The organism is Nostoc sp., assembly GCF_036916655.1.
In the GTDB taxonomy this organism is placed as follows: Bacteria; Cyanobacteriota; Cyanobacteriia; order Cyanobacteriales; family Nostocaceae; genus Nostoc.
This window is the reverse complement of record NZ_JBALFY010000021.1, coordinates 1-57,671: the sequence shown is the minus strand read 5'-3', so window position 1 is coordinate 57,671 and position 57,671 is coordinate 1. Positions and strand designations below refer to the sequence as shown.

The window sequence follows — 57,671 nt, the reverse complement described above, 5'->3', positions numbered from 1 at the left end:
ATGCACAACCGCCATTGGCCAAGACTACTGCACCAGCGCGAACGAGATAGGTACGATGATGTTGTCGCTGCACACCTCTTGCTCCGGCTACTGAGCCATCGTCAGCCAATAAAAGCTCTAAAGCTGGACTTTGGTCGAGAATCTGAACGCCAACACGCAAGAGATTTTTACGAAGTACGCGCATATATTCAGGGCCATAATAACTCTGGCGCACAGATTCCCCATTTTCTTTAGGGAAACGATAGCCCCAATCTTCCACTAGGGGCAAACTGAGCCAAGTTTTTTCAACAACACGCTCAATCCAACGTAAGTTAGCTAGGTTTTTTCCTGAGCGATAACGTTCCGATACAACTTTATCCCAATTCTCTGGAGAAGGAGCCATGATCCCATTGCCACTAGCAGCAGCAGCACCACTCGTACCGAGAAAACCTTTATCAACAATAATTACTTTGACACCTTGGGATGCGGCTGCCCATGCTGCCCATGCTGCGGCAGGGCCACCACCAATTACCAGCACGTCAGCAGTCAACTGTAGTTCATTTTCGCTATGTGTTGTTAGCAATTAATTATCCTCCTTTTTGGCGCAGTCAACTTTATACTTTGCTACTGTGAGCGGTTTTTACAGACATCCCATCAAGCTTTTAGATACTCGTGTCAAACTTCTCTGGTTGTGGAAGCAATTTTCAGTTCTGTCTCCTGCTTCCAAACCTATAGCTTTGTATTTCACACAAAAGAAAACTACTGTATGTCATTGCATAGACAAAGCCAGCACCTTAAGGGTTTGCATAATATATACAAAGAACGTATACGGCAAATTACAGTTAACATGATACACTAATTATTAGCTTTTCAAACATTAAGTCTTACAAAATAATTTCCGATCCGGTTGGAACTGCCATGAAGAGTACTGAGTTCCGAGTTGTTTTATATATAACTTGCACAATTTGGGCGCTCATGTTGCCCACCCCACAAGAGTTATAGATAGATGTGATTTCAATACTGCGTAGGTTTTGCCTCAAAAAACACTTTGGGGTAGTGGTGTATCAAGCTAACTCTGATGGGTGAGAAACTTCTTAAACCTCTCTTTTTTCTCTCACTCTGCGTCCTCTGCGCCTCTGTAGTTCGTTTCTTTACCCTTCAAACTTCCCTTGATAGACCAGTAGTAGCCTGTCAATAAATAATTGATGGATAAATTACCTGTAGAGATGGCGATTTATCGCATCTCATGACCTTCAAGCCAACCTACAAATTTTCAAAACCTACGCAGTATTGGATGTGGATTAGCTTATTAAGTCTCGTAGCTAGCGATCGCAACAATAGTAGATAAAGGCACTTCCGCAAAATATTGTTGCTGAAATTGTTCTTCTCGGACGGCAGCTAAAAATCGGGCAACCGCTTCATCAGCACGGTTTTCGGCACTATCGCTTGGATGCCAAGTGATTTGCAAATAATGGTCTTGTCGTTTGACTATGAACCCGAAATATTTTAAAGCTTTGATGCCGACAAGTAAGGTTTGGTCGCTGATGCCGATTTTCTTTAAAAGTTGTACGCGGGTAACTAGTTGATTTGTGCGACTGAGATATTTGGCGATTCCTACGAGAGTCAGCCAAATTTGATTGGGTGGTTGGTGGTTGGGTTTAGACCAAGCGATCGCTAATTGTTGCTGATTGTCAAACCCAGGCGTAGAGCGACTTATCGCCAAACATCGCCGCAACCAGATGCGTAAATCATCCCAATTTGTGGGACAATCTTCAATAAGCGGATAGCTAGGGTTGAGTGAGTGCTGAGTGCTAAGTGCTGAGTGTTCCTGATTCCGTAAGTCTAAGATCAAGGGTGTTAGCCGCGAAGCGTTAAGTGCTGAGTTAGCAGAAGGACGCACGGCAATTAATCTGATTTCATAACGTTTTTTGAAGGTGTTGTAGTCTAGTTCTGCTATGCAATCACATCTTCCGATGGGTAATTCATCTTTGTAGTGTCCCCACCATAAACCAGGAAAACCACTTCTGCTAGAATCATCCCGAATATCAAACTCAGCTTTAATGTACTGTACTTTTTTCCCTTGCCAATCTTGCTGATTGCGATGCCAAGCATTTTCAAACCAGCAGTTTTGAATTAGCAATTTCGGAACAGGATTACCCATTCCACAAGGTTCTAGCAGTTTCAGTTCTAAAAATAACTCTTTCCCCAAGTCTGCAACTGTTACCGTCAAGTCTGCTTGTACAGTTGGCATTAGGGTTGTACTTCCTAATGATTGCCGCAACTGCTGATTAATCGCCGCCGTAAATAAAGGAATATTCTCCACCAACAAACTTAAACCTGCTGCAAAGGGATGTCCCCCAAAACGGTGTAACAAATGCGCTTGGTCTTTCACCAGTTGGTATAAATCGACAGAATTCACCGAACGGGCGGAACCCCTTGCAAGCAGAGGGGCAGAGGGGCGGAGGGGCAGAGGAGAAGAATTGCTCCCCTGCTCCTCTGCTCCCCTGCTCCCCTGCTCCCCTGCTCCCCTGCTCCCCTGCTCCTCTGCTCCTTCCGTACTTAACAAAATCGTCGGGCGACCTGTTTCTTGTGCTACCTGTCCGGCAACTAAACCCAATACACCCGCAGGCCATTGGGCATCTTCTAGAACAATGACGCTGGTGGTTGATAAGTCTAATTGGGTGAGTTTTTGCGCTACTTGTGCTTGCACGTCTTTTTGCAAAGATTTGCGGCGGGCGTTGGCGAGTTCTGTAACTTCGGCTAGTTCGTTACAACGTTTGACATCCCGACTAGTTAATAATTCCACGCAGAAACTAGCATCACCTTGGATACGACTAACGGCGTTAATTCTTGGGCCCAAACCAAAAGAAATATCTGTGGGGCGATCGCCACTTTTCTGGCACAATTCCAATAATCGCCCTACCCCTGGCCGCCGCCGCGCTGCTGCTGGCTGTTTAAAATCTTCTTGCAGTCGTTGAATTCCCATCTGTGCCAAATAGCGGCAATCTCCACTTAACTGCACTAAATCGGCAATTAATCCAACTGCCACTAAATCCAATAAATCTTCTAACGGATATTTGGCAACATTGGGCAAGCTTTGATATATTGCTTCCACCAACTTATAAGCTACTGCCACCCCAGAAAGATTAAATAACTGATGTTCCTTGGGTAAATAGCGGGGATTGATAATCGCTGCAACGGGTGGGCGTTCGGTGGGTAAGGTGTGATGGTCTGTAACTATTACATCTATACCTAACTGTTTGGCATAGATAATTTCCTCAAGGTTTGTGCTACCCGTATCGCAAGTAACAATTAATTTACAGCCTTGTTTTGCTAAATTATCAATGCCTTGATTATTAAGTCCGTGGGATTCTTTCAGACGATTGGGAATGTAGTAAATTAACTGGGTATTTTGAGCGAAAAACTGCCCCAATCCGTCCCAAAGTACCGATGTGGCGGTAATGCCATCGGCATCGAAGTCTCCCCAGATAGCGATTTTTTCTTTCGTATTGTATGCTTGTTGCAAGCGTGCGATCGCTAAATGCATTTCTTGGCCAAACTCAAAGGGACTTGCTGGCTGATAAGCTTTATAGTTGATAAAAGCTGTTAATTGTTGACGATCTTTAATACCCCGTTGCCATAACAACTGTGCTGCATATAGTCCACTTGATGCAGGTGTATACTCTTTCACTGCTTCGATAAACCACTCTGATGGTTGTTCGTTTGCTGTTATAGTCCACTGCTGTTGTTCTGACATACAAATAAAGTTAGGAGTTAAAACTTTTAAAATACAAGAGCGTCTTAAAGCATTGAAGATTGCTGACACAAAATTTGAAATATCTCTAGAAAGTCAAGTAACTAAAATCTTATGACTTAACCTCATCGTACTACAAAACTCCTTTTTTTCTACTCCTCACTCCCTCCATAAGTAGATTCAAGAATCAAATTGAATTACTAAGCTAAAAAACATCTAAATTGCATAATCAAATCAAACATAACTCTTGTGGAGTGGGCAACATGAGCACCCAGCTTATGCAATTTAAATATGCAATAGCTTATACCTGCCAATATTCAGCCAGCAGATGGCAGAATAATTTCCAGACCATATTTTGCAGCAGCAGCCAAAGCGTTTTCGATGTCTGCGGGATTAATGCTAGGCAATTGTGTCTTCTCTGAAACTGGCACACCTATTTCCATAAAAAACTTCTCTAAACCTGCTGGTGTAAACCAGCAAAGTAATTTTGCTGGCTTTGTACCGATATTTGTAAACCTGTGGAGTTGACCTTTAGGAGAGTGAAGAAAGGTTCCAGGAATTGCTAAGATCATCTTTTCATCAAGCTGAAATTCTAATTCTCCCTCTTGAATATAAAAAGCTTCATCTTCGTGACTATGAATGTGGGCAGGTGTACCCTTTTGTGGCTGAACAGTAATCTCAATTAGCGCATAAGCTTGGCCAGTTTCTTCGCCTACCGCTTTAAAAGTATATAAATCCCCAAGTACCCAGTATGAAGAACCTTGTCCTGGTTGCTGTAATATTCCTTGTAAATTGACCGTCATAGTGATTTCCTTGTGAGATGTTTTTTAGGAATTAGGTAATTTGTCGCTTATTAGCTAACCGAAGAGTTACTAATTCATAATCAATACAGCACTTTTCAAGCAATTTTACTATATTCCTCCCCATGATTCATTTTTGAGTTAAGTGAAATTTCTTAGTTTTGCTGTAGGCAAATTGTATATGTCTCTAGTAGAATCTTTCTATCAAACTAGTGAAATGTGACTAAATAACTATCCAGTTTATTTTTGAAATTATTTTTAGAACCCATGCAATAGGCATCCATGAGCAAAACCAGTAATGAAGAAATGTTGTTGCACAAGCAAACTTGGCAGCGTGAGCGGCAAATAATAGCACGTTTGTCTTCTTTGAACTATCGAACTGGCGAACTGGTTAGCTATTTGCACAACATTGCCTGCGGAGTCAGCGAACTCATTGGAGTTGATTGGACAGTTGTTACCTTTTGCCAAGAGGGATTTGAAACTGTTCTAGCTAGTAGTCTTGATATGGGCGAAGGCGAACATATTTATTCACTACATGGTTTATTAACTGGTACTGTTATCCAAATGGGTCAATCATTAGCAGTAAAAGATGCTCAGAAACACCCAGAGTATGGACAGGCTCCAGAAGGTTATTGTGCATATTTAGGAACACCATTGCGGACTGCTGAAAATAAGGTGATTGGTACTATCTGTTCTTTTAATCATCTACCACGTGATTTTACAAAAGAAGATATCCAAATTGTGGAATTGTTTGCTGAACGAGCAGCAACAGCAATTGATAATTATCATCTCTATCAACAACAGTGCCAATTTAATCATATTCTGGAGGCTGAGGTAGAAAAACGTACCGCAGAATTACAAGCAGCCCAAGCCAAGATTTTAGAACAAGAAAGACTTGTAGCCATTGGTGAATTTGCTGCTATCATTGTGCATGAAATTCGTAATCCCTTGACTACAATGCTCATGGGATTGAAATATTTCCGAAAAACTATTTTGACTGAATCTGCTCAAGAACGATTAGCGTTGGCACTAAGTGAAGCTAGTCGTTTAGAACGTCTATTGAGTGAAATCTTGCTTTATGCCAAGCCTCAAGTTTTGCAATTTTGTGAATTAGATGTGAATGAATTCATTGATGAGTTACTTGGGTATATTCGTGAAATGCCAGAAGCTCTAGAACGTCAAATTGAATTTATTCCGTCATCGCCTAATGTAAAAATTTTAGGAGATAAGGATAAACTTAAACAAGTATTTATCAACATTGTCCGCAATGCTTGTGAAGCAGTTGCAGCAGGAGATATTGTTAGATGGAAAGTAGATTTTTCGGATACAGATAAAGTTTGCATTAATGTCCACAATAGCGGCGAACCAATTCCACCAGAAATTATCACCAAGCTTTTTCAGCCATTTTTCTCTACAAAATCTTGTGGCACTGGGTTAGGACTTGCTATTTCCAAACGCATCGTCAATGCTCATAATGGGAAACTGTTAATCTCTTCTGACATCTTGATAGGAACTACTGCGAGTGTGGAATTACCTGTAGTGATTAAATGAAGTTTTGATTGATATAAACACTAGGTATTTACAAGAATATAGGACTTACTTTTATTTTTATTTGCCACTTGTGAGTTAAATCACACTATCCACCTAAATACTCAAATAAAATTATATTTGTGCATAAAATATTACATACAAAATGATGGAATTACTTCAACTAATGTTGGTGCTAGGTACAGTAGTTGGTGTTACAGACGGGAACACAATTCTGGTTAAAGATAATGCAGGACAAACAACTATAGTGAAGTTAGCGTGTATTAATGCACCAGAGGCAACTGACAAACGCTATGGTTTAGCAGCAACACAAAAGCTAAAACAGCTATTACCACTTCAAACTCCTATTGTGATTAGAAGCACAGAACAAATTAAAAATGGTCGCCCAGCTGGTGAAGTGTTTGTAGATAATCGGTCAGTAAATCTCCTTTTGGTAGAGTCAGGTAATGCCGTCGTTGACCAAGAATCTTTACAAAATTGCTACGAGAGTAAAACCCAATTTTTAATTGCAGAAGCTAATGCTAAAAATAAGCATTTTGGTTTGTGGCAGCAATCAAAATTACAGTTGAAATTCCATGCAAAGTAAGCAGGCAAGTGCATTGTCAGTTATGACTAATTGCATCTCCTTAACTTGGAATAGTTTTAGAATTGCTGTACTTGTTTCATTATTTTAGATTTTATATATTTGATTTTTCTCAATAAATAAGTGGACAAGAGTAAATCAAAGTAAAAATCTTAAGATTATTGAGTAGTGTTTCAAGAAAATTACTCAATATGCTTGGCTTTGTGACAAATTGTAGGTTGGGTGAAGCAAAGCGCAACCCAACAAAGTTATAAAAATGTTGGGTTTCGTTCCTTATATTAGTTCTCATTTAGATGTGGTACAACATTATATTGTGAGGTGTAGGGGCACGGCACTGGCCATTAGCGTCAACTTAAGCTGGAAATAGCTTAAGTGTTGGCTTCCACGCCCGGAAATAAATTTCTTTGGCTTTTAGGCTTAAGTCTACTGAAGTAGACTGGAGATTTTTGGCGATATCTAGTCATCTTCAGATGACTTTAGCTACGAGATGGGAATTTCAATTCCTGGCGGACAAGCGGTTTTACGTTAAGTTGACACCAATGAGCACTGCCGTACCCCTACAGGTATACCTCAATAGTTCGGAAAACAATATATATATTTATTCACTCACTTACTTGATTGCATTTTTAATATCACCAATCAATTCATCAATCCTTGATTGAGTAGTGTTCCAAGAACACATAAAACGTACTCCTCCCACACCAATAAATGTGTAAAACTGCCAATTATTGGCTTTTAAGCTGTGAATAACTTCTTCAGGTAATTTCACAAACACGGCATTGGCTTCTCTAGGAAACATCAAATCAACGCCTTCTATGTTTAATAGTTGATTTTCTAAATATTCAGCAGATTGATTAGCATGTCTAGCATTTTTTAGCCAAGCACCAGTTTCTAATAAACCCAACCAAGGAGCAGAAATAAATCGCATTTTTGAGGCTAACTGACCTGCTTGCTTACATCGATAATCAAAATCCTCTGCTAGCGCTTTGTTGAAAAAAAGAATGGCTTCACCTAATGCCATTCCATTCTTTGTACCACAAAAACACAATACATCTACTCCAGCTTTCCAGGTAATTTCAGCAGGGCTTTTATTCATAGCGGCAACTGCATTTGCGAAACGAGCGCCATCCATGTGAATCTTTAAGTTATACTTATTCGCAACTTCTTTAATACTTAAAAGTTCTTCAATCGAATATAAAGTTCCTAACTCAGTAGCTTGTGTAATGCTAATAACTTTAGGTTTTGGATAATGAATATCAGTGCGTCTTGTGACAATTGACTCTATAGAATCTGATGTTAATTTACCATTTTTCCCTTGAGCTAGTAGCAGTTTAGAGCCATTAGAAGCAAATTCAGGTGCGCCACATTCATCTGTTTCTATGTGAGATGTCTCATGACAAATGACGCTGTGATATGACTGACAAAGAGCAGCTAAAGATAAAGAATTTGCGGCTGTACCGTTAAAGGTAAAAAATACTTCACAATCAATTTCAAAGAGTTTCCGAAAATAATCTGATGCTTTTTGAGTCCATTCATCATTTCCATAAGCTGGAACACTACCTTGATTTGCCCTAATCGTATATTCCAGCGCTTCAGGACAGATACCAGAGGAATTATCACTTGTAAACTGTTCTAATTGGCTACTCATAATTATTTTTAAAAGCAATTATTACAATACTAGTGAATCATCAACCTGTTAATTAGGTTTTTCTATAGTAGCTTTTATCTGATTAGTTTTAACATGAAGTAGTATATCGATACTCTTAAATGACTTTGCTGATGTCTATAGAATATTTGCACGTCACTGAGATGTTTAGTTACTACGGTGTATTCGTCAGGCTTGTCTTGAGGTATTTTGAGACGTTAAATGTCGCAAAGAACTAAATATTATGCTAAAAAAATAAAGTTTGCTAATCAGAATGCTAATCATATACTTATAATGTAAGATACAAAGCCCTACCAATAATTATGACATCAGTATTGGGCAGATTTGTCTTTTGTTAGTTCTCAGTAGTCATTTGTTTATTTTCTACTGACCAATGACCAATGACCAATGACTAATAACTAATGAGTGAACCATTGATTGAACTGAAAGGTGTTTCTAAGTCCTTTGGTAGCCATAAAGTTCTAGATAATGTAGACTTGACCATTTACCGAGGAGAAGCACTGGGGATTATTGGCCCATCGGGGACTGGGAAATCAACAATTTTACGGGTAATGGCGGGGTTACTTAGTCCCGATGAAGGAGAAATTTATGTCCAAGGAGTGCGGCGAGACGGTTTGATTGAGGATGGTGTCCAGCAGGTTGGCATTGGTATGGTGTTTCAGCAGGCGGCGCTATTTGATTCGCTGACGGTGGAGGAGAATGTCGGATTTCTACTTTATCAAAATTCAAAGCTGCCGCGATCGCGCATCCGAAATTTGGTAGAAGAAAAACTAGAGATGGTAGGTTTGCCGGCAATAGGCCACCTCTACCCAGCCGAACTTTCCGGGGGAATGCGAAAACGGGTAAGTTTTGCCCGTGCAATTATGTCTAACCCCGATAATCCCACCGAAGGCCCAGAAGTTCTATTGTACGACGAACCAACAGCCGGACTCGATCCCATTGCCTCAACAGTAATCGAAGACTTAATCCGCCATTTGCAATGTTTACATGGAGTTTGTAGTACTTATGCCGTTGTTACCCACCAAGATAGTACTATCCGCCGTACATCTGATAGACTTATATTCCTCTATGAAGGTAGAGTGCAGTGGCAGGGTACAGTTAGTGAAATATACAACACAGAAAATCCTTTGATCAAACAATTTATCAGTGGAAGTGTTCAAGGCCCGATTAAAGTTGCTGGGTAGAAATTTAAAAGTAATGAGTAATGAGTAATGAGTAATGAGTAATGAGTAATGAGTAATGAGTAATGAGTAATGAGTAATGAGTAATGAGTAATGAGTGAGAAGTTAAATTCAACTCTTAACTCCTAACTCCTAACTCCTAATTAGTTGTTGGTTGTTGGTGGAGGCAAAAAAATGCGAGGTCTTATGACAAGCCGCTTCGCTTCTATGCGAACATTTAGAGAAGGTTCTGTAGGGTTATTACTCTTGCTAGGACTGGGGGTATTTGGATTACTTTTTCTGTGGTTAAATAGATTCACCGCTGCTGGCCGTTCATACAAAATTATTGTGGAATTTGCCAACGCTGGCGGAATGCAAAAGGGAGCAGCGGTGCGCTATCGTGGCGTTAAGGTAGGAACTATTTCTCAGGTTCGACCAGGGCCAAATGCCATTGATGTAGAGATTGAAATTGCCCAAACTGACCTAATTATCCCCCGGAATGTAGTGGTGGAAGCTAATCAAAGTGGATTAATTAGCGAAAGTATTATCGACATCAAACCAAAATCAACCTTACCGACTGGGGTTGTGGTTGCTAAACCCCTAGATAAAAGTTGTGATAATAGTCTCATAGTCTGTAATGGTTCTCGGTTACAAGGTCAGGTTGGCATCAGTGTTGATGAACTAATTCGGAGTTCAACTGACCTCGCGGCTGCATACAATAACCCAAAATTTTATAGAAATGTCAATCGGGTTCTAGAAAGTACAACAGGCGCAGCATCCAGTTTTACAGAATTAAGCCAGGATCTCCGAGGTTTAACTAAAAGTTTACAACAACAACTTACTACCTTTTCCGACACGGCTAATTCTGTGCAACGGGCGACAAACCAACTTAATACATCCGCCAATCAAACAGTAAATAAATTTGGTGCAACTGCAACTCAAGCTAATCAGTTGCTAAAGAATTTAGATAATTTGTTGACAACAAATCGTTCGACGCTAGTTGGTGCTTTGAACAATATCACCGAAACTAGCAACCAACTGCGTGTTACAGTCAGTAGCTTATCACCATCTGTTAATCGACTGACTCAAGGAGAATTACTCAACAATTTAGAAACTCTTTCCGCAAATGCAGCCCAAGCCTCAGCTAATTTACGCGATGCTTCTAAAACTTTAAACGATCCAAAAAATGTGGTGCTGCTGCAACAAACTCTAGATTCAGCACGAGTAACCTTTGAAAATACCCAAAAAATTACATCTGATTTAGATGAATTGACAGGAGATCCTAAATTCCGTAAAAATCTGCTGCAATTGGTGAATGGTTTAAGTGGTTTAGTCTCTTCTACACAACAGATGCAGCAACAAGTGCAGGTTGCTACTACTCTAGATTCGGTAAAAGCTGCCGTAAGGAAACCAAAAAATCTAATTCCTACCCCAGCACCAACCCAACAGGCGATGTTTAATGACAAATCTTTACCTGTCTACGTAACAAATCCCTCACCTACTAATTTTGCAAGTAGTGAAATCAACTCTCAAGTAAGTCCCAGTCCATCTATCCCTAACTCATCCCAAGAAGGACTGTTGAAGCAGCTGCGGGAGTATGGCAAGCAACGGGGGCAAATGGAGACGGGGGAAGAGGCAATACAGGTTGACCCTTCGGCTTCTCTAGGAGACGCTACGCGATCGCTCAGGGTTAACAGTGAGCCAAGCCGAACTGTTGACAATTTTAAGTAAGGTCTTTTACTGTAAAATAAGTGTGTTGATGCTCATCGACACCACTCGCCAGAACCTTGAAAACCGCATAACTCCGTTGACTGGTGTCGATTGTTTGCACCGCAAGGGTTTCAGGCTACAAAATCATTCTCTTATTGAGAATTAGTTGACAACTATTGACAATCTAGAAAGTGGTGTCGATTTGGGTATCTCAAATCCTTGCCCAGTAAGGTTTCCAGAAGGTAACTCTTTACATAACCACTTCCCCTAACGGGGATGGAAACAATAAACTCCTCGCAAAAATCTTGCAAGATTTTTTTCTTTACATAACCACTTCCCCTAACGGGGATGGAAACTTCTTAGGTTCTGCGGCAGGAATTACTGCTGCGGAGCTTTACATAACCACTTCCCCTAACGGGGATGGAAACATTCTCACGCTAATTACGAATTGATAGCCGTTTTCAATTGAATAGACCATACGCATAGGGGCACAATAATATGTGTGCCCCTGCAATAATGTATATTCCCCGCATTTTAAAATTGCTATATGTTATAAATCTATTTATCCAGAAATTGTTGTAACTAACGAATATTCACCTCTTGCAAGTAATTTACTCCCTGAAGATATTCAATTCTAGTAGCTGAGTTTTTAGAGAAAGATGAATTTGTTCTTTTTGCAAAAGCTACTTTTTGATTGTCTGCTATCACCCGTTGTTTTTGAGTATACTCATTCAATTTGACTTGAGCTTGAGCATAAACTAGAGTATCTTGAGGAATCTTTTTGAGAAATTTTAGAGCTAGATCGAAATCACCAATAGATGCTTTTTTATAGGCTTTCTGCAAAAAGTAAGCTGCTCTGATCTGCCGCTTTCGATCGTACTCAGCTAACTTTTCTTGAACTAAAGCACCTGCATGACTTTCTTGAGGGATTTGACGCAGGTATTGTAATGCAGCAGAAAAATCTTTTATCTCGGCTCTTTCGTAAGCTTTTGCTAATAAATCTTGCGTCTGTGCTTCAATATTGACAGATGCTTTCTGAATTAGTTTATCTGTTTTAGATTGCCAATATAAAACATTTGGAACTTTAACCGCAGCATGAAGAACATCTGACCATCTGCCTTCATGAAAAGCTATTTGTGCTATTTCATATTGCTGTGCGGCTACTTGCCATTGCTCTTGCCATTCTTCAATTGTGGCTTGCGCTTCGGGATAAACATTGCTATGGGAGGGAATTGATTTAGCGAGTGCGATCGCTTCTTCTAAATCCCCTGCTTGATATTCTTTTTTTGCTTTATATAAAGTATCTGTTTCTGAGTAAGCAGGTGCAGTATTAACTAAAGAGTATACACCAAATCCCATCAATAAAGAATTAGCTGCTAATCCTACTTTCATTCCTGTAAATAACAGTGATGATTTTCCAGGCGCAGGATTTTTTGCTGATTCTAGAATAAATTGAGAATCTGTTTCTAATATTTCTGATGCCTGAGTTTCCCATACTATTTGCTTAAGTACCCGCAGTACCTCACCCGCAGACTCAAAGCGGTCTTGGTAATTGTAGCGGATCATTTGGCTAAGAACAGCAGCTAGATAATCGTTAACTAGCGTGTTTGGAGAACGCCAAAAAATTTCATTATTATAAGGATCAACTTTTAATTGTAGTGGTTCTAACCCAGTTAAAGCCTGAATAGCAATCATACCCAAAGCATAAATATCACTGTTGGGCTGTGTTTGACCAATAAATTGTTCTGGTGGTATGTATCCCAATGAAGTGACGGGAATTCGGTAAATGGGCAATTCCGCACCGATGCCAAAATCGATCGACTGGATTGAGCCAAAGTCAATCATAACTAACTTGCGATCGCTATTACGTCTAATCAAATTTTCTGGTTTTATATCGCAATGAATCACGCCTTGAGAGTGAACAAATTCGAGAATGCTTAAGGCATCTATCAAAAATTCTACAACTTCGCTTTCACTCCACAGACACCCGAAATATTGATCGACAGGCAATTCCGCAGTTAGCGCATGTCCTTCAATACACTCTTGCACTAAGTAAAATCGCTCGTTTTCTTCAAAGCAGGCGATGAATTCAGGAATTTGATCATGGCTTCCCAGAAGCTTGAGGGTTTGGGTTTCAGTCAGAAACAGCAACCTCAGCATCTCCAAGTAGCCAGATTCGGAACTGTGAACTTTAATCTGTTTAACAACGCATTTGGGATTCTCTGGATAATCTACGTCTACAGCAATGTATGTTTCTCCAAACACCCCTGCACCAAGGCTTTGGACAATTTGGTAACGCCCTTGTAGTAATTTACCGATTATGTGGTGAGTCATGACCTGGTTACTCAGTAAGTTCTTTTATTTACTTTTTCTGACATTCCCTCCTGTTTCCGGAATGCTTTAGAAATAAATAACCAGAGTTTTGATACCTTGAATACAAGTTTATTTTGTTAAGTATTATTACGTAACAAAAGATAATATTTTATCGAATAGAATTCAGGAGTCAGAATTCAGAATGAATCCTGTATGACTGACGGATAGCGCAGCGTTAGCGAGTCTTCTCCCAAAGGGAGACGCCAAGGGCGAACGAGCGTCGCGTCTGAATAATCGGGTTTAAGACCCCCACCAAATTGAAAATTTGATGGTCTTTAATCAGTGGCGGGTCTGAATCCCCCACAGGTTGATTCTGAATTCTGTATTCTTCTTCAATAAAATTCATATCCTTTAGGACTTACGCATTGACAAGAAATATCAAATATCAAATATCAATTAAAGTTAAAAACCATATCTTTCGTAAGCGCACAGCATTGCTCATTAGTGTCAACTTAACGCGAAACCGCTTGTCCGCCGGGAATTGAAATTCCCGTCTCATAGTTAAAGTCATCTGAAGATGACTAAATATCGCCATAAATCTCCAGTCTACTTCAGTAGACTTCAGCTATTAGCCCGAAAATTTATTTCCGGGCGGACATGGAAGCTAACAGATAAGCTATTTCCAGCTGAAGTTGACACTAATGAGCATTGCTGTGCCCCTACAGCATGGTCTATTTGCGTAGTTTACCGCCGTAGGCATCGCCGGATAATTAAGAAAAGCCTGAAAACTTCCTATTTTAGGTAATTCACATACGACGCATTTGTACAGTGCGTAAGTCCTATCCTTGATTTTATTTGAGAGCTACTATTTATTTAGTAATGATAAAAATTAATTTTCATCGTGTTCAGTTACTTCAGATTTATCTTGTAACGGCTTCACTACCCGCGCGATCGCTTCCTGAATAAAAGCTTTAATAAATTCATCTCTGCGATTAATTTGAAACTGTCGCTGTACAACTTCTGTCATTCCACCATCACCCCAATCTTGGTCATGACGAAAATATTCAATAAAACTTTTACCAGCAATTCGCGTTAAATAAGCTGCTGTCACGCCTTGAATTGCTCTACCAATAATAAAGGTGGCAACATTGAGTTGCAACGCTGTAGATAATAATTGAATTGCTCCCTTAACAATGCCCAAACTAGCAATAGTTTTTGCTAAAGAAAGAGCTAACTCTCGTCCTCGTTCCATATTCAATTCACAGCCGTAGACTCTGCCAATTTCCACAACCATTTGAGCATTAACTGCGGCTGTCGCCAATAAATCTACAACTGGTATAGGGGTTACTGATACCACACCAGCACCAATCCATTGAAACCGTTCTACAATTTTGTCAGCTTGACGGCGGCGCTGGCCATCGATGAGTTTTCGCGCCTCATCTCCCAGTCGCAGAGATTGCAAAAGAATATTATCCGCTACTAAATCTTCACCTTCAGCACGTAAAACAGCAGCCGTGCGCCGTAGCAAGGGAACAATATCGGGTTCCGGCTGGAAGGTTTCGCCAGTTTCTAGTTGTGCGGGTTGGGGATTAGCTGCGATCGCTACCACATCATTAGTAGCAATAAATCCCCGTACCCGTTGACGCAATCTTGCGAGGATGGATTCTTTATCTTCATCTGTATATAAATCAGTTTTGTTGAGAATTAGAAGCGATCGCTTGCCAATTTCTGCCAATCCCCGCAGTGGTTCATATTCTGAGCGTCGTAAATCATTATCTACCACAAACAACAGTAAATCTGCCTCTGTTGCCAGTTCCCGCGCCATTTGTTCGCGTTCCGTTCCCGCCACCCCTGCTTCTAAAATTCCTGGCGTATCTGTAATTAAAATCTTCCGTTCTAATCCCTTCAACCGCAAACAATAGGTTTCTCCAACCTGAGTTGTACCCATCGGTGCATCTACCTGGCCGACCATGCGTCCCATAATCGCATTAACTAGGGAAGTTTTGCCAGCACTCCCCGTACCAAATACCACTACTTGAATTTCACCCCGCGCTAGGTTGGCTTCAATCTCTCGCGATCGACTTAATAAAGCTTGGCGTGCTACTTCATCTTGAATTTGCCCTACCTGTTGCCGCACAGCCTGGAGAGTTGTAGAAGCTGCATCAGATTTAGCAGCCGGAATTTGTGCCGCAGTTACTCGCTTCGGGTTGCGGCGCGATCGCTTTTCCCCAGTTCTAATTACCAATACATAATAGACGAAAGCCGCAACCAAGGCTCCAATAAGGAGAATCAGCAGCAACAGCAACAAATTACCTAGCAACGGTGAATAGGACAATTGCCAATAGAGGCGAGATAGGGAATCAATTAGCCATAGAGCTAGCCCCAAAATGACAATTAGACCGACAATCAGCGTTACTATGCGTGAAAGAGGCATGGCTGGGAAAGATTAGTAAGTATTCAGTAGGCAGATGCTCTAATCTTAATAGTTTCAGCATTTTTTACCAGAGTCATGAGAAGGAGGCAGGGGGCAGGGAGCAGGGGGAAAATAGGCTTTTTTGATAAACTAACAAGGCTTACTCCATTTTTTGCATCTTTAAAAAATTGCAACAATGTAAAAATGCAACAATATTTCTAGAAGTTTAAGATGCACACTATTTCTAAAAAGTCAATAAATAAATCTTGGGCTGGGGCGATCGCAGAACCAGCAAAAGAATTTCCCCTTACCCAACTATCAATTATTTCTGGCAAAATCCCAGATGGCTTACGTGGGACACTTTACCGCAATGGCCCCGGACGGTTAGAACGTGGTGGCGAACGCGTGGGACACTGGTTTGATGGAGATGGGGCAATTCTCGGCGTTCATTTCACAGATGCAGGAGTTACCGGAGTCTATCGCTATGTGCAAACAGCAGAATATCAGGCTGAAACTCAAGCGGATAGGTTTCTTTATGGTGTCTATGGGATGCATCCGCCAGGGCCCATCTGGAAGCGCTGGGGACAACAGATTAAGAATGCAGCGAATACCTCTGTCTTGGCTTTACCTGATAAATTGTTAGCTTTATGGGAAGAAACCAATCCATACAGCCTTGATTTGCAAACTTTAGAAACCAAGGGATTGGATGATTTAGGTGCTTTGGACAACGGTTTACCTTATTCGGCTCATTACAAGCGTGATTCCCAAACAGGTGAAATTTTTAATTTTGGAATCAGTATCGGCAGTTCCGTACAACTAAATCTCTACAAAAGCGATGCCACTGGCAAAATTATCCAAAAAACTGCTTTTAAGCTAGATCGCTACTCGATAATACATGATTTTGTTTTAACTCAAAGGTATCTGGTGTTTTTCATGCCACCAATGCGGATAAAAACATTGTCAGTTCTCCTTGGTTTGACTACCTTCAGTGAATCTCTGTTGTGGGAACCTCAGTTAGGAACCCAGGTGTTAATCTTCGACCGAGAAAACTTATCCTTAGTGAGTCGTAGTGAAACTGATCCTTGGTTTAATTGGCATTTTGGCAATGGCTATGAAGATGAAGACGGTTCCGTAATTCTGGATATGGTGAAATATGCAGATTTTCACCAAACTAATGAATATCTCAGAGAATTTGCAACTGGTGAGACGCACACAGTAACTAAAGGAACATTATGGCAAGTGCGCCTCAATCCTCAAACTGCTAAAGTCACAGCAATACAGGAAGTTCTCAACCGCAAGTGTGAATTTCCCGTAGTGCGGCGATCGCAAGTTGGGCAACCTTGGCGCTATACTTATGCATCATTAATGCCCCAAAGAGGGAATACAGACAAAGAATCCTTTGGTGCGATCGCTCGCTTCGACTACAAAACCGAAACCCTCTCCGAAGCAGACTTAGGAGAAAACCGCTATCCTTCAGAACCCATCCACGCCGAAGATGCCCACAACCCTGAGCAAGGTTGGATACTAACCGTTGTATACGATGGTAATACTCATAGTAGTGAAGTTTGGGTATTTGATAGCGATCGCCTAGATGCAGAACCCGTTTGCAAACTAGGATTACCTAGCGTTATTCCCCACAGCTTCCACGGCACTTGGAACCCAGGTTAAGAATTGGCTGGGGACTGGGGAATAATTTTTCTACTTTCCAATGCCTAATGCTCAATGCCCAATGTTCTCTAAATCTTTGATAATTGCTAAGTGTGAGAAGGAGTCAGAAGACAGAATGGGCTACGCCCCGCTGCGCGAACAATCGTCTTAAAATCGAGGGCTTTAAACCTCGATTCTCCATCCAGTCGCACAGAATCTATTCTGAATTCTGGCTCCTGAATTCTGAATTCTTCTTCGGTAAAAACGTAGTATCCTACATATTGGTATCTAAAGAGAAGTCCAAAATCATGAGGAGAAACCCCATAGTATTACTACTTAGCGGAGTGATTGTCAGTTTTGGACTATCATCGTTGTTAGCTCAAGCACAACAAGTTTCTGATGCCCTAGTCGCAGCGATGGTAGAGGCGTTGCGACTAGCTGCACCGCAGACCGGCACCGCAAATGATGGACTTTATAGTGAATACACAACTGGGGTTTCCATAGGAGTATGCAGCCGTGCAGCCGGACTTAATAGGCTTAGAAATTAGCAAGGGGGAACTGAGACGTTTAACTGGGTTCGATCCAGAAGACGTTTTTCGCCCCTCGGTTTTGCGAGATAGCAAAAAGCGATTAGGGTTTTTGATCAATGAAATGCTGGTGACGCTGGCGCTAACGCCAATAATTGTTGGGTTTATTTATGCGTTTATTATTCTGCCAACAATTGGTTCTTCAATTAAATTCGGAATTCTTTTACTAATTTTAGTGCCAATGCCGATATTAGTGGGGCGATGGCTGTGGCGACAATTAACCTGTCCTGAAGGACTGACAATACTTTTAGATGAAGTTGATAAATATCATGACCTGGTTGCTGCTATAGATATTAATGACCAATTGGCAGCATCAGGAAACGTAGAAAGCAGTATCCATGACCGAGATCAAGTCACCGCCGCCTTGCAACTAATTAGAGAAGATTTAGTCCGCGCTTTGAAAACGGAACGAATTTTGCGAGATAATAAAAAATTGCTTGCTAATAATCAAGAATTATTTGTGAATAATTTAGCCAGTCTGCAAGCTTTGCAAGTTAGTAGTCAAGCAGGCGAATATGCTCAACTGCTAAATCAATCATTGCAAATTGCGATCGATGTGCAAGCAGAAATCAGAAAATTGCAGAAAGGCTAAGTAGAGATTACTCTGTAGATGAATTTTCGAGAAAACAATCACCCGGTTGACTTAAATGAGCAACAAACCCAAAATCATTGTGCTGGATGATGACCCTACAGGTTCTCAAACAGTCCATAGCTGCTTGCTACTAATGCACTGGGATGTGGACACTTTACGTAGCGGGTTGCAGGATGATTCGCCGATTTTCTTTGTGCTGACAAATACTAGATCGCTAACGCCAGAGTCAGCTGCATCTGTCATCAAAGAAGTTTGCCAGAACCTAAAAATCGCTTTGAATGCTGAAGGAATTGACGATTTTCTCATTGTCAGCCGTTCTGATTCTACTTTGCGGGGACATTATCCGATTGAAACTGATGCGATCGCACAAGAACTCGGCCCTTTTGATGCTCATTTTCTCGTACCAGCATTTTTTGAGGGTGGACGCATCACCCGTGACAGCGTTCATTATTTAATTATCAGCGGTGTCCTCACCCCAGTCCATGAAACCGAATTTGCCCGTGATTCCGTCTTCAGCTACGATCACAGTTACTTACCCAAGTACGTTGAAGAAAAGACTCAAGGACGAATTAGTGCCGAAGCTGTAGAAAGGTTTCTCGTAGCTGATATTCGTGCTGGTAGTTTGTCACGATTGTTACAACTTCATGGTAATCAGTGCGCTGTCGTCGATGGGGAAACTCAAGCCGATCTCAACCGCTTTGCAGTAGATATATTAGCAGCCGCCAGTCAAGGTAAACGCTTTTTATTTCGTAGTGCAGCCAGTATTTTAACGGCTTTAGCTGCTTTACCACCCCAACCCATTGCCGCCGAAAATATGGCGCAGTACGTGCGCCAAGGCAAACCGGGTGCGGTGATTGTTGGTTCCCATGTGAAAAAGACTACTCAGCAATTAGAGGTGCTGTTGCAAGTAGAAGGAACGGTGGGAATCGAAGTCAATGTAGCGCGATTACTTGATGATGCTAATCAATCTGCGGCATTGCTAACTGAAATTCAAGAAAGTACACGGGTAGCACACGAAGCTGGCAAAACACCAGTGGTTTATACTAGCCGTCAAGAACTGGATTTTAAAGATGTCAAGACACGATTGGAGTTTGGAGAAAAAGTTTCAGGTCTATTGATGGATATTGTGCGCGGTTTACCATCTGATATAGGATTCTTAATCAGCAAGGGTGGCATTACTTCAAACGATGTCTTGAGTACTGGACTAGCTTTAACTTCAGCCCGTTTACTGGGTCAAATTTTAGCTGGTTGTTCAATAGTGTTAACGTCATCCGATCATCCCCAATTTCCTGATTTACCTGTGGTGCTGTTTCCAGGTAATGTCGGTGATGCTGAGGCGTTGGCGACAGTTTATCAGAGATTGACCTTGCCAATTTGAGATTTGAGATTTTAGATTAAATAATCTTTTGGTTCACACCAGACTAATATCTTGCTACGCAATACAAATCCAAAATCCAAAATTTAAAATCTGTGTATACTTTGTCTTTTGGCTAGTACTCCATGACTTCTGATTCTGCGATTCCCAATCTCAAGTCAAATTCTGCACTTCCTAATGCAGAAACAAACTCTATCCTTTCTGAGGCAGAGAGAAATCCTACTGTTTCTGACGTAGAGTCAGATTCTATCCTCCCGGATGCTGAGTTAAAATCTGTCCTCCTTTATTTAAAATCAAATACTGTACCTGGGGATATAGAGTCAAATCCCTCTCAACCAGATATAGAGTCAAATCCCTCTCAACCAGATGTAGAGTCAAATCCTGATGCTGCATCAGATTTTATTCTTACTGATTTAAATCCCAATGAGTTAGCATTACCAGGGCATCGCGTAAATGATAATACTCAAGTCCAGTTAAAGAGTAAGGAGGGACGACTGTTATTAATTTTGCCCCCAGAATCTCAAGCATCCGCCTCAGAACTTACTTGGTCTGATATTTGGCAACAAATCAGGCAACGTCTGAGTGCAGGCGATCGCTTCCGTATATCTAATACACCTGTGCATTTAATGGCACAAGACCGTTTAGTAGATGCTAGACAACTCCAAGAACTTGCCGAAGCTTTAAGTGAAGTCCAACTGCGACTCATATCTGTCTCGACGAGTCGTCGGCAAACTGCGATCGCTGCTGTCACATCGGGGTATTCTGTAGAACAATTACAGCCAGTAACTTCCCTGAGTTCAGAACCAGTGGCTACAGCCATCCCCCAAGAAGATGCCCTCTACTTGGAAATGACAGTCCGCTCTGGAGTAGAAATTCGTCATCCTGGGACAGTAATTCTCTTGGGAGATTTAAACCCAGGTGGTATTGTAATTGCAGATGGAGATATTATTATCTGGGGTCGCCTACGTGGAATTGCTCATGCTGGGGCTGGAGGCAATCGTGAGTGTCTGATTATGGCCTTGCAAATGGAACCAACCCAACTTCGGATTGCAGATGCCGTAGCAAGGGCACCAGAAAAACCGCCAATGCAGTTTTCTCCAGAGGTGGCACATATTACGCCCCAAGGAATTCGCATCGCTAGGGCTACTGATTTTTCCAGAAACCAATTCACCAAGAGCAATCAAGAGCCATAAATATTTACTTAAAGAATGAAGTATATAAGTAAGGATGAAATAAAACAAATATTCATGCCTCACTCATCAGGGAGAACAGATATTTCTTCATACTTGATACGATACTTCATACTTTATACTGCAATTTACTGTTTTATATTTCCTGAACCCTCATCGACCGCATTTCTATCATGACTCGCATTATTGTGATTACCTCCGGTAAAGGAGGAGTGGGTAAAACCACAGTTTCAGCAAATTTGGGCATGGCTTTAGCCAAAATGGGGCGTCAAGTTGCCTTGGTTGATGCAGATTTTGGTCTGAGAAATTTGGATTTGCTGCTAGGGCTGGAAAACCGCATTGTTTATACTGCGGTAGAAGTCTTAGCCAGAGAGTGCCGTCTCGAACAAGCCTTGGTGAAAGATAAGCGCCAACCCAATCTCGTACTCTTGCCGGCAGCCCAAAATCGCTCTAAAGATGCAGTCACACCCGAACAGATGAAGTTATTGGTGAATGCACTAGCACAAAAATATCAGTATGTAATTATTGATAGTCCTGCTGGGATTGAAAATGGATTTAAAAATGCGATCGGCCCGGCCAAAGAAGCGCTAGTTGTCAGCACACCAGAAATTTCCTCAGTTCGTGATGCCGATCGGGTAGTGGGGTTACTAGAAGCACAAGGTATCAAGCGTGTTCATTTAATAATTAACCGCATCAGACCCGCAATGGTGCAGGCAAATGATATGATGTCAGTGCAAGATGTTCAGGAACTTCTCGCCATTCCCCTGATCGGGGTAATCCCTGACGACGAGCGTGTTATTGTATCTACCAATCGCGGCGAACCCTTAGTTTTAGCGGAAAATCCCTCTTTAGCTGCCACAGCCTTTGAGAACATTGCTCGTAGATTAGAAGGGGAAAGTGTCGAATTTCTGGAGATTGACCCATCCCAAGACAGCATCTTCGCCCGTCTACGAAGGTTGTTGTGGACAAAGATTGTTTAATTTACTTTTCTAGTCTCCGCCCCAGACCTATTCGTAATGATTGAACTTCTAGAAAAACTTTTTTCTCGCGGCCCCGATAGCAGTCGAACTCAAGTTAAACGTCGCCTGCAATTGGTGATTGCTCACGATCGCGCTGACTTAGATCCTCAAACGTTGGAAAAAATGCGAAAAGAAATCCTAGATGTCGTCTGTCGCTATGTCGAAATTGAGACAGAGGGCTTGGAGTTCTCTTTAGAAAGCAACCAACGAACCACAGCTTTAATTGCCAATTTACCCATCCGTCGGGTAAAAGGTGCCATACCTGAGTGGGAAAGAGGTGATAAGCCGTAGGGACAATTCATGAATTGCCCCTACTTAAATTTTAATTTTAAGTATTTTACTTAGGCATGCAGTTAAATTGTTCCTTCTTGGTAAGGACAAAATTCCTGAATTGAAATTGTATATCTAACAGAACTTACCCAGTGACATCAGTCATTGCGATCGGAACGCAGTGTAGAGAAGCAATCTCGTCAATACTAGGATTAGGGACTGACAAATAAATAAAAAATATCCAATTAACTCTTGTGGGGTGGGCATCTTGCCCGCCCAGTCCATAGGGCGGGCAAGATGCCCACCCCACAATACCTACAATATTGGATAATCTACTTCTTGGCGTACCCTGCGGGAAAGATTACGCAAACGTAATGACAAATATTTAGCCGATTCAGCAAGGCCAAAAATATTGATCGCATAAAAAATCCCGTTGTCGCCACTACTAGTAACAACGGGAGTATATAGGATTTTTTTATAACCTATCGGTAGGCGACTTGTGGGCCTGCCCAAATTTCTGTCACCTTTTTACCAAAAGTAATCGGTTGATCGTTGTCTGTTGTCGTGACAGTCTTGCCATCATTAGTAACTTGCACTAAGGGCCAGTTATCCTCACCCAACTCGCCTGCACGGAACAACACCTGATCTGGTTGACTTTTACTCCAGCCTAACAAGACAGCAACTTTATCATGCTGTTCTTCCCCATTGACAGGAGCAACTGTATTAGCGTGATTTTTTTGCCGATCCCAAATCACTGCACTATCTGTAGAATCACCTGTGTTAAATATACCTTCAAACTTGCGTGCTAGGAAGCGATCGCCTTTTTCTGACCAGCTAACTGGAACTAATACCCCAATCTTACCGCTCGGATCAATTTCTTCTGAAGATTCTGCCTTTACAGCCTTTACCCCTAATAAAGGATCGCTAACTGGAGTAGTTGAAGCCATCACCCACAATTTCTTAGTTTGCATATCTTGAACAAACAGAACACTGGTGACACGGCTGTTGTACATTTGGGGTTTGACCTCCAGTTGTACCCGGCTATAAACAGCATATTTACCATCTGGAGAAATCACAGGTACGCTGCGATAATGACGCACTCCAGAACCACCCTTAGAACCAATTGCCTCTTGAGTTGCTGTAATCCATTTCCAAGGAATCGGATGAGGACTACCGATAGGATCTATTTGTTCTGCCTGGGACTCATTAACTGGTTCTGCAACAGGTATTTCTGTCGCTGTGGTTGATTGTGATTCTCTAATAGTTGGTGCTACTTGAGTTGCTGTCAAAGACTTTGTTCTAGAGGGAGAATTTTCTTGTCCTCTCAAAGACTTGACATTAGCAGCTTTGAGTTTTCGTACTAAATTCAGTTGACTAACTGGAATATCTGTTGATGGTGCGAGTTCAATGGCTGCTAAAGAATCGGGAATCGTTACATCGCTGCTTGAAACAGCACTATCTAATTGATCCAAAGACTCAATTTTATCTGCTAGTAATACTTGCGATTCGTGAACAGCACTACTTTCTGTTGGTGCAGAGTCAAAGTCTTCTTCTATTAATGAGTCGATTTGATCTGTTTTTAATAATGTTTCAGCTATCTCAGGTTCCCCAACTACAGCTATTTCCTTTAATACAGAGTCAGACTCTCCAGTTATCGAAGTTAGTTTAGCTACTTCGGATCTTACTGGGTTCGAGTGAGTCGATGCCCCTAGCAAGGGTGCAATCAATATTACAACGACAACGTAATTGAGAAATGGTTGGGCGCGGAACCATCCTGACAGCAAAAGGGGTTTAAGCATTTGTAGACTCTCTAGAAGGGGTGGTTGCTATGTGAGAAGCAATACCTATGCAGCAATGGGACAGGCGGTAGTTATATGTATAACAAGAAACTAAAAACTTTGACTAGATAATTGCTTCAAAGTTTGTAGAGTTTTACAAAAATTAAGTATCATTGTCTACACCTTTTCTTCCTAAGGTACTGAATGTTTTTTGGCAAAAATATGCGAGTATAGTAAATATGCTGAAAGCTCAGTAATTACTACACGATCTATAAGGTTGCTATACCCAACCACACCAAAAATTAGGTATTGGTTAAATGATATTTCGGGTAGAGTTTGGAGAATGACGCTTGCAACTAGGAGTGAGATAACTTAGCTTCTGGGGATCGTACTAGCGATCGCTAGTACACAGCAAATAAGCAAGTTACACACTAAATATAACAGCGCAAACCCTCAAGATGGTAAACGTGAGGCGTTAATTAAAAACCTGGGAAAGAAGACGCATAATACATCATACTCAGAAGATATTGCTATCAGCAACCCAAAGTTATAAATTGCTATCTAAACTACAAAAATAGCTAGAAGACGCAATAGTTTTTTGGAAACGCAACTGTATTTCAAACCAATTTCGGGAAGACGACGGGGAACACAACAAAAGTTACACGGTAGATGCTCTAGCGATTCGCAACGAAAAACCACTAAGTGATTAGGTTCACTAGAGGCAGATGCAGTTGATACTAGCTCTTAAACTTGCAAACTTAACTATTAAGTTAATCAAGCAGGCTTTGGTTTCATGAATACGAAAGTATTGTACCACCAAACAGCCAATATTATTTACAGAGAATCAACTGTGTTTTGCAACTGCTTTCTAGAATACATTAGCCTACTAGATGCTAGCTGAGTGATTTCTGTTTCAAAATACAACTTAAATGTTGTCAGTTGTGAGGGGCGCACTTACGATTAACTAATGACTAACAACTAATGTATTAATGAAAATTGTATTTTTTGGTACACCCCAGTTTGCTGTACCCACATTGGAAAAATTATTGAATCATTCAGAATTTGAGGTGCTGGCAGTTGTTACCCAACCAGATAAACGTCGGGAACGCGGAAATAAACTGACGCCAACACCAGTAAAAGCGATCACAACTGCTCACAATTTACCAGTATGGCAACCCGAACGAGTCAAAAAAGACACTGAAACTTTAACCAAACTTAAAGAATTAGATGCAGATGTGTTTGTTGTTGTCGCTTATGGACAGATTTTATCGGCAAAAATCTTGAAGATGCCAAAATTGGCCTGCATTAATGTGCATGGCTCAATTTTACCCAAATATCGCGGTGCAGCGCCGATTCAGTGGTGTTTGTATAATGGTGAGAGTGAAACGGGGATCACGACGATGTTAATGGATGTGGGGATGGATACCGGCGCAATGCTACAAATTGCCACTACACCCATTGGATTACTAGATAATGCCCAAGATTTAGCCGAAAGACTAGCGGCGATTGGTGGAGATTTATTGGTAGAGACTCTGTTGAAGTTGGAACGTCAAGAAATTCAACCAATTCCCCAAGATAATTTAGCCGCTACTTATGCGCCTCTGATTCAAAAACCAGACTATGCTTTGGATTGGTCAAAAAGTGCGATGCAATTACACAATCAAATTAGAGGCTTTTACCCTAACTGCACGGCTACCTTTCGTAACAACTTGTTGAAAATCACCGCTTCTGCGCCCCTTGGTTCTGTAGGCGATTGCGATCTACCACCAGAACTGCAAGAATTACTGCATAAATTGCCTGATTTGTCAAACACATTAGACAAACCGGGAGTTGTAGTTAGCATTATCAAAGGAATTGGTGCGATCGTCCAAACTGGGGAAGGATTGTTGTTGTTGCGAGAAGTTCAGCTAGCCGGGAAACGTCCCCAGTCGGGATGGGATTTTGTTAATGGTAGCCGCTTAACTGTGGGAGAAGTTTTTGGTACGGGAAGTTGAGGGGTTGCCAATTTTAGATTTTGGATTGAAGGAAAAAGTATTCGACTGAATTGTAATGAGCTTGCTTGCCCTTCCTCTTGCCGTTCGCGCAGCATCTCTTAAAGAAGGGTCGAAGTAGCGCTCACACCGAAATCCAAAATCTAAAATCCAAAATTAAATCGCTTCTAACTTTTCATAAAAACGACAAGATTCGCAAGGGCCATCTGGGTTGACTGCACAGCGAATGAGTTCGGAATGAGCATTGTAGCAGCAGGTGGCATCACCGATTACCCAACGTCCTGCTACCAAACTTTTCTCAGATGGTCGTTTAGCAGATTGGACATAAATGGCAATATTATGCAGGCGGTAGCGCCCAGCTTGAAGTTGGTATCGATGGCGGCGTTCTAAAACGGCGTAGGTTTTACCTTGAAAATCGAGATAGTTTCCGGGTTGGGGTGTCCAATCAAGTTGCACCCTACCCAGGGACTCACGCGGGTGAGTCAGAATCACCTCGGTTGGTAAAGAGTCTGGCTCCATAAGCTGATGTTATTTGATTTACATTACATTATAAGGATAGTATCGCGATCGCTTCCTTTAGCTTACCGAATTTAGATTACAATTATTGATTAACTCTTAGCGTCTGGAAAAATTATGGCAACCAAAAGTTAGGTAAGATAGATTTGCCCAAATCACGCAAAGTTTGGTTGAGCGATCGCGCCAATTGGATATGCGCTTCATCCTCTTCTACAGCTAAAATCTCAGATGGCTGACCTTCTCCCAAATAAGACACCACCAAATTTGCCGCCTCCAAACCAGTAACATAAGCCTTTTCCTGCGACCAAGAACCATGACGGTTCACAATCCAATCCCCACTCATAAACACATTCTCAAAACTGGTCTTAGCGGGCAACATATAACGATAGCTGCCAGGTGCAAAGTGAGTCACCGCTTGAGGTAGCCGAATTACACTACTATCAATTATCTTTGCCTCCCGAAACGCGGGTACACAAGTTGCTAAATAACCCTGAACTATTGCTAAAATCTCCTCATCACTCAAATTGAGAAACTGATTCGCGTGATAGAAATCAGCTTCAATCACTGTTCCCGGTTCATCCCGATATTCATCATGTAGAGCATTCAAATCAAAAAACGTCCAACCCGTACTTGCGTCGAATCCAAAACAAGCATTAGAAGGACGAGGAATATCAACTTTCCGGTCAAACCATAGTCGCGTTGCTAAAACATCAATTGCCCCTAAATTGTTCAAATTACGGAATTCTTCACGGCTTTGTAAACTAGGGCTAGTTGAGACAATTTTCTTCATCCCCGTGACTCCAACCGCAAAAATCACGGCATCTGCTTCAATTACTTCATCACCACAAACCACACCCTTAACTTGATTACTATCAACAATTAAGTCTGTAACTCGACGCTTGGGTAATACTCGCGCACCAGCCTTTTCGATTCGTTCCACCCAAGGACGAAATATCTTTTCTCCGACAGTTCCCCGGCACCAAACCACATCAAAATCGGCTTGATGAGCCAGAATAAAAAAGTAAAGCATCCCTAAAGTTGCGGCGGCTGAACACTGTTCGCCAGGGGCAAACAAGCCCACTAATAACATCGGTTCAAAAGCCTCGCGGTAAAGTCGTGCGGAAACGTTAAAATCTTTGAACAATTCACGGGCAGTTACAAAGTCATAGCGCCGCCAAGCTGCATCAGAATTATCAAAATCAACGACAGCATAAAGTAAAGGCAGGGCACTGAGACGATCTATTAGTGGCACCCGCTTAAACTGAGTGTAGAGAAAAGTTCCCAGTGGCGATGGAAGTCGCGGTAAGTCTTGAAAAATTGGTGATTCAACTTCCAAACCTGCTGGCGAATATTGCGAAGAACGAGTCCAAGTAGTAAAAGGATTAATTTCTAATTCATTAATTAAAGAAAAAATATTTCTGTAAGGATACCAGAAGCCATGAATGCCAGCTTCAACAGATTTTCCGGCTGCTGTTTGCCAACCCGCCACCAATCCACCAGGATAGGGGCCTGCTTCGAGAAGTGTCACATCATAACCTTGTTTTGCCAAATGGTAGGTTGCTCCTAAACCAGCCCAACCAGCACCTACAACTACCACCCGTTTTGGTTGTAACCCTTCTACCATCCCACCCTCCGATTGTTGCAGTCCATCAACTTAATGTATACGAGCTTGTATTTTAATCAGGTGACGGGTTGTTATTATAGCGGTTTTCACTTGGATGCAATAGGCGCTTTAATAGTACATTCCATCGAATTTAAAATAGTTATAGACTTTCAAAAAAGGTTTAGGGTAAGCAGTTCAGTAAAAATCCCTTGCGGTTAATGCTGAGTTGAGAGTATAACAGAAAACAGACTTAACTATTCATGAGGAATAATCATAATGTCTCAATTAGCAGATGTAAAATTTAGTCTGAATGACTTTGAATTACGAGATGGGATTTATTTTCCTAGCGACTATGAGCAATTAAATAATACTCAACATAAAAAAACATGGGACGCAATTGGTAAAACATATTATGGTTCCCAAAAAATTGAAAAAATTACAGATGCCTCACCAATTAAACAAGATTACACTCTGTTAACTGGTACGCCTGGAGGTACTTGGAACAAATTTCCATTGAATAAATCTGTTGGTTCTATTCTGGAAATTGGTTCTGGTTATGGTCGCGCACCTTTACATCTCTCGAAAGCGAAAAATCTCAGATGCGAGAAATATTACGGCATTGATATTTCTGAACCTTTATTGCGGCGATTAATCAAGGTTAAACAAGAATACAATTTTTTCCCAGAAGCGGAATTTAACTTGATTTGCACTTCTGCGGAAATATTGCCTTTAGAAGATAATTCTATAGATTTGGTGATTTCTAACTGCGTCTTTATGCATATCCCAGATGCACAATTAAGAAAATTATTAGCTGATATCTCTCGTGTGCTAAAACCTGGTGGAATTTTTGTTTTTAATCATTCCTTTCACAACAAGTCTTGTCCTTCTCACATTATCCATAATTTTATCAGAAGGCTGAATCCATTTGTGAGAAATCCAGTTTATCTCAAGCAATATTCAGCCGCAGAAATAGATGAAATGTTAGCTACTGCTGGGATAAAAGCGAAGTGTCCACAATACATTGTCGAACCAACAGCAGAATATGCAATTTTGCCGGAAACCATCAAAGGGATTCCAGTACCTTTTGCTAATGCTATCAACAGAAGTCTTAAGCCATCAGGTAATTTAAAAGAAACCCTGGCTTATGGTTTTAGTGCTTATAGTGCTAAATTGGACTAATTAAGAAACTCTCCGATTATCACAATAAACTGAATACAAATAATCTAAAAAAGCACAACAATATTGTGCTTTTTTTTTAAATAAATGCCTATGAACTTTGTTTTTTATTTTTTGCTTTGGGTTTAATTGTTTAGTCTAAACTCCAATAGTTATCCGCAGATGATATAACTTTCATACGATTCGGCTAAGAGGATGTTTTAAAAGTATTGGGCGAATAGAATTCGCTACTACACAAACAAAGTCCACCTCCGTGGACTAAGAAAAATTATGGGATTTAACCTGCGTAGGCGACTAGAAGTCTCGTGTAGCTGCAACTTCTAGTCACCAAGGCTAGTATGAATTGAGACTTTACAAACATTCTCTGAGACTTGATACCCAACTGAACGCAAATTTTGTTTCAAGTTTAGATAGTTTTTGGGATTTACTTGATTTATTGCGATGTAGGTTACCAACTTTTTCTAAAAAATTAAAGCTAAAGTTGGTAAATTATGAATTAGTTGAGCTAATTCTTCCCCAGACAACTATGCCATTGGATTTATCGCCTCTTTGGATATCACTCAAAACTTCATTACTTGCCACATTTATCACCTTCTTCTTGGGTATCGCTACTGCCTACTGGATGCTGGGATATCGTGGCAAAGGTAAATCACTGATTGAGGGTATCTTTATTGCGCCCTTGATTTTACCGCCTACGGTTGTTGGGTTCTTGTTGTTGCTATTTTTTGGCAAAAATGGCCCTGTAGGGAAATTCATGGCGGGTTTTGACTTCACCATCGTTTTTACTTGGTATGGTGCGGCGATCGCAGCCACAGTAGTTTCTTTCCCTTTAATGTATAAAACTGCATTGGGAGCCTTTGAACAAATAGATGGTAATCTACTACGAGTTGCTAGAACCCTTGGTGCAACTGAAGCCACAATCTTTTGGCGCATCAGTTTACCCCTGGCACTACCTGGCATTGTCGCCGCCACAATGTTAGCTTTTGCCCGTGCTTTGGGAGAATTCGGCGCGACGTTGATGCTAGCTGGTAACATTCCTGGACAAACGCAGACAATCCCAATGGCGATTTATTTTGCAGTGGAAGCGGGAGCAATGAATGAGGCTTGGTTTTGGGCGATCGCAATTATGGTGATTTCTCTATCTGGAATAATTGGGGTTAACTTTTGGCAAGAATTGAGGGAGAAGGGGAGAGGAGAGGGAGCAGGGGGCAGGGGGCAGGGAGCAGGGGGAGAAATTCTCTACACCCCAGACTCTAGCTTTGAATCTGGGGGATTGTTTGTCAATATTGAAAAAATCCTTCCTAGCTTTGATTTAAAAGTTGCTTTCACTACTGATGAGCAACCTTTGGGATTATTGGGGGGTTCTGGTGCAGGTAAGAGCATGATTTTGCGCTGCCTTGCGGGGATAGAAACGCCTTCTAGTGGACGTATAGTTTTAAATGACAGAGTACTGTTTGACTCCGAACAAGGGATTAATTTGCCCAGCCGCGATCGCCGCATCGGTTTTTTAGTGCAGAATTACGCGCTGTTTCCGCACATGAGTGTGGCGCAAAATATCGCTTTTGGTTTGCCCAAAAAACTATCGGCTGGGAGCATTCGGGTGCAGGTAGAGGAGCAACTAATAGCGATGCAGTTGCAGGGATTAGGCGATCGCTATCCGCACCAACTCTCAGGGGGACAACAACAACGGGTAGCCTTAGCAAGAGCATTGGCAAGTCAACCGGAAGCGTTACTTTTGGATGAGCCATTTTCCGCACTTGATACGCATCTGCGTAGCCAATTAGAGCAGCAAATGACAGAAACTCTAGCTGATTACCAAGGTGTGACTTTATTTGTCACCCATAATATGGAAGAAGCTTATCGGATTTGTCCAAATTTATTAGTGTTGGAGCATGGTAGAGCCGTTCATTATGGCTCAAAACATGAGATTTTCCAGCATCCTGCTACTGTGAGTGTCGCCCAACTCACTGGATGCAAAAACTTCTCTCGTGCTGTTCTCCAGTCATCACAACAGGTAGAGGCGACTGATTGGGGTTGTACTCTGCAAGTAATTGAACCAGTCACGAGCGAGTTATCCCATGTCGGCATTCGTGCCCATCAGTTCATTTTTACCAACGACTCATCACAGGAAAATACCTTTCCCTGCTGGCTAGTGCGAACAAGTGAAACGCCCCATCGAATTACATTATTTCTCAAACTACATTCGGCTGGCAAGAATTCTCAAGATTATCATCTGCAAGCTGAAGTCTTTAAAGAAAAATGGGCGACGATGAAAGACCAGCCTTTTCCTTGGTATGTGCGTTTAGATCCTCTGCGGTTGATTTTGATGGCATAAACGCAGAGATATATAGATAGAGATTAATCGCGTTCGTTCAGGCTTAAAGAAGCCTTAGAATTATCGGCAACAAAATAGAAAAAATTAAGAAAAGTTTGTGGTATCGTGCATTGTCAGCAATTTACCACAAACATTTTTAATAAATTAAATCCAAGCGTTGCGCGACTCCAAGATTTTTTTGGTGATAGCTACGCTAGATATTTCCTGATTACTTTAATATCTAAATTGAAGGTATTGACCATCATATCCAAGATATTTTGCATTAGGAAAATTGCGTTCATGTGAGCCAAGATAATAGGTTTGGTTCAGTCTTAATTGTGGTGGCACAGGCCCATGATAAGAAAGAGATATTCTATTAGCTTCAGCATTGCCAGTTAAGCCTTGAACAATGTAATGGTGGGGTGGTTGATTATCATTAACAAAAGCTCCAGTCAGCAGAGTGCTACTAAAATTAGATAACAACTCAGTGTTTCCCCAGTGAAAAAGTGTGATATTAAAACTCTTACATCCTGAGAAAGTTACACAAGCGCTACCTTCTAAAGTAATTCGCTTTTCAGCTACTCGCAAACATACATTCAAGTCCCATTTTGCTACTGAATAATTTCCTTTCAATGTTAAGCAGGGATGTGCTGGGCTAATTTCACCTGTGATGATAGTAATACCAGCAACCTTAAGTGTGATTGCAGCACTGGGAGTGCTGAGATTAAGGTCATAGCATATTTGAAGTGGGCCAAAAATTGAAACACAGCCTGAAATGTCTGTGAGAGTGCCAACGTTTACAGGTGGTTGAATGTCAGTAGTAAGTTTAGGCTCTGTGGTCACGCTGGGATCGTAAGAGATATCAGAGAGAATATCTTCGGCGTATGAAGTAATAGACATAAAGACTCCTTTGTTTACGAATTATTTTTGAGATGTTTTTGGTTAATTAGAAGCTGAAATTTCATCTTCTAATTGATGGTTTTTAGCGCTAGACAACTACAAAATTGATAGGACAAATTGACCACATCAGACATATTTTGCATTTGCAAGTCAGCCCGTTAGGTTGTTGCCTTGATTGTAGATGGATTGCTTAAAACCTTTGTAAAAGGTCTATTTGAGTCCTGAACTTATCTGTTTTTCAGGACACTTTTACTCTATTAGTTAAATTCAAGTATGTCGATGAGGATAACTTAAGTAAAGTTAAGGAGATAATCGAGTAGATATTTATATAAAAGTTAAGGTCAATTCTTTAATGGGTTGAAAAAATTGGTTTAGGGGCTTCCAAATACAAAAATAATCAATTGTTTTAGGGAGACTTGGGAGAGATATTGCTACCTTATCTACCTTGTCCCTCTTATCCCCCTTGTCCTCCTGCTCCTTACTTCAAGCGCCCAGACCCCAAAGAGTCTGAGCGCTTGAATATTAGGTTGCAGAGAAACTTCTGCTAGATTGTCGTGGAATTATGCGGGCATCATGTGCATACTTCTGCAAGACTCTGCACACTTGCGGCAAGCGGCAGCACATTCCATCATTTTGGCGTCATCGCTCATCATCTCACACGCCATTGCAGTGCGATCGCACATCTCAGCGCAAAGCATACAAGTGCGTTCCATGAACTCAGAACCGCTCATCATCATATTCATGCACATCATGCACATTTCAGAGCAATCGCGCATCATGCTCATCATGCTCATCATGTTCTTATCCATCTGCTGGCCACCTTTGCTCATGCAATGAGTCATGGTTTCCATACACATTTTATGACAGTCCATACAAACATCCATGCAAGCCTGCATTTCTGGAGTCATGGTTTCAGTCATCATCATCATCATCATCGGAAATACCTCCTGATATTTTTGATGTATAGATAGTGTCCTTTCAAGGACTACTCATCACATTAGTCCTATCCTTTTAAAGAGTCAATGGGGTTTTTAATCCAGAATTTTAAGGCTACTATCCCGATATAATTACCGGGAATTTCAACTAATTCTACACTAGCTTGGTGTTGTTTTTCTGGAGACTACTATACATTAAGGCTTGGAAACTCCCATTGCGGAGTGGGGGTTTAATTTTGCAAGTCAATTTTACATTGGGTATTTAAAGTTAGAGTTAAATCTAACTAGAAAATAATGTTATTTTTTTTAACAAATCAATGCCTAAATAAAGCATTCATTACAGCAGTTTTCATGTATTTGAACCACATTTGTCGTTAGGGCACAGCAATGTTCATTGGTGTCAACTTAGCGTGAAACCGCTTGTCGCCGGGAATTGAAATTCCCGTATAATAGCTAAAGTCATTTGAAGATGACTAAATATCGCCAAAAATCTCCAGTATACTTAAGCTAAAAGTAAAAGAAATTTATTTCCGGGCGGGCATGGAAGCCAACAGATAAGCTATTTCCAGCTTAAGTTGACACCTGTGAACAATGCTGTGCCCCTACCGCGTGGTCTATTTACCTGAAAATAGCTGTAACTTATATCAACTTGAAGATATCCCTCTTTTGTCACTCTCCGAAAACATTTGCCATTTCTGGATTCTAGAGCTTTTGTATAGCAAGCGATCGCGCGATTCTTTTCTAATAACAAATACAAGACCAATTTTTTTCTAATAGTATAGCTTGTATTGATTGCCTCATCAGGCTTCTAGCGATCGCCCTCCCGGAGAGTGACAGAAGAGGGATATAGCAGTCCTAAATCATTCGTGAACAATAAGATCCCCGACTTCTTTGAGAAGTCGGGGATCTGAGTCTCTCGATTTTCACAACTCATATAAGAGAGGAGAAGAAATATATTATGATATTGGCTGTAGATTTGATTGCAATTTTAGTAAGCGATCGCTCGCTGTTTGTAATGTCTCAGGTCTTTTGCTAAAGCAAAATCTGATCAATGAATGTCCTTTTTCTGGTTGGTTGAAAAAGCTGGAACCGGGAACTACAGCGACACCAATATTTTTAATTAGATGGTAAGTGAATTCAACATCTGTTTTGTAGCCAAATTTGGAAATATCCGCAAGAACATAATACGCTCCTTGGGGAACGAAATAGGGAATTCCAACTTGGTCTAGAATTTGTAAAATGCTGTCTCGCTTCTGGTGATAAAGTTTGGCTAGTTCTTCATAATAGGATGGTGGTAGTTGCATAGCGGCAACTCCGGCTCGTTGCAATGGTGCAGGTGCGCCAACGGTGAGAAAATCATGGACTTTGCGAATCGCCCCTGTCAATTCGGGGTTTGCCAAAATGTAGCCGACTCGCCATCCAGTCACACTATAAGTTTTGGATAAACCGTTAATAGTAACGGTGCGTTCTTCCATACCGGGAAGGGTAGCTAGGGCAATATGTTGAGTGCCGTCATAGAGAATATGTTCGTAGATTTCATCTGTGAACGCTAAGACATCCCACTTTTGACAAAGTTCAGCAATTAGGGTGAGTTCTTCACGAGTGAAGACTTTACCTGTGGGATTGTGGGGTGTGTTGATAATAATCGCTTTCGTATTGGCATTGAAAGCTTGACGCAACTCTGCTTCATCAAATGTCCAATGAGGGGGATGGAGTGTCACATAACGGGGTACAGCACCAGCTAAAATCGCATCGGGGCCGTAGTTTTCATAATATGGCTCAAATACAATTACTTCGTCACCGGGATCAACTGTTGCTAGCATTACAGATGCCATTGCTTCTGTGGAACCACAGGTAACAGTGATTTGGGTTTCGGGATTGATATCTAAGCCAAGATACCAACGGACTTTGTTAGCGATCGCATGACGAAATGGGCGATCGCCCCAAGTAATGGCATACTGGTTCACATCTGCTTCTATGGCCTGATATGCTGCCTGTTTCAACTCCAAGGGACAAGAAAAATCAGGGAACCCCTGCGCCAGATTTACTGCATCGTGTTGCAGTGCAACCCTCGTCATTTCTCGAATCACCGACTCTGTAAACTGTTCTGCCTTCGCTGATATTTTTTGGCGCTTAATTTCACTCACCCCTATACCTCCGTTGATCTCTGTTGCGATTATGCGGGAATTTCTCTAAACCAGATAAAAATCATAATATCGATAGATTTATCGTAGTATACTCAAATTCCAGATCCAGGGGGAAGATGAGGGAGGAGGGGGAGCAGGGAGCAGGGAGCAAGGGAGAAGAGTTTTCCCCTCCGCCTCTTTTCAATGCCCAATCCCCAATCCTCAATGCCCTTATTATCTATATACTAAATTATTGAGATTAATAGTCAATTATCGAAGTACTGATCCAGAATCATCATGAAATCTTTGCACCGTCCCGATCTGTATAGCTGGTCTAATTTCAATCCGGCAAGAAATATTGATTTCAATGGGATTGCCTGGATTCGCCCAGATGGCAACATCTTGATTGACCCAGTAGCCTTATCAAACCATGATTGGAATCATCTGAGATCCCTCGGCGGTGTGGTTTGGATTGTGCTTACGAATTCTGAGCATATTAGAGCAAGTAAAGAAATTGCCGATCAAACTTATGCTAAAATAGCTGGCCCCATAGCAGAAAAAGATACTTTTCCCCTACCTTGCGATCGCTGGCTATCTGATGGTGAAGAATTTGTCCCAGGACTAGAAGTGATTGAACTCAATGGTTCTAAAACTCCTGGTGAATTGGCTCTATTACTAGAGGAGACAACTTTAATTACAGGAGATTTAGTCCGGGCACGTAAAGCCGGTAGCTTAACGATATTACCAGATGACAAACTGCTGAATCGCGAAGAGGCTGTTGCTTCTGTTCGCAGGTTGGCTCAACTAAGTCGGGTAGAAGCAGTACTAGTGGGGGATGGTTGGCCAGTCTTTCGGGATGGACGCGATCGCTTGCAGGATCTTGTAGCGACGTTGTAATTAATTAGGGTAGCACAGTTAGCTGTGCTACCCTAAAGACGATTGGGCTTCAAATAGATCAAAAAGGTTGTCAAAAGAAAATCAAACAACGCAGTATCATGGTAGTCAGTAGCATTTATATCTGAAACTTTCTTTTTTGTTTTAAGAGAATATCAGATAAGCCACCTCCTGATTCCCTGATGGCAGAATGTTGAAGCTTTCACTGATTAACCTAGTTGGAGAACACTGATGTCGAAAGAAAGAAAAAGTAACAAAGAAGTTAAAAAACCTAAAAAAGATCCCAAAGACAAAAAGCAGAAACAAGAACCAAGCAAATAGGATGATTTAGGTTAGTAAGTCCGATATCTAGGACAGTCTACGCCTAAGCAACTGATCAAGCAGGAACAAACTTCAGCGAAACTCCGTTCATGCAGTAGCGCTTGCCAGTCGGTGCAGGGCCATCATCAAAAACATGGCCTAGATGACCACCACAGCGACTACAATGTACTTCAGTTCTGGTCATAAACAACGACCTATCTACAGTTACAGCGATCGCACCTTCAATCGGATTGAAAAAGCTAGGCCAGCCAGTACCACTGTTAAATTTGGTATCAGATGTAAACAGTGGTAATTCACACGCGGCGCAATAATAAGTGCCTTTGTCGTATTCCTTATCCAGTGGGCTAGTGTAAGGGCGTTCAGTTCCATGTTTACGCAATACATTAAACTGTTCTGGCGTTAAAATTGTGCGCCATTCTGATTCTGGTTTAGTAACTTCAAATCCACTCTGAGAAGTTGTCATCGCTTGTGACCCCCAATTGATATACCTTGATAAAAATGCTGTGCCGACTACGACTGCACCAGCCTGTAAAAAATACCGTTTGTCCATATATCTATTATTTTCTATTTTCCGGTTCACTGGACAATCAACTCCAGTACGGAATTCCCTACATGAATAACTATAATCAGCGATCGCTCTGAATTAGCCCTGATAAACTGATTAAAATTAGCTAAGAAAAAACAAATTATCCAATATTGTGGGGTGAGCATCTTGCCCGCCCTACTATGGACTGGGCGGGCAAGATGCCCACCCCACAAGAGTTAATTGAATATTTTTTTATTTGGAAGTCCGTAATATAAGTATAGTTTCCCATTGGAGCGTAACAATAAGTCAATCATCATCCTCATCAGAGGTGGTTGCTAGATCCTGAGTAGTCCCCTGTTTACCCTGACTTGCCAGAAATACAAATGCGCGATTAAGGCGTTTTACCCCACTTAGGGTAATCAGAGTCAGTAAGCCTCCCAATAATCCCATTTGCCACAAACCACAACCAATTGCAGCCCCCAACCCGGCCGCAGTCCAGACACAGGCGGCTGTAGTTAAGCCTTTTACTTTTGGCGTCGCAGATTTTCTCGGAGACTCTTGTAAAATCAATCCGGCTCCAAGAAATCCGATCCCAGTAGCGACACCTTGAATTGTACGACTCAGTGCATTGGTAGCAGCATAGGGACTCTCGCCCTCAACCTGCAAAGGAATCATCACAAATAGTGCTACTCCCATACTCACGAGCATAAATGTTCTCATTCCTGCCGGTCTACCCCCTTGCTGACGGTTAAATCCAATCAAGCAACCAACCAGGAGCGCCAAAGACAATCTAAACGCTATATGTGGCCAATCATTGGCAGCAATAAACATCGGCCCCATTGCCTTATTTCTCCTAGAGACAGAACGGAATTTTACGCTTATTGCCTGTGGGCTGGATGGCTACCCACGTTCATGGCTGAAAACCTAACCACAGTAAATTAATAAGCTTGACGTACATTAAGGTAAATTTAACAGAAGGTTATGGATAAGTAAACTAATATACACAAACCTGCAATTGGTGTATTCTTCCCAAAGACAGAAGGAATGTGGATTGGGGAATAGGGACTGGGGAATAGGGACTGGGGAATAAGTAATAAATCTCTTCCTTGTCTCTTGTCTCTTGCCCAATCCCCAATTCCCAATCCCCAATCCCCAATCCCCAATCCCCAATCCCCAATCCCCAATCCCCAATCCCCAATTCCCAATCCCCAATCCCCATCGCTAGCCTATTGAACACCGCCTAATATACATTGGTCTGATAGGAATACCGGAGTTTTTTTAAAACTTCTTGCTTGCTTAAGTAGAATTATGTGATACTCTAAAGCTAGAAATAAAGCACGGTATTTCTATAGACTTACCGTAGTTTATAAGGACAGGATTCATGCAGCTACTATGGTTCATCCCAACCCACGGTGACGGACGTTACCTTGGAACGGCTACAGGTGGGCGGGCAGTAAGCTTTCCCTATCTGCGGCAGATAGCCCAAGCGGTGGATGACCTTGGTTATACAGGGGCATTGCTGCCCACTGGTCGTTCTTGCGAAGATGCTTGGATTATGGCGTCAACGTTAGTATCACTAACGCGACGGATGCGTTTTTTGGTGGCGATTCGTCCTGGCTTGGTATCACCTGGAGTGGCAGCGCGGATGGCGGCGACTTTCGATCGCGTTTCTGAAGGACGCTTGCTGATAAATGTCGTCACAGGGGGCGATCCCGTGGAATTAGCGGGAGATGGCTTGCACTTGGATCACGATCAGCGCTATGAATTAACAGATGAATTTTTGACAGTATGGCGAGCGATCGCTAGTGGTGAACAAGCTAATTTCCAAGGCGACTATTTTAACATTCAGGATGGGAAACTATTGTTTCCAGCTGTTCAGAAGCCGCATCCGCCCTTGTGGTTTGGCGGTTCCTCTCCTGTTGCTCAAAAAATTGCTGCTAAACATGTAGATGTTTATCTAACTTGGGGCGAACCACCAGCGCAAGTAGCCGAGAAAATTGCATCAGTTCGCAGACTTGCAGAAGCAGAAGGCCGGACTTTGCGGTTTGGGATTCGCCTACATGTGATTGTGCGCGAAACCACAAGTGAAGCTTGGGATGCGGCGAATCAATTGATTAAATATGTAGATGACGAAGCGATCGCTAAAGCTCAAAAAGCTTATGCACGGATGGATTCAGTTGGACAACAGCGGATGACTCAACTCCACCACGGTAATCGTGAGGCATTAGAAATCAGCCCGAACCTATGGGCGGGAGTCGGTTTAGTGCGGGGTGGTGCGGGAACAGCCTTAGTCGGCGATCCCCAAACTGTAGCAGCCAGAATATTGGAATATGCTGCTTTGGGTGTTGAGTCCTTTATCTTCTCTGGCTATCCCCATCTAGAAGAAGCTTATCGAGTTGCAGAACTGCTATTTCCCCACTTGCCATTAGAGAATCTGCCGACAGTGGAGAAGCAACACGTCTTGAGTCCATTTGGCGAAATTGTGGCAAATGAAGATTTCCCTAAGCAAAAGCCTCAAGAAAGAGCAACATCCATATCCTAGTAAATAAGAACTAGGAGATTACCAACCATGCTGCACCAACAAATTGACCAAAAAATTTCCGAAAAAGAAGCTTGGGCATTGCGTCGTCAATTGGGAATACCTAACAACAAACGCTTGTGGGTGCTAGCGTGCATGGATGAACGTTTACCTGTCGAGAAAGCATTAGGAATTGGTGAAGGAGATGCTCATATTTTCCGTAATGCTGGAGGCTTAGTTACAGATGATGCGATTCGGTCAGCGATGTTAACTACGCAGTTTTTTGGCACAAAAGAAATCATCGTCATTAATCATACCGAATGTGGCATGATGACAGCATCAGGAGACTTTCTCAGTGAGGTATTGCGAAATCAAGGTATTGATGTGGATCAAGTTAATGTCGATCCTGCTTTACCAGAATTGAAGCTACCAAAAGGTGTTTTTTCCAAATGGATCAAAACGTTTACCGATGTAGATGAAATCTGCAAACAGCAGGTGGAATTACTGCGTAATTCTCCTTTAATTCCCCAGGATGTAGTTATTCATGGCTACATTTGGGAAGTTGAAAGTATGAGTTTGCGCCGTCCCTACAAACGTCTGAGTGAGAAGGTCAACACAGCATCAGCTATGCAGACCAAAACCACAAAACATACTCAACCCGTTTTAGAAATTGGGAGTTTAATTGAATGACTAATATTCTTGCGATCGCTGGTAGTCCTACCCATCCATCTAGAACCTATGGTGTTGTCGAATACACTGCCAAGCTTTTACAACAAGAAGGCTTGCATGTAGACATTATTTCAGTTCGAGATTTGCCTGCTGAAGATTTAGTTTTTGGACGATACGACAGCCCAGCTTTAGAACAGCCAAAAGCTTTATTAGCAAAGGCAGATGGTGTGATTATTGCTACCCCAATTTACAAAGCAGCTTATACAGGAGTGCTAAAAACATTTCTAGATTTGCTGCCACAAAAATCATTAACAGGTAAACCCGTATTACCAATTGCTTTGGGTGGAACGATCGCTCATTTACTGGCAATTGAATACGCCTTAAAACCTGTATTGTCTGAATTAGGAGCGCGGCATATCCTAGCTACAGTTTATGCGGTAGACAAACAAATTCAACGACAAGCTGATAATAGTGTCTTGTTAGATGAGGAAATTGAGCAAAGACTCAAAGATGTCCTCAAGGAATTTGTGAAAGCCGCAGCTTACGATGCCGCAGCTCCTCAAGAATTGGTTCATGCCAATTAAATAATCAAGTTTATACCTCCGTTTGTTTGTAGCAGAGGGGTAATTTTTACCCATCTGTTACTTTTTTTAAAAGTTAATCAGAGAAACGTAAAAAAATATAAATTTATCTCTCAATAACTACACTTTAATAGCGATATTTATCACTGAAATTTATTAATTTTTCCCATAAAATATTGTAAATATCCCAGATGTCTCCTAACTCTACCTGTAGTAGATAAGTAAATTTCGCTTATCTACTACTTTTTTACTAATATTTGAAAGCTTTGAAATATTATAGGTTGGATAAGGCTAATACCTTATCCAAGCAAAGCGCGATCGCTCTTAATAAAAGAGCATCATAACTTTATTCAGCTTTAACAAAGCTCAACTTTTTACCCGAATAGGTTTTGTAGGTTGCGTGCAGCGATAGCGTAACCCAACATAAAATTTGTTGGTAATGTTGGGTTGTGTTTCACTCCACCCAACCTACATAAATATATCTTTTAAAAAACTCTATATTTCAACATAGATGAAGTTTAGTTAGATTATTAGTCATAAACGTTAAAGTTACAGGCTACCGCAAAAAGTTTATTAGACCTATCCTTAATACAAAAATAATGAAATAATCAGAAGAAACTAGAAATAATTGACATTTAGCATGACAAGCCCTTTAGTGAGAATAGAGTTGCATCCACAGGAAGCAAAACGACTAATAGGAATAAATTACGAACACTTTTTAGCATTAGTAAGTTTAGCGGAAGAAAAACATAAGGAGAAACAAGCTGAAATCGAAAAAAATAAGATCCGTATTATCGCTAAGGGCGGTGGACGGAAACCAGAAATGTCATCAAAAGAAGGAATATGTCTGTGTTTAGTATATCTCAGACAAAAGCCAATTTTTGAAATATTAGGTTTACTGTTTGATGTCTCTAAAACGAAAGCAAATGATGCGTTTAACTATTGGATAAAAATTTTGAGAGAAATACTACCAGTATCGCAAATGGAAGAAGTGCAAGGAGATGAAGAGAAGTATCAAAAACTGCGTCAAATCTTACTAGATTATGAATTGATTGTAGATAGTGCAGAGCAAGCTATAGAAAAACCTTCAGACTATGAAGATCAGAAAAAATACTATTCAGGCAAAAAAAAGATGCACACACTGAAAAACCAAATTATTGTCTTGCCTAATGGCGTTGGCGAAGCCTCTCGTAGAGAAGATATCGTAGATGTCACAATTGGAAAACTAGGTAAAACTAGCGATATAAACTTGTTTAGAGAAACTCATCATAAATTTTCACCCAGACAGAAATTTTTAGGTGATAAAGCTTACAAGGGAGAAGAAACGATTACCACACCACATAAAAAAACGAAAAAAACTGAAATCACTGAATTACAAAAAAACCAGAATAAAGAATTATCTTCCAGAAGAATAGCTGTTGAACATCTTATATGTCGGCTCAAGATATTCCGAATTGCCAGTGAAAGGTTCGGTCTGAATAGGAATAAATACATTCAAATAATTAAAACTATTTGTGGATTAGTTAGATTACGACTAAATCGATTAGTTTTATTCACATAAAGAATTGGTAGCTGCTCTTAAAAATGATTTTGGTTTTTTCTATCTTGGCAGAAAGTTTTGATAAAATAGCCACTTATAGTCTCAAAAGCCTACTTTTCTCGTGGCTTTCATGACGTGATCGCAGTTTTTATCTAATCCGTCAAAACCTTACCTCATAAGCATTTAGGATTTGCGGACAAGTCTATTGTAAATGAGTCGCGATCGCTTAAAGAAAAGCTCTTCCTTTATTTGGCGCTAATTACAAGCTGGCTTGCGCCGTAGGCATCGCTTTTTATATTGAAGCCACCGTATATTAATGGCAATGTGCTTTTTTGGTCAGGTTAGCCAGTAAATTAGAAGTAGGGTGTAAAAAAATAAACTCAATGAAAGCAATGTCTAATGACAGGCCGCAAGCCGTCTGCGCTACTGATTTTGCATCTATCGTCGGCGAAGAGAATGCTGTTTGTCTTTGGGAAAATATCGAACTCAGTCAGCAAAAACGTATCCAACAGGCTATAGCTTCTGAGAAGTTTCCCAGTTGTATTGTCTATCCTCGCACTCAAAAACAGCTAGCCGCAGTCATTGCCAAAGCTCACACAAATAACTGGCGCGTCCTCCCCTGTGGTAGTGGTAGTAAACTCAACTGGGGTAGTTTAGCAAAAAGCATTGATGTTGTAGTCAGTACAGAACGCATCAACCAACTGATAGAACACGCTGTTGGCGATTTGACTGTCACAGTAGAAGCTGGGATGAAATTCTCCGATTTGCAAGCACTTTTAGCAAAGTCGCGGCAATTTCTCGCCCTTGACCCCACAGCACCAGAGTCAGCAACCATTGGCGGTATTGTTGCCACGGGTGATACAGGTTCTCTACGGCAACGCTATGGTAGTGTGCGCGACCAGTTACTAGGTATTACCTTTGTCCGTGCTGATGGAGAAATTGCTAAAGCTGGGGGAAGAGTAGTTAAAAATGTCGCCGGATATGACTTGATGAAGTTGCTTACGGGGTCTTATGGCACATTAGGCTTTATTAGTCAACTAACTTTTCGCCTGTATCCGTTAGCCGAGGCATCGGGGACGGTGGTACTAACTGGGAAAGCTGAGGCTATATCTCAAGCGGCTAATATCCTTCGGGGTTCGGCGTTAACACCAGTGCAGGCTGATTTGCTATCAGCTAAATTGGTGTCTAGTTTAGATTTGGGTGAAGGACTAGGATTAATTGCTCGGTTTCAAAGTATTAGTGAAAGTGTTAAAGAACAGTCAAACCGAGTTTTGGAAGTTGGGCAAAAGTTGGGTTTAGATGGAGTAATTTTTGCCGATGGTGAGGAAGCTAATTTATGGCAGAGATTGCAAGAACGAATACATACTTCTGCTACAGAATCGGTAATTAGCTGCAAAATAGGAGTGTTGCCTACTGCTGCTGTCGAGATTTTGACTCAGGTGGAGTTAGGTTTGATTCATATTAGTAGTGGTTTAGGCTTGTTACAATTAGAGAGTAAAAATCAAGTTTTGAAAATCCGCAATGAGCTACATTCTAGTGGAAGCAATCACACTCAAGCTAATAAAGGTTTTTTAACAATTTTGTCAGCACCAATAGCGGTTAAAGAACAAATAGATGTTTGGGGCTATACGGGGAATGCTTTGCCATTGATGCGCCGTATTAAGGAACAGTTTGATAGTCAGAATATTTTAAGTCCTGGTCGGTTTGTGGGTGGGATTTAGTTTTAAGAAAACGTAGACTCGGAGAGGCTTACCGCAAGCTACCGCAACGGAAGAGGGGAAAGATAGAAATATGCAAGTTTCAGAAAATTCTGTTAATAATACGGCTAGTTTAAAGAATTTGAAGGGGTTTGATGGGAGTCATCCGCCTGACCCGAAGTTGATTGATAGTTGTGTCCATTGTGGATTTTGTCTTTCGACTTGTCCCAGTTATCGAGTGCTTGGCAAGGAGATGGATTCTCCTAGAGGACGCATCTATTTAATGGATGCAATTAATGAGGGTGAGATTGCTCTTAATACCGCAACGGTAGAACATTTTGATTCTTGTTTGGGGTGTCTTGCTTGTGTGAGTACTTGTCCTTCTGGTGTGCAATATGACAAGTTAATTTCTGCAACTCGTCATCAAGTTGAACGGAATTATCCCCGCAGTTTATCAGACCAATTTTTTCGGAAATTGATCTTTTCTCTGTTTCCCTATCCCAATCTTTTACGGGTTTTACTAATCCCGTTATTAGTTTATCAAAAGTTGGGGTTTGCCAAATTATTTCGGACTACGGGCTTACTCAATAAAATATCGCCCCGTTTGGCAGCAATGGAATCAATTCTGCCAGAAATTACTCTCAAATCTTTTGAAGATAATTTTCCTACTATCATTCCTGCTAAAAGTGAGAAGCGCTACCGCGTTGGAGTAATTTTGGGTTGCGTCCAACGACTGTTTTTCTCTTCCGTAAACGAAGCAACGGTGCGGGTTTTAACGGCGAATGGTTGTGAAGTTGTGATTCCGAAATCTCAAGGTTGTTGTGCGGCGCTTCCCGAACACCAAGGACAAACAGAACAAGCGAAAGCTTTAGCGAGGCAGATGATTGATAGTTTTGCCAAAACTGATGTCGATTTTGTAATTATCAATGCTGCTGGTTGCGGTCATACTTTGAAAGAGTACGGGCATATTTTAGAAGACGACCTAGAATATCGGGAAAAAGCAAAGGATTTTGCCGCTAAAGTTAGAGATGCTCAAGAATTTTTGGCAACTGTTGGCTTAACAGCAAAACTATCACCGTTGACTGATAAACCCTTGAATTTAGTTTATCAAGATGCTTGTCATTTATTGCATGGACAAAAGATTAGTGTGCAACCGCGTCAGATATTGCGGCAAATTCCAGGGGTGAAGTTGAGAGAACCAATAGATGCAGCTTTATGTTGTGGCAGTGCTGGAGTTTATAATATGCTGCAACCAGAAGTTTCTGAAGAATTGGGTCGGCAAAAAGTAGAGAATTTGTTGAATACTGGTGCTGAGTTAATTGCTTCTGCTAATCCTGGGTGTACTTTGCAGATTACTAAACATTTGCAGTCGCAAGGTAAGAAGATTTCAGTTATTCACCCGATGGAGTTGTTAGATTATTCGATTCGCGGTGAGAAATTGAAATTGTAGACATTTCTTGTGGGGTGGACATCTTGTCATAGGTGTCAACTTCAGATGGAAATAGCTTATCTGTTGGCTTCCATGCCCGCCCGGAAATAAATTTTCGGGCTAATAGCTTAAGTCTACTGAAGTAGACTGGAGATTTTTGGCGATATTTTTTAGTCATCTTCAGATGACTTTAGCTATTAGACGGGAATTTCAATTCCCGGCGGACAAGCGGTTTCGCGTTAAGTTGACACCAATGGTGAGACACCCACCCCACAAAAAAATTAGATATTTTAATCAGTCAATCTAAAGAAGCTTTTTCCGAAATAGCCACTTTATCGTCTGTATAATCACTGAAATGGGCAAAAGCATCAGGCTGATTTCGGGTGATTTGTGATGAAACTAGATTTAGTTAGATTTTTTCAGGCTTGCAACCCCAGCAAAACTCTGGTTGTGAGCAAACCGGAAGATAGACAATATTATATTGATTTCTCCAAAGTGCGCGGTGCCAAGATTATTGAAGAATTAGGACGAACTATCACCCGCCTTGCACCGGAACAAGCTACTTGTCAATTATTTACAGGACATATCGGTTGTGGCAAATCCACTGAGTTACTGCGGCTAAAAGCAGAGTTAGAACAGCAGGGATTTCATGTGGTTTATTTTGAGTCTAGCCAAAGCTTGGATATGGCTGATATTGATGTTACAGATATTTTATTAGCAGTAGCTCGTGAGGTGAGTCAAAGTCTGGAAGCAATAAAAATTAATCTCAAGCCTGGATACTTTCAAACTCTGTTTACTGAACTTGCTGAATTTTTGCAAACGCCGATAGAACTTGGGGGAGAGTTATCTGTAGGTATTGCCAAAATTACTGCCAAAACTAAAGATAGTCCCAAACTTCGTGGCCAACTGCGACAATATTTAGAACCGCGCACCAATGGCATTTTAGAATCAATTAACAAAGAATTGCTCAAGCCTGCTAGGGAAAAACTGGAGCAGCGAGGTAAAAAAGGACTGGTGGTAATTGTCGATAATCTCGACCGAGTTGATAATTCTTTTAAGCCTTCTGGTTATTACCAACCAGAATATCTCTTTGTGGAACGAGGTGAACAGTTAAACCAGCTAAATTGTCACGTTGTTTATACCATTCCCCTAATGTTGATTTTTTCCAATGCTTTAGGCAGGTTAACAAATCGCTTTGGAGTAGACCCGAAAGTTTTACCGATGGTTCCTGTACGGCTAAATGGTTCGGAATTTTCACAGGGAATTATACTACTACAACAAATGATTATGGCCAGGGCTTTTCCTGGTGTAAGTTGGGAACAAAGCCAGCATTTGATTACCGAAGTTTTTGATAGTCCTGATACTTTAGAAAGGCTGTGCTTAGTTAGCGGTGGTCATTTGCGAAATTTGCTGATGTTATTATTTCGCTGTCTTCAGCAAGAAGACCCACCCCTGTCCCAAGAGTGTGTAAATAGGGTGATTAAACAACGCTGCAATGAGCTAACTTTAGCAATTACTGCTGATGAGTGGGAAGTACTGCGTGAAGTGGCGCAGCAGAAAAGCTTGAGAGGTCATGAAAGATACGAACTTTTGCTTCGCAGTATGTTTGTATTTGAATACCGCGATGAAAATGGTTCTTGGTTTGATATCAATCCGATTTTGACAGAAGCTAGGGAATTCGGGTTATGAGTAATCCGCACGAGACAGAAAATTTAGCTGCTGAAAATGAACGTTCATTGCAAACTCTGGTGCGAGCAATTACCCTTTCTCAGGGAGAATTTTCGTTGATTTTACTACGCTGTAATTATGCAGCTTTCCGTCAGGATATAGTACAACGCCTACATCAACTATCTCCTGTTAAAATCCGTGAAATCACTTTACCTGTGTCAGTCAAAACTCTTTACACGCCTATAGGTGAAAAACTGGGAGATGAACAGCCACCAGCATTAATGGTTTTTGGTTTGGAATCTGTTAAAGATATTGATACAGTTCTAACTTCAACAAACCAAGTACGGGAGGAATTTAGAAAAAATTTCCCTTTCCCTGTGCTGTTATTAGTTAATGACGAAGTTTTGCAAAAGCTGATCAGATTAGCGACAGATTTCGAGAATTGGGCAACAATAATTCATTTTGCGATCGCTACCACTAATTTAGTTCAATTCGTCAAGCAAACATCTGAAGAAGTTTTCGCCAAAGTTTTAGATGCTGGTGCAGGGAAATTTCTCGATAATTCTGCACTCAATCTGGGAATTGGTTCGCCGCACCGTGTAGAACTTGAGTTAGCACAAGTTGAACTCCAAAAACGGGGTGTGAAGTTAGACGCAGAACTAGAAGCCAGTTTAGAATTTGTCCTGGGTCGAGATGCGGTTTCGATGGAACTGTCACGCCAGCATTATGAACGCAGTCTCGCACTTTCGCAGCAGAGTTTTAACCTAGAGCAGGAAGGATGCGTACTGCACAATTTAGGGTTATGGTGGCGTACCTACGCCATCCAGCATTTAGCAGAACAAGAAGCCGCTTGCTTACGCGCTAAAGATTATTATCATAAATGTCTGGAAGTCTTTGAACGGGCACATCGTCCCGACTTAGTAGCAAAGTTTGTCAACTCTTTGGGAGAAGTACTGCAAACGCTCCAGCAGTGGGATGAATTAGAAAAAGTTGCTCAAAAAGCTTTAAATCTATATCAAACTTATCCTGATTGGTTCAGAGAAGCAAGAGCTTATGGATTTATTGCTGAAGTAGCACTTGCTAAGTCTGCTTGGAATAAAGCCAAACAAGCCGCAGAAAAAGCGCTTTCTATTGTAGCTAAGAACCAATCGACTCAACCCAACGCTAATTTAGAATTGGTGCGCTATTATCATCAAGGTTGGTATTTATTCGCACTAGCCAGAGCGCGACAGCAGCTTAATAAAGTGCCAGATGCTTTAGCTACCCTAGAAGCTGCAAGAAGAGAAACTAAACCTCAATATGATCCAGAGCTTTACATTCAGATATTGAAGAATTTGCAAGATATTTATTATCAACAATGTCAATATCTTGCAGCTTTTCAGATTAAACAAGAGAAAATTAAAATTGAACATCAATATGGTTTTCGTGCTTTCATTGGAGCAGCTTATTTAATTCCTCAGTATGAGGTAATTAACCCAGCAATAGTGCAATTAGAAAAGCTCGTAAAAGTTGCTCAAGAAATTGCTGTTTCCAGTCGGCAGCAAGATGTCAATCGACTGATGAAAAGAATGAGTCGTAATGACCATAAGCTGACTGTATTTCATGGTCAGTCAGGAACAGGTAAAAGTTCAATTTTGAATGGAGGATTAGTACCTACGCTGCAACTTCAACCAATTGATGCTCGTGATGTATTACCTATTGTCATGCGAGTTTATACAGATTGGACGGGTATATTGGCAAAGTGTTTCATAGATAATGATACATATAGTAATTCGATAGAATTCATCTGCGAAAATTTGCGAAAAAATGTCGAACGTAATCTGTTAACAGTTTTAATTTTCGACCAGTTTGAAGAATTTTTCTTCGTTTATACAGATCAAAGTAAAAGGCAGCCATTTTATAAGTTCTTGCGGCTTTGCCTAGATATTCCTTTTGTGAAGGTTATTCTCTGTTTGAGAGAAGATTATTTACATTATTTATTGGAGTGCGATCGCCTGTTTAATTTTACAGCAATTAATAACAATATTTTAGATAAGAATATTCGCTATTATTTGGGAAACTTCTCTTCAGTAGATGCTAAAGCTGTTGTGCAAAGTCTGACGGAGAAAACCAATTTTTACTTAGAGTCTGCGTTGATTGATCAATTGGTAGAAGATTTAGCAGACGAACTTGGCGAAGTACGCCCGATTGAGTTACAAATCGTCGGCGCGCAACTCCAAACAGATAAAATTACAACTTTAGATCAATATCATCAGTCGGGAACAAAAGAAAAACTGGTCGAGCGATTTTTAGAAGAAGTTATTAAAGACTGTGGTGATGAAAATGAACTCTGTGCCAGAGTAGTTTTATATTTACTAACAGATGACAAAGGCACTCGTCCCTTAAAAACTGCCGATAATTTAGCGGAAGATTTAAAAACAGCAGATATTGTCTTAGAAAAAGAACAACTAAATCTAGTCTTAGAGATTTTAGTGGGTTCTGGGCTGGTGTTAAATATTCCTGAAGACCCTGCTAACCTATATCAACTGGTTCATGACTATCTAGTATCTTTTATCCGGCAATCACAAGAAGCAAGAGAACTAGAAGAACGGAAAAAGGAGAAACAAAAACGACAACAGGCTGAAGAAAAACTAAATATTTTTTTAAAACGACAACGAAACTTGGCGATCGCGGGAGGTGCGATCATGACCTTCTTGGCAGCCGTATCAGTGATCTTTGGATTCCAGGCAGAGAATCAAAGAGAACAATCAGAAAAAAACCGAATAATAGCCATTAGTAAAACTTCCGAAGCACTTTTTACCTCACACCAGACATTTGATGCCCTTAAAGAAGGCATCCATGCTGGAATATTACTGAAAAAATTACCTTTTGCACAAAGCGATAGTCAACTTCGCACCCAAGTTCTAGGGGCACTACAACAGTCAGTTTACTGGATAGTAGAGCGCGATCGCTTAGAAGGACATCGGGATCTGATCTGGAGTGTGACTTTCTCACATGATGGAAAGTTGATGGCCTCAGCTAGTTATGACAATACTATAAAACTCTGGAATCAGGACGGTAGGGAGCAAAATACGCTCAAGGGACATAAAGATAAAGTCCTCAGTGTAAGTTTTTCACCTAACGATCAGACAATTGTCTCAGGTGATTTCCAGGGCATCATCAAATTTTGGAAGCGGGACGGCACTCCAATAAGAGAAATCAACACACACAGCAAGGGAGTTTATAGTATCGATTTCTCGCATGATGGCCAGACAATTGCCACAGGAAGTCGGGATGGCACACTCAAACTTTGGAAGCTAGATGGCAATTTATTAAAAACCCTAAAAGCGCATAAAGATGGAGTTAATAGTGTCGCTTTCTCACCAGACGGTAAGATGATTGCTACTGGTGGTCGGGACAAAACTGTGAAGCTCTGGACATCTAATGGTAAGCTTCTTCACACTCTAAAACGCAATCAGGACTTTGTTTGGGATCTAGCTTGGTCAACCGATAGCCAGACAATTACTGCTGCTGCTGGTGGTGCTGCTGCTACTGGTGACGACAACAGAGTAAAAATTTGGAACCGAGACGGCACTTTATTAACAGATTTTAAAGCACATAAAGATGGAATCAATAGCGTGGCTTTCTCACCCGACGGTAAGATGATTGCCACAGCTAGTGATGACAAGACTGTAAAGCTTTGGAAGCCTGATGGTACTTTACTCACAACTTTATCAGGACATACCAATGGGATTTATGCTGTCAGATTCTCACCTGACTGTAAGACTCTGGTTTCTGCCAGTGCTGACAGTACAATGAAACTTTGGCAAGTTGGTAGTATCAGCTGCTTACGCAACGCTAAAATTCCTGCTTCTGCTAGCGTTGACAGCACGATGAAGATTCAGTTTGGTAGTGGTGTGGTAAGTATCCTAAACGCTCATGGTGATAGAGTTAATCAGGTACATTTCTCACCTGATGACAAAATAATTGCCTCAGCCAGCCGTGACAAGACAGTGAAACTCTGGAGGCGCGATGGTACTTTGGACAAAACTCTTGACGGGCATAGCGATAACGTTAGTTTCTCACCTGATCGTAAGACAATTGTCACCGTTAGTGATGATCAGAAAGTGAAACTTTGGAAGCGTGACGGTAAATTCCTCAGAACCCTGTTTAAGAATAGCGATAATATATTAGGCTTAAATTTTTCACCCAACGGCCAGTTCATCGCTTTGGGTAGCATGGATAACAAAGTAATCATATTGCGGCCAGATAGTATCAAGCATCAGGTTCTCAACAAGCATGATGACTGGGTAAGGGCTGTAGCTTGGTCGCCAGATAGTCAGATGCTTGCTTCAGCTAGTGATGACAACACGGTGATACTTTGGAAGCAGGGCAATAAAGGAGAGTTTTATAGATATGAAACTCTCGCAGGGGAAAACGGGCATAAAAGTTGGGTTTTGAGCGTTAGCTTCTCACCTAGTGGTGAAATGATTGCCACGAGCAGTAATGATAAGACGGTGATACTTTGGAAGCAGGACGACAAGGGCAAGTTTCGCTGGTACAAAAAGCTGGAAGGGCTTAAAGGGCATACTGATGAGGTTAATAGTGTGACTTTTTCACCCGACGGTAAAATGATTGCCACAGCTAGTGATGACAAGACTGTAAAACTCTGGACACGCGATGGTAATTTAATCACTACTTTGACTGGGCATAACGATTACTTATTAAGCGCGACTTTCTCAACCGATGGCAAGACTCTGGCCTTAGGCAGTGCTGATGGGGCTATAATTCTCTGGAATTTGGATGAGCTAAATCATCTCAATAATCTAGATAGCTTACTGGGGCGTGGTTGTGATTGGTTACATAATTATTTGCACAACCTGAAGGAGGAGAAGAGCGATCGCCATCTCTGCGACGATATTAAGTAAGATACAAGCGATGTCTTGCGACCGCGCAGTGTGTTGCAGACAAACACTGCGCGAATGCGTCTACGCACTTTCTAGAATCATCTCAGGCGATGCCTACGACTGTAAACTACGCTCTTTTAACGATTGCACCTATCACACATTCATGTTCATGATTTTTGATTTTGTGACTTAAACCTACCTGCAATAAACTCTCGCTTAAATAAATGTTTTGTCTTGCGTTTGGTAACTCGCTCTCGCCACATACGAAAACTGGATTCTTTCATTTGCTGCCGCATTAAGGCAATTACCTGTTTCTCTTGTAGCCCAAACTGAGTTTCAATAACATCCATTGGTGTTCTATCTTCCCATGCCATTTCAATGATGCGATCAATAGTTTCGAGATCAAGGTTTGGTAACTTCATGCGGAGAGCTTATAATTGGTCAATTCGAGCTACATCTATTTTACTTTTTATCTTAAAGAATTACGGCGTTGCTCCCGAAAGCGGATGATTTAGCAACTAATAAAATCACTCCCCCTGCTAAAATCCCTCTGCTCATGAAAGACTCAGAGAAACTTTGGGCATTTAGTGAAAGCACAGTCTATATAGCTCTGCGTAAACACAGAGGCTTCATCAAGGACATATTATTTCCGCGAAGAGCGCGTCTCGAAACAAGTGTTTTTTGTTTTTTCCAAATGAATAAGGGAGGCTTCTGACCACTTGCGGAGGGCATTCTCCAAGAGCTACCTCAGCTCCAAGAGCTTCCCCAGCCCTCCTTTTTGGTGACTATTAGACAGGAAAAATATCTAGAAGTTCATTGCCATTAATTACTGTTGTCCAGTGCTGATATTTTCCTGGGGCATTCTTTTCTCGTGGGTCTGCTTGCACCAAAGGCATAAACTCGTGGTAATGTTCGTTGGCACTAGCTCCCACCATGCATCCAGCAGACCAACCTTTGACCGGCTCCCCAAAACTATCACCATCTGGATTATTGGTAGTGTGTTGATCTATATTGAAGTTACTACCCTCATCCGGTAAGCGATCAGGGCCACGCAACACTGCAATATCTCCAGTTTGTACTAAAGCTAATTGGTCTCCAGTACTACCGTGGTGATGACCAACGCTCCAAGCTTGGTATTGCCATGCCTTGATATCTGCACACCCTTGGGAGTTCATCGGACTGTCCCAGTAATGCTCTCCTGGGTCGCAAGTTCCTAACCAATTGCCTGCAAAAGTTGGTAGTTTATCTTTGATCACCAACACGCAACGTCGGTCATTCCAGACAAATGGTGCATTACCATTCCACTGTCCATTGCGGTCTAGTCCACGAAAATAAACGATGTTGATTTCTCCATCATTACCGTTAGCACTAATATGGTGATTGTGTAAGGTCATCCACATCACGGTTCGACTTGGCCAGTCGCCGTTGAGTTTAAATCCTGCTATTAAATCAGTCGGGTTGGTATTGAGCAGACTGGCAGCAACATGGGAGTTGATTCCTGGAGCGCTGAGATTTTGAAAATGTTTATAAGCATTTAGTGCCCTGGCAGATTTTGAACCCCAATTTCCATCAGGTGAACTTAAGAGCCAAAAATCTTGAAGTCTAGACTGCAATTGCAGTGCCAAGGTTTTGTTTGCAGCGATCGCATCATCATCTTCGAGTGCTTTGACTGACCCATTGACTAAACCATAGAGCAAGGCATGAGGATTATCGGTAGATGTAACTGTCATACAATTACTGCGTTTTTTGGAATCAGAGTAATAATTCATACTATCTTGCCATCGCCAAACGCAATTAACCAGGGTAGAAAGTAGCGAAGCTGCTATGAGCCGCCATGCAACGCCTGAAATCCCTACTCAGAGAGAGTTTCAGAAAAAATTTTCAACTTTTACCCGAAAATGAGATTTTGACCAATTGGATGCACACTTAAAGCTGTACCATTTTCATCACATGCGATCGCTGTAAACAGACGACTGATTAAAAAGACTCAAGTATTTGTATATTCCGCCTGGGAATCGATGTCTTGTAACTATCAAATCCCGACTTTTTCTCCATAAAAAAGCCCCACTGAGTGATGGGGATGAAGACTAATGAATTTTTGGCACTTTTCTCTGTTATGGGTGCGCTTGGTAAAACTCTCTATCTATTCACTTCTTCTAATGGAGAACTGTCTTCTTTCGCTGATGTACTAATGACATATTCAGGGTAGGCTGGTATGCCATGCTCGTGTAAATCCAAACCTGACAATTCGCCTTCTTTCGACACACGCAGTGTCCCGGTCAAATTTACCAAATACATCAACCCTAGTGCCACAGCAAATGTAGACACAGTAATAATTAGGTTGCCAATAACTTGTGCGCTCAACACCTGTATTCCCCCACCATAAAACAGACCTCTTAAGGGCGCAGAGACATCAGGTAAGATGGGGCCACTCGCACCGAATTCACCAGTGGCAAACAAGCCCAGCGACCACGTTCCCCAGATTCCGCAAAAACCATGTACAGGAACTGCACCGATAGGATCGTCAATCCGAAGCCATTCCAAAAGGTCTATGCCTAGAATGACAACTACGCCAGCTACCGCCCCAATGATGATAGAACCTGTTGGATTCACCCAATAGCAGGGGCAAGTAATCGCAACCAAACCCGCCAAGAAACCGTTGACTGTGAAGCTCAAATCCCACTTTAAAGTTTTCGGATATCCAAAAAACAGTGCCGACAGACCGCCGGAACATGCTGCCAAGGTAGTATTGGCGGCAACCCGTCCAGTCCCCACAAAGTCCATCGCCGAAAGTGTCGAGCCGGGGTTGAAACCGTACCAGCCGAACCACAGAATCAGACCGCCGGATGCAGCAATTACAAGGTCATGGGGCAACATCGGGCCGCCACCGTCGCGCTTGAACCGACGACCTAAACGCGGCCCGAGGACAATCGCACCCGCCAGGGCAATGAATCCCCCAATGGTGTGAACAACTGTAGAGCCTGCAAAGTCATGGAAGCCAGTTCCCAAGAAGGGCAGGAAACCATCTTTGCTGCCCATCGTTACCAGAAAACCGTCTGGTCCCCAAGCCCAGTGTCCGATAATTGGGTAGATGAATCCAGAAACGCCAATGCTGTAGAGAAGATCGCCAATAAACCCTGTCCGCCCAATCATTGCCCCAGAGGTAATCGTCGAGCAGGTGTCTGCAAAGGCGAACTGAAACAGCCAAAATGCCAGGAACGCCACACCTGAACTTTCATAAGTCGCGGGCGCACCTTGCAAGAAGAACCAATTCTGTCCAATCAAGCCGTTACCATGACTGAACATGAAGGCAAAGCCCCAGGCATAGAACAATAAACCGCAAAGACAGGTGTCAACGATGCATTCCATCAAGACGTTTACGGTTTCACGAGAGCGACAGAAGCCTGCTTCCAGCATCGTAAAACCTACCTGCATTGCAAATACTAGGAAGGCCGCTAGTAGCGTCCAGAGGGTATTAATCGGGTTAACGATGTCATTGCCTTTGAGTACTGGATCGGCTGCCAGAGCTGGTGTTTCCACCAAATTGGGGATGAAGGCAAATACCATGAACAGCATCATGATAGCCATTGTCTTGCCCAGCAGTAGTAAGTAACCGTAGCGCCTCCACTGTGGATCACGCAAACGCTGTCCCAATCGTGCCAACTTGTTAACTTGCTGACTTTGCCCAACATTTTGAGGCATTTTCTTGATTGTGGGGAATTGCTGATGCTTTTTGAGGAAAAAGCCTTTCAAGATTTGGGTAGATCCCGCTTTCACGAAAAAGACAATAAAGCTTGTTACCAAATAGCCAAATAGATTGAGGCAATTTCGACCGTTTTTTCCCAAAGAACTACAAGCTTTAAACAAGATAGTTTTTAGTCTGCTTCTCTTGTTAGCCACTAAGTAAAACCTCCATTCAGGTAAGTATTTTTAAACAACTAAACCTCAATTGTCAGTCAAGGTGTTGAGGAATAATCTGAAGTATTTATGTCAAATAAACTTGAGCGTGATTGTCTCAAAACTGATAGCCGATCACGTTACGATAGTTGCGACATCATCAAGAACGAAAAAGGAGTTTTTCTGTAAGTCTTTAACCACATTTTTTCAATATCAAAAACCCTGATATTATGAGAAATCTGAATGTGACTTTACAGAAATCAAGTAATAAATTTGACTAATTGTTTATTTATTTCTAAGAAAAAACTGTATTAAATAATACAGTTTATGCTCAGGATATCGCATGAAGTTACTCCTGCCACATCAGATATAACCACTGTATTCTTTACAGCATAAGTATTTACCGCTATTAAGATGGAAACATTCAGAATATTATTAATTTTATATACAACAAGTCAATAATTTGTTACTTTTCCTGTTTCACAGCCTCATGAATCTCGTCACATTTTCGTCATGATTTTGTCATCTCCTCGTCAATCTGATATGAAATTATTATCTAGCAGAGCTTGATTCATTTTTATGAGGTGGGATTACCTATTTTTCATTTATCTTTAAGTTCTCCTCATCATCTCACCAAGCATTCCAGAGGCTTTATTAGTTTCTCTGACTTTTGGTTTTAAGCTTCATATTGTCGTTAATGAACTAGGTCACTCTTAAATGTAACTCTGACCCCTGGTAATATTGATGACCGAAATTTATTTCAGGTTGGGAAAGCAACGCCAAACTAATAGACTTATGCAAAAAGCACTTTTGCAAGAGGTCTAATGTTTTAGGGGTGAGGGGTCAAACCCACCGTGAGTTGACCAACAATTTCATATAATCCGCTAAGATAAACGTGTTTTTACAAAAGCTGAGATGCTCCCGCTATTATTCCGAGAGAAGTAAGCAAACAACGGGTATTTACTTTTAGATAAGTAAAACTAATAATTTGTATTAGATTTACTGAAGTAACAAAAGTTGATTAAAAATTGTAAAGCAGTGTAAAGTAGTTTCACAGGCAAAGACCTTAACGCCTGATTCATAAATAACCGCAATCATAA

The 57,671-nt window shown here is 41.4% G+C and carries 40 protein-coding genes (1 of these 40 running past the window's edge); 23 read left to right on the top strand and 17 right to left on the bottom strand.

What is annotated here, in order from left to right; all coding sequences use genetic code 11:
* The 3 genes from V7L31_RS05510 to V7L31_RS05500 form a co-directional block, all read right to left on the bottom strand.
* Positions 1-562, bottom strand: the beginning of a protein-coding gene (locus V7L31_RS05510; RefSeq protein ID WP_334695312.1) for an FAD-binding protein. The gene continues 1,097 nt to the left of window position 1, outside the view; 562 of the gene's 1,659 nt are visible here — the first part of the coding sequence; the start codon lies at positions 560-562; the stop codon falls past the left edge of the window.
* 726 nt (positions 563-1,288) lie between these two features.
* The gene (locus tag V7L31_RS05505) at positions 1,289-3,736 is read right to left on the bottom strand and encodes a single-stranded-DNA-specific exonuclease RecJ (RefSeq protein WP_334695356.1); all 2,448 of its coding nucleotides are present in this window, start codon (positions 3,734-3,736) and stop codon (positions 1,289-1,291) included.
* A gap of 314 nt (positions 3,737-4,050) precedes the next feature.
* Positions 4,051-4,536 (bottom strand): cupin domain-containing protein, encoded by a 486-nt coding sequence (locus V7L31_RS05500; protein ID WP_334695311.1) that lies wholly within the window; start codon positions 4,534-4,536, stop codon positions 4,051-4,053.
* Positions 4,537-4,815: 279 nt separating this feature from the next.
* Between V7L31_RS05500 and V7L31_RS05495 the strand changes: the two genes are divergently transcribed.
* Both V7L31_RS05495 and V7L31_RS05490 read left to right on the top strand, forming a co-directional pair.
* Positions 4,816-6,084: an ATP-binding protein gene (locus V7L31_RS05495; protein ID WP_334695310.1), complete on the top strand. Its 1,269-nt coding sequence runs from the start codon at positions 4,816-4,818 to the stop codon at positions 6,082-6,084.
* A gap of 142 nt (positions 6,085-6,226) precedes the next feature.
* Positions 6,227-6,667, top strand: coding sequence for a thermonuclease family protein (locus tag V7L31_RS05490; protein ID WP_334695309.1), 441 nt, complete (start codon positions 6,227-6,229; stop codon positions 6,665-6,667).
* Between the two features lie 607 nt (positions 6,668-7,274).
* Here V7L31_RS05490 and V7L31_RS05485 read toward each other — a convergent pair.
* Complete coding sequence (locus tag V7L31_RS05485) at positions 7,275-8,312, bottom strand: threonine aldolase family protein (RefSeq protein ID WP_334695355.1); 1,038 nt, start codon at positions 8,310-8,312, stop codon at positions 7,275-7,277.
* Positions 8,313-8,731: 419 nt separating this feature from the next.
* Between V7L31_RS05485 and V7L31_RS05480 the strand changes: the two genes are divergently transcribed.
* Both V7L31_RS05480 and V7L31_RS05475 read left to right on the top strand, forming a co-directional pair.
* On the top strand, positions 8,732-9,514 hold the full coding sequence (locus V7L31_RS05480) for an ABC transporter ATP-binding protein (RefSeq protein WP_334695308.1): 783 nt from the start codon (positions 8,732-8,734) through the stop codon (positions 9,512-9,514).
* A 171-nt stretch (positions 9,515-9,685) separates the two neighbouring features.
* Positions 9,686-11,221, top strand: coding sequence for an MlaD family protein (locus V7L31_RS05475; protein WP_334695307.1), 1,536 nt, complete (start codon positions 9,686-9,688; stop codon positions 11,219-11,221).
* A 561-nt stretch (positions 11,222-11,782) separates the two neighbouring features.
* Here V7L31_RS05475 and V7L31_RS05470 read toward each other — a convergent pair.
* Positions 11,783-13,534, bottom strand: coding sequence for a serine/threonine-protein kinase (locus V7L31_RS05470; RefSeq protein WP_334695306.1), 1,752 nt, complete (start codon positions 13,532-13,534; stop codon positions 11,783-11,785).
* Positions 13,535-14,402: 868 nt separating this feature from the next.
* Positions 14,403-15,947: a YcjF family protein gene (locus V7L31_RS05465; protein WP_334695305.1), complete on the bottom strand. Its 1,545-nt coding sequence runs from the start codon at positions 15,945-15,947 to the stop codon at positions 14,403-14,405.
* Positions 15,948-16,157: 210 nt separating this feature from the next.
* Between V7L31_RS05465 and V7L31_RS05460 the strand changes: the two genes are divergently transcribed.
* The 7 genes from V7L31_RS05460 to minE all read left to right on the top strand — a co-directional run bounded on the left by V7L31_RS05460 (position 16,158) and on the right by minE (position 22,627).
* On the top strand, positions 16,158-17,594 hold the full coding sequence (locus V7L31_RS05460) for a carotenoid oxygenase family protein (protein ID WP_334695304.1): 1,437 nt from the start codon (positions 16,158-16,160) through the stop codon (positions 17,592-17,594).
* Positions 17,595-17,881: 287 nt separating this feature from the next.
* Positions 17,882-18,121: a hypothetical protein gene (locus V7L31_RS05455; RefSeq protein ID WP_334695360.1), complete on the top strand. Its 240-nt coding sequence runs from the start codon at positions 17,882-17,884 to the stop codon at positions 18,119-18,121.
* The gene (locus V7L31_RS05450; protein WP_334695303.1) at positions 18,090-18,752 is read left to right on the top strand and encodes a hypothetical protein; all 663 of its coding nucleotides are present in this window, start codon (positions 18,090-18,092) and stop codon (positions 18,750-18,752) included. Before V7L31_RS05455 ends, V7L31_RS05450 begins: the two co-directional genes overlap by 32 nt.
* A 55-nt stretch (positions 18,753-18,807) precedes the next feature.
* Positions 18,808-20,130: a four-carbon acid sugar kinase family protein gene (locus V7L31_RS05445; protein WP_334695302.1), complete on the top strand. Its 1,323-nt coding sequence runs from the start codon at positions 18,808-18,810 to the stop codon at positions 20,128-20,130.
* Between the two features lie 122 nt (positions 20,131-20,252).
* Positions 20,253-21,320, top strand: a complete 1,068-nt coding sequence (gene minC / locus V7L31_RS05440) for a septum site-determining protein MinC (RefSeq protein WP_334695301.1) — start codon at positions 20,253-20,255, stop codon at positions 21,318-21,320.
* A gap of 170 nt (positions 21,321-21,490) precedes the next feature.
* A complete protein-coding gene (gene minD / locus V7L31_RS05435) occupies positions 21,491-22,297 on the top strand; it encodes a septum site-determining protein MinD (protein WP_179067073.1) in 807 nt (268 codons plus the stop codon).
* Positions 22,298-22,333: 36 nt separating this feature from the next.
* Positions 22,334-22,627 carry a cell division topological specificity factor MinE gene (minE, locus tag V7L31_RS05430; RefSeq protein WP_334695300.1) on the top strand — a complete coding sequence of 98 codons (294 nt, stop codon included), beginning with the start codon at positions 22,334-22,336 and terminating at the stop codon, positions 22,625-22,627.
* Between the two features lie 461 nt (positions 22,628-23,088).
* Here minE and V7L31_RS05425 read toward each other — a convergent pair whose 3' ends face one another.
* Positions 23,089-24,405 (bottom strand): hypothetical protein, encoded by a 1,317-nt coding sequence (locus tag V7L31_RS05425; protein WP_334695299.1) that lies wholly within the window; start codon positions 24,403-24,405, stop codon positions 23,089-23,091.
* 968 nt (positions 24,406-25,373) lie between these two features.
* Here V7L31_RS05425 and fmt point away from each other — a divergent pair.
* Entirely contained in the window at positions 25,374-26,378 is a 1,005-nt protein-coding gene (gene fmt / locus V7L31_RS05420; protein WP_334695298.1) for a methionyl-tRNA formyltransferase, read from the top strand.
* A gap of 153 nt (positions 26,379-26,531) precedes the next feature.
* Here fmt and V7L31_RS05415 read toward each other — a convergent pair whose 3' ends face one another.
* The gene (locus tag V7L31_RS05415; RefSeq protein WP_179067068.1) at positions 26,532-26,894 is read right to left on the bottom strand and encodes a DUF6464 family protein; all 363 of its coding nucleotides are present in this window, start codon (positions 26,892-26,894) and stop codon (positions 26,532-26,534) included.
* 112 nt (positions 26,895-27,006) lie between these two features.
* Positions 27,007-28,515, bottom strand: coding sequence for a hydroxysqualene dehydroxylase (locus tag V7L31_RS05410; RefSeq protein WP_334695297.1), 1,509 nt, complete (start codon positions 28,513-28,515; stop codon positions 27,007-27,009).
* A gap of 255 nt (positions 28,516-28,770) precedes the next feature.
* Here V7L31_RS05410 and V7L31_RS05405 point away from each other — a divergent pair, with 255 nt between their 5' ends.
* Complete coding sequence (locus tag V7L31_RS05405; RefSeq protein WP_334695296.1) at positions 28,771-29,673, top strand: class I SAM-dependent methyltransferase; 903 nt, start codon at positions 28,771-28,773, stop codon at positions 29,671-29,673.
* A 523-nt stretch (positions 29,674-30,196) separates the two neighbouring features.
* Positions 30,197-32,005, top strand: coding sequence for a molybdate ABC transporter permease subunit (gene modB / locus V7L31_RS05400; protein WP_334695295.1), 1,809 nt, complete (start codon positions 30,197-30,199; stop codon positions 32,003-32,005).
* A gap of 213 nt (positions 32,006-32,218) precedes the next feature.
* Here the strand turns inward: modB and V7L31_RS05395 are convergent, their stop codons facing one another.
* The 3 genes from V7L31_RS05395 to V7L31_RS05385 form a co-directional block, all read right to left on the bottom strand.
* Positions 32,219-32,884 carry a hypothetical protein gene (locus V7L31_RS05395; protein WP_334695294.1) on the bottom strand — a complete coding sequence of 222 codons (666 nt, stop codon included), beginning with the start codon at positions 32,882-32,884 and terminating at the stop codon, positions 32,219-32,221.
* Between the two features lie 560 nt (positions 32,885-33,444).
* On the bottom strand, positions 33,445-33,816 hold the full coding sequence (locus V7L31_RS05390) for a four-helix bundle copper-binding protein (protein ID WP_334695354.1): 372 nt from the start codon (positions 33,814-33,816) through the stop codon (positions 33,445-33,447).
* A gap of 959 nt (positions 33,817-34,775) precedes the next feature.
* Positions 34,776-35,966 (bottom strand): pyridoxal phosphate-dependent aminotransferase, encoded by a 1,191-nt coding sequence (locus V7L31_RS05385; protein ID WP_334695293.1) that lies wholly within the window; start codon positions 35,964-35,966, stop codon positions 34,776-34,778.
* A 276-nt stretch (positions 35,967-36,242) separates the two neighbouring features.
* Between V7L31_RS05385 and V7L31_RS05380 the strand changes: the two genes are divergently transcribed.
* Positions 36,243-36,842 (top strand): MBL fold metallo-hydrolase, encoded by a 600-nt coding sequence (locus V7L31_RS05380; RefSeq protein WP_334695292.1) that lies wholly within the window; start codon positions 36,243-36,245, stop codon positions 36,840-36,842.
* A 373-nt stretch (positions 36,843-37,215) separates the two neighbouring features.
* Here the strand turns inward: V7L31_RS05380 and msrB are convergent, their stop codons facing one another.
* Both msrB and V7L31_RS05370 read right to left on the bottom strand, forming a co-directional pair.
* Positions 37,216-37,710, bottom strand: a complete 495-nt coding sequence (gene msrB / locus V7L31_RS05375) for a peptide-methionine (R)-S-oxide reductase MsrB (RefSeq protein WP_334695291.1) — start codon at positions 37,708-37,710, stop codon at positions 37,216-37,218.
* A 282-nt stretch (positions 37,711-37,992) separates the two neighbouring features.
* Positions 37,993-38,526: an MgtC/SapB family protein gene (locus V7L31_RS05370; RefSeq protein ID WP_334695290.1), complete on the bottom strand. Its 534-nt coding sequence runs from the start codon at positions 38,524-38,526 to the stop codon at positions 37,993-37,995.
* A gap of 541 nt (positions 38,527-39,067) precedes the next feature.
* Between V7L31_RS05370 and ssuD the strand changes: the two genes are divergently transcribed.
* The 8 genes from ssuD to V7L31_RS05330 all read left to right on the top strand — a co-directional run bounded on the left by ssuD (position 39,068) and on the right by V7L31_RS05330 (position 52,695).
* The gene (ssuD, locus tag V7L31_RS05365) at positions 39,068-40,228 is read left to right on the top strand and encodes an FMNH2-dependent alkanesulfonate monooxygenase (protein WP_334695289.1); all 1,161 of its coding nucleotides are present in this window, start codon (positions 39,068-39,070) and stop codon (positions 40,226-40,228) included.
* Positions 40,229-40,255: 27 nt separating this feature from the next.
* The gene (locus V7L31_RS05360) at positions 40,256-40,894 is read left to right on the top strand and encodes a beta-class carbonic anhydrase (protein ID WP_334695288.1); all 639 of its coding nucleotides are present in this window, start codon (positions 40,256-40,258) and stop codon (positions 40,892-40,894) included.
* Positions 40,891-41,457: an NADPH-dependent FMN reductase gene (gene ssuE, locus V7L31_RS05355; protein ID WP_334695287.1), complete on the top strand. Its 567-nt coding sequence runs from the start codon at positions 40,891-40,893 to the stop codon at positions 41,455-41,457. Before V7L31_RS05360 ends, ssuE begins: the two co-directional genes overlap by 4 nt.
* A gap of 637 nt (positions 41,458-42,094) precedes the next feature.
* The gene (locus tag V7L31_RS05350) at positions 42,095-43,015 is read left to right on the top strand and encodes a transposase family protein (protein WP_334695286.1); all 921 of its coding nucleotides are present in this window, start codon (positions 42,095-42,097) and stop codon (positions 43,013-43,015) included.
* 362 nt (positions 43,016-43,377) lie between these two features.
* Entirely contained in the window at positions 43,378-44,715 is a 1,338-nt protein-coding gene (locus tag V7L31_RS05345; protein WP_334695285.1) for an FAD-binding oxidoreductase, read from the top strand.
* 70 nt (positions 44,716-44,785) lie between these two features.
* Positions 44,786-46,141: a (Fe-S)-binding protein gene (locus V7L31_RS05340; protein WP_334695284.1), complete on the top strand. Its 1,356-nt coding sequence runs from the start codon at positions 44,786-44,788 to the stop codon at positions 46,139-46,141.
* Between the two features lie 372 nt (positions 46,142-46,513).
* Complete coding sequence (locus tag V7L31_RS05335; RefSeq protein ID WP_334695283.1) at positions 46,514-47,809, top strand: P-loop NTPase fold protein; 1,296 nt, start codon at positions 46,514-46,516, stop codon at positions 47,807-47,809.
* On the top strand, positions 47,806-52,695 hold the full coding sequence (locus tag V7L31_RS05330) for an nSTAND1 domain-containing NTPase (protein ID WP_334695282.1): 4,890 nt from the start codon (positions 47,806-47,808) through the stop codon (positions 52,693-52,695). Before V7L31_RS05335 ends, V7L31_RS05330 begins: the two co-directional genes overlap by 4 nt.
* A 146-nt stretch (positions 52,696-52,841) precedes the next feature.
* Here V7L31_RS05330 and V7L31_RS05325 read toward each other — a convergent pair whose 3' ends face one another.
* From V7L31_RS05325 to V7L31_RS05315, 3 genes are all read right to left on the bottom strand, one after another.
* Positions 52,842-53,096, bottom strand: coding sequence for a TIGR03643 family protein (locus V7L31_RS05325; protein WP_190882232.1), 255 nt, complete (start codon positions 53,094-53,096; stop codon positions 52,842-52,844).
* A 366-nt stretch (positions 53,097-53,462) separates the two neighbouring features.
* Complete coding sequence (locus V7L31_RS05320) at positions 53,463-54,404, bottom strand: hypothetical protein (RefSeq protein ID WP_334695281.1); 942 nt, start codon at positions 54,402-54,404, stop codon at positions 53,463-53,465.
* 409 nt (positions 54,405-54,813) lie between these two features.
* Positions 54,814-56,574 carry an ammonium transporter gene (locus V7L31_RS05315; protein WP_334695280.1) on the bottom strand — a complete coding sequence of 587 codons (1,761 nt, stop codon included), beginning with the start codon at positions 56,572-56,574 and terminating at the stop codon, positions 54,814-54,816.
* Positions 56,575-57,671 lie beyond the last annotated feature (1,097 nt).

Bases quoted from the DNA above. Each gene is read 5' to 3' on its own strand.
- V7L31_RS05505 (WP_334695356.1), bottom strand. From the start codon at position 3,736: ATGTCAGAACAACAGCAGTGGACTATAACAGCAAACGAACAACCATCA.
- V7L31_RS05500 (WP_334695311.1), bottom strand. From the start codon at position 4,536: ATGACGGTCAATTTACAAGGAATATTACAGCAACCAGGACAAGGTTCT.
- V7L31_RS05495 (WP_334695310.1), top strand. From the start codon at position 4,816: ATGAGCAAAACCAGTAATGAAGAAATGTTGTTGCACAAGCAAACTTGG.
- V7L31_RS05490 (WP_334695309.1), top strand. From the start codon at position 6,227: ATGATGGAATTACTTCAACTAATGTTGGTGCTAGGTACAGTAGTTGGT.
- V7L31_RS05485 (WP_334695355.1), bottom strand. From the start codon at position 8,312: ATGAGTAGCCAATTAGAACAGTTTACAAGTGATAATTCCTCTGGTATC.
- V7L31_RS05480 (WP_334695308.1), top strand. From the start codon at position 8,732: ATGAGTGAACCATTGATTGAACTGAAAGGTGTTTCTAAGTCCTTTGGT.
- V7L31_RS05475 (WP_334695307.1), top strand. From the start codon at position 9,686: ATGCGAGGTCTTATGACAAGCCGCTTCGCTTCTATGCGAACATTTAGA.
- V7L31_RS05470 (WP_334695306.1), bottom strand. From the start codon at position 13,534: ATGACTCACCACATAATCGGTAAATTACTACAAGGGCGTTACCAAATT.
- V7L31_RS05465 (WP_334695305.1), bottom strand. From the start codon at position 15,947: ATGCCTCTTTCACGCATAGTAACGCTGATTGTCGGTCTAATTGTCATT.
- V7L31_RS05460 (WP_334695304.1), top strand. From the start codon at position 16,158: ATGCACACTATTTCTAAAAAGTCAATAAATAAATCTTGGGCTGGGGCG.
- V7L31_RS05455 (WP_334695360.1), top strand. From the start codon at position 17,882: ATGAGGAGAAACCCCATAGTATTACTACTTAGCGGAGTGATTGTCAGT.
- V7L31_RS05445 (WP_334695302.1), top strand. From the start codon at position 18,808: ATGAGCAACAAACCCAAAATCATTGTGCTGGATGATGACCCTACAGGT.
- minC (WP_334695301.1), top strand. From the start codon at position 20,253: ATGACTTCTGATTCTGCGATTCCCAATCTCAAGTCAAATTCTGCACTT.
- minD (WP_179067073.1), top strand. From the start codon at position 21,491: ATGACTCGCATTATTGTGATTACCTCCGGTAAAGGAGGAGTGGGTAAA.
- minE (WP_334695300.1), top strand. From the start codon at position 22,334: ATGATTGAACTTCTAGAAAAACTTTTTTCTCGCGGCCCCGATAGCAGT.
- V7L31_RS05425 (WP_334695299.1), bottom strand. From the start codon at position 24,405: ATGCTTAAACCCCTTTTGCTGTCAGGATGGTTCCGCGCCCAACCATTT.
- fmt (WP_334695298.1), top strand. From the start codon at position 25,374: ATGAAAATTGTATTTTTTGGTACACCCCAGTTTGCTGTACCCACATTG.
- V7L31_RS05415 (WP_179067068.1), bottom strand. From the start codon at position 26,894: ATGGAGCCAGACTCTTTACCAACCGAGGTGATTCTGACTCACCCGCGT.
- V7L31_RS05410 (WP_334695297.1), bottom strand. From the start codon at position 28,515: ATGGTAGAAGGGTTACAACCAAAACGGGTGGTAGTTGTAGGTGCTGGT.
- V7L31_RS05405 (WP_334695296.1), top strand. From the start codon at position 28,771: ATGTCTCAATTAGCAGATGTAAAATTTAGTCTGAATGACTTTGAATTA.
- modB (WP_334695295.1), top strand. From the start codon at position 30,197: ATGCCATTGGATTTATCGCCTCTTTGGATATCACTCAAAACTTCATTA.
- V7L31_RS05395 (WP_334695294.1), bottom strand. From the start codon at position 32,884: ATGTCTATTACTTCATACGCCGAAGATATTCTCTCTGATATCTCTTAC.
- V7L31_RS05390 (WP_334695354.1), bottom strand. From the start codon at position 33,816: ATGATGATGATGATGACTGAAACCATGACTCCAGAAATGCAGGCTTGC.
- V7L31_RS05380 (WP_334695292.1), top strand. From the start codon at position 36,243: ATGAAATCTTTGCACCGTCCCGATCTGTATAGCTGGTCTAATTTCAAT.
- msrB (WP_334695291.1), bottom strand. From the start codon at position 37,710: ATGGACAAACGGTATTTTTTACAGGCTGGTGCAGTCGTAGTCGGCACA.
- V7L31_RS05370 (WP_334695290.1), bottom strand. From the start codon at position 38,526: ATGGGGCCGATGTTTATTGCTGCCAATGATTGGCCACATATAGCGTTT.
- ssuD (WP_334695289.1), top strand. From the start codon at position 39,068: ATGCAGCTACTATGGTTCATCCCAACCCACGGTGACGGACGTTACCTT.
- V7L31_RS05360 (WP_334695288.1), top strand. From the start codon at position 40,256: ATGCTGCACCAACAAATTGACCAAAAAATTTCCGAAAAAGAAGCTTGG.
- ssuE (WP_334695287.1), top strand. From the start codon at position 40,891: ATGACTAATATTCTTGCGATCGCTGGTAGTCCTACCCATCCATCTAGA.
- V7L31_RS05350 (WP_334695286.1), top strand. From the start codon at position 42,095: ATGACAAGCCCTTTAGTGAGAATAGAGTTGCATCCACAGGAAGCAAAA.
- V7L31_RS05345 (WP_334695285.1), top strand. From the start codon at position 43,378: ATGAAAGCAATGTCTAATGACAGGCCGCAAGCCGTCTGCGCTACTGAT.
- V7L31_RS05340 (WP_334695284.1), top strand. From the start codon at position 44,786: ATGCAAGTTTCAGAAAATTCTGTTAATAATACGGCTAGTTTAAAGAAT.
- V7L31_RS05335 (WP_334695283.1), top strand. From the start codon at position 46,514: ATGAAACTAGATTTAGTTAGATTTTTTCAGGCTTGCAACCCCAGCAAA.
- V7L31_RS05330 (WP_334695282.1), top strand. From the start codon at position 47,806: ATGAGTAATCCGCACGAGACAGAAAATTTAGCTGCTGAAAATGAACGT.
- V7L31_RS05325 (WP_190882232.1), bottom strand. From the start codon at position 53,096: ATGAAGTTACCAAACCTTGATCTCGAAACTATTGATCGCATCATTGAA.
- V7L31_RS05320 (WP_334695281.1), bottom strand. From the start codon at position 54,404: ATGACAGTTACATCTACCGATAATCCTCATGCCTTGCTCTATGGTTTA.